Here is a 57,671-nt window from a genome sequence, read left to right as displayed (position 1 = left end):
CGGAATCGACCGTCACACGTCCGTAAAGCGGGAACCGGAATTCGAAGAACGGATCGAACCAGGAAATATCGAAGTCATATCCGGCCGTTTTCAGGTCGTTCACGACATCGATCATGTCGAGATACGCATAATGCGGCAGCAGGAACCGGTCGTGCAGCTCGGTACCCCAGCGGATGAGCTTTTTCTTGTAAGGCTGTTTCCAGAACATCGACACCAGCGCCCGGATCAGCAGGGTCTGCACCAGGTTCATGTGCTTGTGCGGCGGCATATCAAACGCCCGGAATTCAAGAATACCGAGGCGGCCGGTCGACGAATCCGGCGAATACAGTTTATCGATGCAAAACTCCGTCCGGTGGGTATTGCCGGTAATGTCGACCAGCAGGTTCCGGAAAATCCGGTCTACCAGCCAGAAGGGTATCTCGCCCTCTTCCGGAATCTGATCGAAGGCGATTTCCATTTCGTAGAGACGTTCGTCCCGGCCTTCGTCTGCGCGCGGCGCCTGGCTCGTCGGGCCGATAAACGCCCCCGAAAAGAGGTAACTCAGCGCCGGGTGATGCTGCCAGTACGTAATCAGGCTTCGGAGCAGGTCAGGACGTCGCAGTACGGGGCTGTCGGCCGGGCGACTGCCCCCTATCGTTACGTGGTTACCGCCTCCGGTGCCGGTATGACGGCCGTCAACCATAAACTTCTCCGTCCCCAGACGCGACAGAAACGCTTCTTCGTAAAGAGCCGTGGTATTGTCGACCAGCTCCTGCCAGTTGGCAGAAGGGTGAATATTGACTTCGATGACGCCGGGGTCGGGAGATACCACCAGCTTCTGCACCCGGTAGTCTGACGGAGGCGTATATCCTTCGATCCGGACCGGCATACGCAACCGGGCCGCAGTAGCTTCGATAGCAGCAACCAGGTCGAGGTAATGTTCGAAATAATCAACCGGAGGCAGAAAAAGGTAGATAATACCGTCCCGGGCTTCCACGGCCAGGGCCGTTTTGATCGTATCGATGTGGAAAAGCGGCTTTCGCTCTTTTTCTGCCTCGTCTTCTTCCAGCACCGGTGCTACCGGCGCTTCGTAGGTAGCCGTCACGGCTCCGTAGCGCTGCTCGACAATAGGAGCAAATGCGCCGAGCGGCGGTAACTCCTCAAACGGGCTCCGCTCGACCGGTTTCTCTCGGCGGTTGGTTGTCACATACGGAAGGGAGTTCAGCGGCAGGCGAAGACCTACCGGCGAATTGCCGGGTATGAGGAAGCAGTGCTTCCGCCGGAACTGCCATATACAGCTGTTCCAGGCCTGTGGGCCGTAGTTCCAGGCGAGCGGCAATGCAAATCCGGCCGGATTATTCATCCCGCGTTCGAGGATACTTGCGAGGGTACGCCGTTCGACGGAATCTTTCAGGTCTACTTCCAGCGGGTCGACGTTGACCGGCAGCCGGTCTTCCTCCAGCGCCCAATACACCGGGTCTTCATAGGCCGGTTGAATATTGGCAACATCAACGCCGAGGTATCGGGCGAGTTCCGTCAGAAAACGTTCGGCGTCAGCGAAGGTGTAGCTGGTTTCCCCCTCCCGGGCGATCAGGTCGTCGTTTTGCCAGATGGGAAATCCGTCCTTCCGCCAGTATAATCCATATTGCCATCGTGGAAATAATTCCCCGGGATACCACTTGCCCTGGCCAAAATGCAACAGGCCGCCATGTGCGAAACGCTTTTTGAGGCGAAGGGCCAGGTCATAGGACAATTTTCGTTTCAGGGGACCGTCGGCGGTCGAGTTCCATTCCGGCGATTCCCGGTCGTCAATCGAAACGAAGGTCGGTTCTCCGCCCATCGTCATCCGGACGTCACCCGCCTGCAAATCTGCCTCTACCGTGTTGCCGACTTCCATGATTTGCGCCCACTGCTCGTCGGAGTAGGGTTTCGTCACCCGGGGATCTTCGTGGATGCGATAGACTTTATTTTCGTAATCGAACGTCACTTCGCAGGCATCCGTCGCCCCGGTCACCGGCGCGGCGCTTTTGTAATGCGGCGTGCAGCAAAGGGGGATATGCCCTTCCCCTGCAAACAGCCCGGAAGTAGGATCCAGACCGATCCAGCCCGCGCCCGGCACGTAGGCTTCCGCCCAGGCGTGGAGGTCGGTAAAATCGGCTTCAGGGCCGGAGGGGCCGTCGAGCGATTTGACATCCGGGGTTAGTTGAACGAGGTATCCCGAAACAAACCGGGACGCAATTCCGAGGTGCCGGAGTACCTGTACCAGCAGCCAGGCCGAATCGCGGCAGGAGCCACTGCGGATCGTCAGGCTGTCTTCGCAGGTCTGCACGCCGGGCTCCATCCGGATATTATACCCGATTGTGGCGTTGATGCGCTGGTTCAGGTGAACGAGGTAGTCTACCGTCCGGATTTTTTCGTCTATGCGGTTTTCGGCAATCCATTGTTTCAGCAGCGGACCGTCTTCCCGGATTTCGAGGTAGGGAATCAGTTCTTTTTCCAGTTGTTCGTCGTATGAAAACGGGACATTCTCCGCATAGTCTTCGACGAAAAAATCGAAAGGATTGATGACCTCCATCCGGGCGATCACCTCCACTTCGATGCGGAGTTCCTTTGTTTTATCCGGAAAAACAACCCGCGCCTGGTAGTTGCCGAACGGGTCCTGCTGCCAGTTGATAAAGTGATTTTCCGGAAATACCTTGAACGAGTATCCTTCGATCGGCGTCCGGGAATGCGGCGCAGGACGCAGACGGAAAACATGTGGGGAAAGGCCTACCAGCCGGTCGAAGTGGTAGCTTGTTTTATGGGATATCGCAACTTTAATAGCCATAGAAAAGGAAGACGCACGTGTTTTCAGAAATGGGAACAGCAGATTTCGCTAAAATGATGCGACAACTACATTTTACCAACTATTTTAATGCAAATATCGGGAATAGTAAAAGATTATTCCGAAATAATCCTTCGATCCAAGACTACCAACTCCATCTACGGGGTTACAATCCCCGGTTCGCGGCATGCTTTTTGTCTAACGTGAACCGGTCAGCAAACCCAACCGGCCAGACACATGAAAACCTTCGCCTGCCAATGCGGCAATACCCTTCATTTTGAGAATTCCCGCTGCGTTTCCTGTGGCCGCGACGTCGGCTGGTGCCCGTCGTGCAAAGGGATGCGCTCCTTCACGTCAACCGGGACGCCCGCTTATACCTGCGATCACTGCCAGGCATCTACGGTGCAATGTACCAATTACCGGGATTTCCAGGTATGTAATCAGATGGTAGCTGTCACCACCACCTGGGAAGAAGCGCCTGCCTACTGTTCCTGCTGCGCGCTCAACCGGACGATCCCCGATCTCAGCATACCGGGTAACCAGGAAAAATGGTACCAGCTCGAAACCGCCAAACGGCGGCTTTTGTACAACCTGGACCTTCTCGACCTGCCCTATGCGTCGGTATTTGACGGTTTTGAGCTGCCGCTGACGTTTGAGTTCAAAGACGATGTTGTGGAAGAAGACGGGCAGGTCGAAAAGACCTTTACCGGCCATGCCGACGGCGTCATTACCATTCATATCCGCGAAGCCGACCCGGTGGAGCGGGAGAAAAACCGCGTCGCGTTCGGCGAAGCGCACCGCACCCTGATCGGGCACTTCCGGCATGAAATCGGCCACTATTACTGGCAATTGCTGGTTCAAAACCGCCGGGAAGAAGCATTTAAAGTCGTTTTCGGAGACCACGACAATCCTTCGTATTCCGAAGCGCTGGATACGTACTACCGCAATGGCCCCGCACCCGACTGGCCGCAGCGCTGCGTCAGTGCCTACGCCAGCATGCACCCCTGGGAGGATTTCGCCGAAACCTTCCGGGCTTATCTCGAAATGATTTCCGTATTGGATACCGCCGAAAACGTCAGCCTGCTTCTCGACGAAGAAGAAAAGGAGAGCTTTGCCGGCATAGAACTCGACACGCTGCTGCGCCATTACGAGCAACTGGGCATCAAAGCCAATGAGCTAAACCGGGCGATGGGCCTGCCCGACCTCGTTCCCGAAGTATTCACACCTGCCGTAGCGGACAAAATGCGCTTCATTCACCGGCTGGTCAAAACCGGCCGCCGGATGAAGAGAGCATGGGGCATGGGGCAAGGGGCAGCGGGCATGGGGTAACAGACCCGCCACCCCATGCCCGCTGCCCCTTGCAAAAAAAAGAGGCCTCTCAGCCTCTTTTTTTCACGAAAGGTAACTTCCGATGGATACGATATCTGCGAAGACGCCCGACGCGGTTACTTCTGCGCCTGCGCCCGGCCCTTTGATGACCAGCGGCCGGTCGTGGTAGCGTTTCGTGGTGAAAGAAATGATGTTATCTGCGCCTTCCAGCGGGTAGAGCGGATGGTCGGCGCCGACGGATTTGAGCCCGATCTGGATCTTTCCGTTTTCCAGCGTGGCGACGTAGCGGAGCTTTTCGCCCTTGGCGTCGGCATCGTTGACCCACTTTTCGAAGACAGCGTTGCTTTTTTCCAGCTCTCCGAAAAAGGCATCGACGGTCGGCGCCTGCTGGCAGTTTTCCGGCAGCAGGGGCGTGATTTCAACATCCTCAAAATCCAGTTCCAGGCCTATTTCCCGGGCCAGAATAAGGATTTTGCGGGCTACGTCCTGACCGCTGAGGTCGTCGCGCGGGTCCGGCTCAGTATATCCTTTGGCTTTGGCTTCCCGAACGACCTCCGCAAAGCGCAGGCCCGGCCGGAAGGTATTGAAAATGAAACTGAGCGTGCCGGAGAATACCCCTTCGATCTTCTGAAAACGATCTCCCGAAGCAATCAACCCCTGAATGGTATTGATGACCGGCAAACCCGCGCCGACATTCGTTTCGTAGAGAAACTTCACCCCTTTTTTCAGGGCCATGCGGTGGCGGCGGGCGTATTCGTCATAGGGCGCGGCATTGGCGGTTTTGTTCGGCGTCACGATAGAGACCGATGCTTCCAGTATGCCTTCATAATAGTCGACAATCGGCTTATTGGCCGTACAATCCACGAAAATGCTGTTCGGCAGGTTGAGGCTCTTCACTTTTTCAACGAAGTAGCCCAGGTCTGCCTGCTGCCCTTCCGTGTCGAGGCGTTCCTGCCAGTGTTCTTTGGAAATACCGCCTTCGTCGAAGAGCATCTTCCGGCTGTTGGTCACGCCGATGAACCGTACTTTCAGGTTTTTGTATTTCCGGAGATAATGCTCCTGCTGCTCCAGCTGGCGGATCAGGGCTTTGCCGATGAGGCCGCTGCCGACGAGAAACAGGTTGAGCGTCTTCACCTGATCGGCAAAGAAGCTCTCGTGGATGACGTTGAGGGCTTTTGAAAGGTCTTTCCGCTCGATGACCACCGAGATATTCAGCTCCGAGCTGCCCTGGGCCGTGGCCACAATGTTGATACCGTTCTTTCCGAGGACGGAAAACAAACGCCCGGAAACGCCGGTATGGCGGCGCATACCTTCCCCGACAATCGCGATAACCGATAGTTCTTCCTGAATCTCAACGCCTTCCAGGTCTCCGGTACGGAGTTCGTTGCTGAATTCGGTTTCGATTACTTCCCGGACTTTTTCAGAATACTTCGGATCGATGGCGAAACAGATCGAGTGTTCCGACGACGCCTGGGAAATCAGGATCACCGAGATATCATAGCGTGCCAGTACGGTAAACAGCTTCGCCGACACCCCGGCCACGCCGATCATACCCGAACCCTGGAGATTCACCAGCGCCAGGTTATCGATCGAGCTGATACCCGTAATGATGTATTCGTGCCGCGGCGCCTGCCGGGTCACAATCGTACCCGGATGTGCGGGATCGAAGGTGTTGAGAACCTTGATGGGGATATTCGCCTTGAACGCCGGCGTCAGGCTCGGCGGGTAGATTACCTTCGCACCGAAATGCGTCAGCTCCATGGCCTCGGCATAGCTTACGACCGGAATCGTAAAGGCATTGCGTACCTTCCGGGGATCGGACGTCATCATACCCGGAACATCCGTCCAGATTTCGATGACAGAGGCGTTGAGTGCCGAGCCGAAGATACTGCCGGTATAGTCGGATCCCCCGCGGCCGAGGGTCGTCGTGATGCCGTCTTCCGTCGACCCGATAAACCCGGTAATCAGTTGCAGGGACTTCGTTTTGGCGAAATGATGCTGGATGAGGTGGTTCGTCAGTTCGAAATTGACTTCCGCCTGCTGAAAATGTGCATTGGTCTTGATGACTTTCCGGGCATCGAGAAAGGCGCAGTCTACGCCGCGGTCTTTCAGGATTTCGGTAACCAGAGTCGTGGAAAGGCGTTCGCCGAAGCTGACGAGGAGGTCCGATGTTCGCGGAGAAATCTCGCGGATCAGGGATACTCCGCGGAGGAGGTCTTCCAGTTCATTGAAAAGCGTCATCACGTCTGCGATAACCCGGCTGCGGAACCGCGGGCCGATGAAATGGTTAATCACTTCCAGGTGACGATCGGATGCTTTCTTCAAAACATCCCGGTAGTCTTCATTCCGAGCCGCCCGGTTGCCCATTTCGAGCAACTGGTTGGTAAACCCGCCCATTGCCGAAAACACAACCGCAATTTTCTCACCGCGCTGAAGATTATCCTGAACAATGCCCAAAACCGACTCGATGGCCTTGATGCTTCCTACGGAGGTACCTCCGAACTTTAGAACTTTCATACGCTGATTACCGGCCCTTCGGGCCATGCCTGATAAGTTGGTAAGACCTTGGGGAAAAGGCCTTATCGATTCTGACCGGCAAAGATACGGGAGTCGGGCGTTTCAGTCGTGTTGTTTTCGTAAATCCGCAGGATTTGCCGCTTCCTGGTGTTTCCAGAGTTCGGAGAAGCGCGGTCCGTTCCGGCGCAGCCAGTCAAACGGCCCTTCTTCCACAATACGGCCCGCTTCCATCACATAGACGTAGTCAAACTGCCGCAGCAGGTGCAGGCGGTGCAGGGAAGACACCACGGCCTTATCGGCAAAGGCCTGAAACAGACTTTCGTAAATCAGGGCTTCGGTTTTGGGGTCTACGGAAGAAGTAGGTTCATCCAGCAAAACCACCTGGCTTTCCTGCGCCGCCAGAATACCGCGGGCCAGGGCCAGACGCTGCTTCTGCCCGCCGGAGAGGTTCACACCCTTTTCCTGAATGGACGATTCCATTCCGTTTGGCAACTGGCGGACTACTTCCTGAAAATGAGCAATTTCACACACTTCCTTCAGCTTTTCGTCGTCAAACGGCAGGCCGAGCGTGATGTTATAGGCGATGGTATTTTCGAAGATTTCCGGCTCCTGCGGGAAGAGGGTGACGGTTTCGTACAGTGGCGTCAGGTCGTCATACCCCTTTCCGTCCACCTCAAACCGGTACCCGGCTTCGGGTTGATACAAGCCGCGCAGCAGCGCCAGCAAGGTACTCTTGCCGCTGCCGCTTTCGCCTACCAGGGCAATCCGCTGCCCCCGCCGGATACGCAGTTGCAGGCCATGCAGGCCGGAAATACGCTTGTCTTCGTGGTGCGAAAAGTTCAGCCCGGATAGTTCCAGGGTATGCCAGTTGGCCGGCAACTCTTCCGTCCCTTCCGGGAGGTGCTCCTGCGCATAGGCATCGGCAATATCCCGGGCAGTCTGCAAGTCAGTGTTGTAGCGGACGATTTCGGTGTATTGCCAGGCGACGTCATGAAACACACTCGTAAACTGATTGACATACCCGAGCAGCGTCACGAGCGTGCCGACGTAGAATACCTTATCCGGTTCCCAGTTCTGAAAAATAAAACCTACTGCGACAGTCGCATAGATCAGCCCGACAAGCATATCCGCCACAAACCACTTCCATTCGTTAATAACAACGTTTTTCCGGAACGGAGGGAAAATAGCCGCTACCTTCTCCAGCAGCCCCGACTCCATGCTCTTTTCGAGCCGGAGGGTAATGACGGTGATGATGTTGGAAAGGCTGTCGAACAACGTCGCCGAAACAACGTGCTCCTTTTCGTTTACCTCGTCGAGCGTCCGGACAAAGGGTTTGTCAAACTGGAAAATAATCCAGATCGCCAGCAGGCCGATCAGCATCCCGATCAGGCCATACAGCGGTGAGAAGTACAGCATCGCTCCCAGCGAAAAGAGAAACTTCGCAAAGGCATGGAGGTACATAAATCCATTCTGAAAAAACTCCTTCAGGGCCTCATAAGCCTTCCGGATACGGTTGATCGTCGCGCCTGAATGGTGATCCTGGTGCCATTTTACGGGTAAATGAAGCGCCTGGTGATACCGCTCCTGCAGGAAATTCCGGCTCAGGTTAAAAGCCAGCTCGCGCTCCATGACGCGCGCCGGTCCGTGAAATACCCAGAATACCCCGCGCAGCACCAGGTAGCCGCCCGCGTACCACCCGGCATACCGGAGGGCATTGAGGCCGTCGTGCTGCAGTTTGTCGACCAGCCAGCCAAGAAACAACGGCAATACCGCATCCACGACGTTGGAAAGAATAAAAAGGGTATAGACCAGCACATACCGGCCGCGTTCTTTCCGGGCATAGTGCCAGGCCGTCGCCAGCAGGGATAAGTACGGATTTTTCATGGGATTACCGCCGCGTCAGTTGAAAGAGCCGGGTACCGTCCGGGCGTTCGCTGATGTGAACGTCCAGGCGTTCCTCCGGCCAGAGACCGGAAATTTGGGAGGGCCATTCGACAAAACAATAGTCTCCCGAATAAAAATACTCTTCTACCCCCATGTCCAGCGCCTCTTCTTCTTTCTTAATCCGGTAGAAATCGAAGTGATATACCACGTCTCCGGTAGTCGTCGCATACTCGTTCACCAGCGCGAAAGTCGGGCTCTGGACCGTCTGCGCAACACCCAGTACGCTGCATACCGCCTTGATGAAAGTCGTTTTGCCGGCGCCCATTTCGCCTTCCAGCAGCCAGACTTTCCGGTCGGCGGCAAAGGCGAGTACTTGGCGTGCAATTTCGGGAAGATCGGCTGTCGACGAGCTGATGAGTTCGGTAGTCATGGGTAGTCAGGTAAATAGCTTACGCCGGAATAACTTTCTGGAGACGTTCCACCACCTCGGCAACTGCCGGGCATATCTGCGTATTGGCCAGCGTCAGGTCCAGAATCTGGTGCATGCGTCTCCGGTTGGTATGCGGGTATTCCCGGCAGGCTTTCGGGCGGACGTCGTAAATGGCGCAGTAGTTTTCGGCGTCCAGGAAAAAACAGGGAGAACTGTTGAGTACGTAATGCCGGTCTTCGTCGAGATGCAGGTACTTTCCGATGAAGTCCGCCGGCCTCATTTTCAGGTGTTTCGCAATCCGTTCGATATCGGCATCGGTAAAAATCGGGCTGGTAGTCTTGCAGCAGTTGGCACAGGCGAGGCAGTCGGTTTCCTCAAAAACTTCCTCGTGTAACGCTTCGAAAGCTTCGTCCAATTTTTTAGGTTTACGGGCCTTCAGTCGATTCAGGTACCGCTTGTGCTCCGCGTAACGCTCGTTCATGGCGCAAAGGTACGACGACTTGGCCGGAGTTCGGCACGATCGGCTTTCCGGTCCCGGCATCCGAAGCGTATCACCCGGCTGACAGACAGCCTACTACCTGTTTCCCATATGATCCGTACCGCTCTTGTCGGTTTTGGCGACTCTGCTCATTACCTGCATGCTCCGTTCATTCTCGCCAATCCGGCTTTCCGCCTGACGCACGCCTACGAACGTTCGAAAAACCGCGCCAAAGAAGCCTACCCGTTTCTGACGGTGGTGCGTTCGTTTGAAGAACTGCTGACCAATCCGGAAATCGACCTGGTCGTCATCAATACACCCAACGATACCCACTACGCCTATACCCGCCAGGCCCTCGAAGCCGGAAAACATGTACTGGTGGAAAAGCCCTTTACCCCTACTTCACCCGAAGCCGAAGAGCTCATCGCCCTCGCCGAAGCGAAGAAGCGGGTACTGACGGTGTACCAGAACCGGCGGTGGGACAGCGATTTCCGGACCGTACGTGAGATCCTCGACAGCGGGCAGCTCGGCGAACTGATTTCGTATGAAGCCCATTTCGACCGGTACAAGCCCGTTCTCAACCCCAAAGCCTGGAAAGAAACACCCTCGCCGGCGGCAGGTACCCTGTATGACCTCGGTTCACATATCCTCGACCAGGCACTGGACCTGTTCGGGTTGCCCAAAACGGTTGCGGCAGAAGTCTGGACCCAGCGGGAAGGTACCGGCGTAGACGACGCATTTGACCTGCGCCTCGATTACGGGCGGCTCAAGGTACGGCTGCGTTCCAGCCTGCTCGTGAAAGAACCCGCCCCCCGCTATACCCTGCATGGTACTACCGGTAGTTTCCTCAAGCCTGGTATTGATATTCAGGAAGATCAGCTGAAGGCGGGGCAGATTATGCCGGGTCATCCCAACTTCGGGGTTGAGCCGGAAGAACTTTGGGGCCTCCTTCATACCGAACTCACCGGCGTGGAAGTCCGCCGGAAAGTGGAAAGCCTCGCGGGCAACTGGGGTATCTTCTACCAGAACGTCGCCGATGCGATTCTGGAAGGCAAAGAACTCTTCGTGAAACCCACGCAGGTACTCGATCAGATCCGCATCATCGAAGCCGCTTACCAAAGCTCCCAAACCGGCCGGATTATCACGCTATAGCCGGATAGTCGCCGGAAACGCTCGGCGACTATCCCTTTTTACCAGCTTTTTCGGCCGGCAGCGCACCTTTTCTCCCTGAGAATAGTTATAGTTGCATTGCGAATTGGAAGCTATGGAAACAGCTTATTCCCAGAATAGTTCAATTAAAACCCACTCCCTGTCCAATCTTTGGCGGACGGCTGAGCGGGGCGGCTATCCGGCTGCACTCTGGCGTTTGCCGAAAAGCAGCGAGAAACAATTGATTATCGACCTGTCGGGGGAAGACCGGCGGCTGCGCATTGATCTCGAAGAACTGCCGGCCGGTTTTGCCATCAGTCCGTTTCTGAACCCGGAAAGCGATCAGACGCGGTTTCTGCGGGCGGATCTGTACTTTTCTTTCAACGCGGAAGAGCAGTTGATCTCAGAAGAGACGGCCTCTCACGCGGATTTCTGGCGTATTCAGGCGTTTGAAGACGACGCCGAGGAAGACGCCGAAGATGCTGTTCCCTACTCTCCTTCTGCGCCGCATCATGGCCCTGCTACGGCCGATGAGCGCGAAAAATTCGAAGAGGCCGTTCGCCACGCCGTTGCGGAAATGAAAATGGGCGCATTCCAGAAAGTAGTGCTCTCCCGCCGGAAATGGGTCGAACTTCCCAAACGATTTGACCATGTGGCGGCCTTCAACCGCCTTTGTGACGCGTATCCCCACGCATTTGTTTCGCTCGTATCGCTGCCGGAATCCGGCTCGGTCTGGCTGGGCGCCACACCCGAACTCCTCGTCAGCCAGGATTTGCAGGGTACCTTCCGCACCATGTCGCTCGCGGCTACGCAATCCGCGACAGGTACCGATGGCCACGCCATTCCGCTGGAAGAGGCCCGCTGGTCGCACAAGGAAATCGAAGAGCAGGCCCTCGTCAGCCGGTATGTCATTGAGTGTTTCAAGAAAATCCGCCTGCGGGAATACCTCGAAAGCGGCCCCCGTACGGTGCGGGCCGGAAATCTTCTCCACCTCCGGACGGATTTCAAAGTAGATACCCAGGCAGTGGGATTTCCGCAACTGGCGACGGTCATGCTGGATCTCCTCCACCCGACGTCTGCCGTTTGCGGTACGCCCAAAAGCTCGGCGCTCCGCTTCCTGGAACATTACGAAGCGTATGACCGCAGCTACTACAGCGGCTACCTCGGTCCGGTGAATATTAACCAGGAAACACATCTCTTCGTGAATCTCCGGACCATGCAGATCGAGGACGACGAAGCGACGCTCTTTGCCGGCGCGGGTATTACGGAAGATTCTGTCGCCGAAAACGAGTGGATGGAAACGGAAATGAAGTGCCAGACGCTCCTGTCGGCGCTTTCCCTCTCCTGACTATTTTTTGGGTAAGATGATTTCGGTCGTATTCAGCCACGACCGGTTGTTGGTTGTGCCCGACGCGCTGCCCGAAACCGGTTTCTTTCTCGGGAAAATATAATTGAAGCTCTTGGTATAGAGGACACTACCGCCGACGGTCGGGGTATTCTGGTTGAACGTCGATTGCAGCAGGGTATTCTGCGGAAACCGGCTGAATGCCTTCAGGCGCCAGCGCGCATCGGGTGTCACCTGCCATTCGGCAGCCCAATCGCCGATGAGGTTGGCGTTGGCGGTACTATAAACAGACGAAAACCCGCCATCCCGGCTGATTGTCAACCCATTCCCGAAATTATAGGATACTTTGGCGCGAAGCTGGTCGGCCAGCGTCGTCTGTGTTGTACCCGTCACATTGACGGTATTGATATCTACTTCTACTCCGTTTGCCACTTTCGACAGAATATCGCTCAGCACGCTGGTACCCGTCTCCGCCAGCAAGTTCAATACGTTGATCTGGCTGAAAGCTGCCGAGTTCTGGGGAATCAGCCGTCCCGAAAAAAGAATACTGCTGACCTGATTGTTGAGCTCCTGTTCGTCGTTGGCGAGGCGGGCTTCAAACGCCTGCACCGGTCCGGAATACGTCGGATCGAGGGGGTATTCCTTCACTTTGAGACCGAACGTCACGTTGGGCTTCATGAGTCTGTCTTTCAGGTTGATAGCGACTTCCACCGGATATGCCCGGCGGGCGTCGGTAGCCTGCTGCTGGTCGCTGGTGAGAATAGGCGACAGGGAGGTGAGCTTGGTATATGTCGCTTTGACGTCCACAATCGCTTCATACGGATCGCCGAACCAGCTGATGCGGCTGTTTGGCTGAATGGAAAACTCCTTGGAAACGAGGGCTTCGTACTTATAGAAGTACTTTCCGCGGTCCAGTTCATACGTCCCTCGCATGGCAAATTCACCCTTGGTGTCCACTTCGAGGTTCAGGTTACTATGACCGAAAGCTTCGAACCGGTCACCGGTGCGGCGGTCGAGAACCAGCACGCATTTTGCATCGGGTGTGATGTCAAAATTGAAATCCATCCGGATACCGGACCTGACCCGGCGGCGGGCTTTGGCTTCGTCTGCGTTCTTTTTCCGGGGAATGGCCAGGTTCACAAACTGGATATAGTCGGTATTGCTAACCTCGGTCGCGTTATCGATCGGAATAGTGATTTCAGTTCCCGGACGACTTCTTGCATTGGAGCGGACGACCAGGTTATCAAGCGATCCGGCGCTTTCCACGCTCACGTCTCCCGTGACATATGCTTTTCCGAAAAACAGTTTATTATCCTTCAGCGTCGTATTCAGTACTTTGAAATTCCGTAATCCCGCCTTGAGATCCATCGCATAGGAGCCGTCCCCGCCGGAGTAGATACCCATGCGGAGGTTTCCGGCATTGCCCTCCTCATCGGTCAGCAATAGTTTGGCCTGGATATCACTGCCTCTGAACCGGATGGTATCTGAAAAATTCAGGCGTACGCCGAGGTAGTCGAATTTAAGCTGGCCCTTCCGGATATCGGCGATACCGCGCAGCTGGGGAGCTACCGGTGTTCCCCGGATAACAAGCCTGCCGCTCGCCTGGCCTTTGATGTCTGAAAACAGGCCTTCAACAAACGGTTCAAAAATCTGCAGGTCCGTCCGGTTGAGGGTGGCCGTCAGGTCAAGCGGGTTATCGTCCAGGTCGGGCGTGTAAGTACCCTTCACGTTCAGAATCGGGTTATTCATCCGGTCCACACCGAGGTTGACGTTGACCCGGCGGTTGGTCCGGTCCCACTGCGATGCCCCGTTCACATTTCCGATCAGAAATCCTTTATATACCAGCTCATCGACGATTACTTTCCCGTCGAGGCTGGTGCTTTCGTAGGCGTCGCGCAGGGTAACATCGGCGTTGAGTGTCCCGGCGATATTCACCTGCAAAATCGGCTGTAACGTCTTGAGATTAAAGTCCTTCGCTGTCAGCAAAAGCGTCTGCTGCGGATCTTCGGCGACTACCCCGTTGAGCGAAATTGCCTGCTCGATGTTCTGGAAATTCAGGTCTTTGACATCGATACGACTGCCCCGCAGGCGGACCAGGTTGCCGGGGTTGATATTCCAGTCCTGATCCAGAATCCGGATTCGGGACCGGCGGAAGTGCAGGTCTGTTCCTTCCGGCCGGAAAAAAATATCTCCGTTGAGGTTCAGCCGGTTGGTACTCTCACGCTGCCGCAGGCGACTGGTAAAGGCAATGTGATCTTTCTCCCAGGAAGCTTCGACCAACAGCTTTTCAGTAGGTGCTGCCGAGTGGATCTGCTGGGCGTCAGAGGTAATGACAGCAGAAGCCAGCACATCGTTTCCGGCGGAAAACTTGGAGGTATTGAGATCCACTTCCGACCGGAAAAACCGGTACTTCCCGAGCAGCAGGGTATCCGATTTGGCGTTCAGGGTAAAGACGGAAGTATTACCCATCGCAACCGTTCCTTCAACCAGACTATTGGGCGAAACATATCCCTCGGGGTACAGGAAGGCCATCAGCGGGCGCGCATCCCGGAACAGGACGGAGTACTTCAGGTTATATCGCTCCGGTACCGGTCGGAGCGACTTCTTGAAATAGTAATCCTGCCGGGAGGAATCCAGGCCGGTAAAATACAGCATATACTCTTCCGCCAGCGCCGGAACATCTTCCAGCGCACGGGAAAGCTGAAAGGGCCCCTCCACCGTTGCATTGAGGATATCCGACTGCACAGACAGGTAGCGGTTTCCGATCGGTTTCGGCGCGAACAGATACAGGGTATCGATCAGGAGGTTGCGGTCCCCGTCTTCCAGGAAACGTGTCAGGTAGGCATTTTTCAATCGGGCAGCACCGAACAATTCGTCGATATCCAGCCCGGTCCAAACCACGTGGAGTTCGGATTGGAGGCGGATATTCTCCCGCGCAATACCCAGCGGCTTGAGCATCATGCGGTTGAGCTTTCCGTCGATGTCGAAGTAATTCCGGTTTTGCCGGATATCGGCTTTTCCTGCGAGGTCAAAGGCCAGGTTGGTATCGTTGAGTGCGATACGGCCTTCGAAGAGGCCGAGCTGCAACTCGCCGTCTACCCGTGCATTCCGGTAGTTATATCCCCGGAAGCCGAACTTTCCGACATCGGTATGCAGCTTCACCACCGCGGTTTCCTTCTCAAATCCGCGTCCTTCGATACGGCCTTTCAGGTCCAGGTTCTGAAGCAGTTTTGTGTCGTCAATGATTTTGCCCAACGCCAGATCAATGATCTCGATGTTACCCTCGTAGGTTGAATTCTCGATACGGGGGCTGATTTTCATCGCGAGATCAGGAATGACGGTTCCCAGGTCTGTTTTGAGAATGCCTTTCGCTGTGAAGTCGTTGTATCGTCCGGCGAAGGTACCGGCGTAGTTCAGCGTCCCGAACCGGGTAAGGGTTTTCACGGTCTTTTCGCCGGTATACTGCGCCAGGTCTTTGGCGTTGGTTACGTACCGGGTCAGGGAAAAATCCATGTCAGACTGCTCGAATTCCGGAAGTCCCTTAAACGCAAAAAGCCCTGAAGCATAGCTCTGGGCGCCGTAGTGCAACTGATCTGCCTGAAACCGGAAGTCGATCACCTTGCCGTCAAAATGGCCGGAGGCGACCCATCTGTCTTTGTACTGGTAAAGAGGATGTGCGAACCGGGCCAGGTCTTCGGGGTATACAACCGCCGAATCAAGATCCGCGATGATGCGGATTTTCTCATTGAAATCGCCGAGATCCCGGCTGTGCCCATACCTGAACTCGGCGAATTTCCGGATAACCGAGCGGTTGACGCGGACGAAGAGATCATTGAACCGCATGCGTTCGTTCGAAAACAAAAACCGCGTATCGAACTCATGCACCTTCATATCTGCCACCCGGTCGATCCCTTTCAGGTTATCAATATCAGCGGCGATGGTATCGGCAAAAACGAGGAAATTCCGGACGTCTCCGCTGAGGTCATTCAGGACGAAATGGTTGTAGTCGAACGTACCCTGCCGCCGGAACGGCTTTTTCCTGGGATCGTCGTAATGAAACTCGCCCTGCTCCACCCGCGCATAACCGATGGTAAAGGGAACGATTTTCGGCGGCCCTTTCCGCGGTGTTTTGGGGGCTGTCAGCCGGTCTATCGCTGCAATAAAATGGTCGATGTTGAGGTCGCCGTTTTTCTGGACAACGAGCCGGACATCGGGATGAACGAGCCGTACCTTATCAAGGTGAATATGGGTATTGGCCGAATCAATCAGCTGAAACAGCGGGAAGTTGATCTCCAGCCGGCCGATGTCAATCATCGGCTTTTTCAGGGTATCCGGCACGGATACCTTCTCCAGAATCAGGTTATCGGGGAAACGGTAATCGACCCGACCTACCCGGACCGGATAGTGCGTTTGTTCGAAAAACCAGTCGGTGACATACCGCGTAAGCCGCGTCTGTACCGCCGGAATCCGGAGTACGGCCATGCAACTCACACTCAAACCGACGAGTACGATCCAGATCAGCGTGGCGTTTTTGACAATGCGGGGTGTTTCTTCCAGCAGCCAGGATTTAACGGCTTCCTTCGCGACCGGAAAAAAGGAAAGCACACCGATCAAGACCGCCCCTGCCGGCAATAACCCGAACAGAAAGCCCTGGCGAAGTAATTCCGCCTGGTCCGGCGTGATGTCAATCAGTGAAAAGTGCCACGCCAGTGCGACTCCAAGAACTCCGGCCAACGCGAGCGTCAGGACGGTTCTCAGGAGAATGCGCAGCACCTTATTCATTGTGGAACGAGAAAGTTCAGACCTGTTTCCGGACAAAAAACTAAATTCCAGAACGTTTCAGCCGTACTTTTGTTGACTTATCGGTAGTTAAAAATACAAAAAAGCAGGCCGGTTCAGGGAATCGGCTGCCTGAATTCCATATGGTATTACTTGCGATCGAATCGTCTTGTGACGAAAGTTCCGCGGCGGTACTTATCGACGGAAAACTTCGATCCAACGTCGTCGCGACCCAGCTCGTTCACCAGCAATACGGCGGTGTCGTACCCGAGCTGGCCTCCCGTGCACACCAGCAACACATCGTCCCGGTGGTCGAAGAGGCCCTGAATCGGGCGAAAGTTACGAAAAAGGACCTGAACGTCGTCGCTTTTACGCGCGGACCAGGCCTCCTGGGTTCGCTATTGGTAGGTACATCGTTTGCGAAATCGCTGGCGCTGGGGCTGGATATTCCCCTGGTGGATGTCCACCACATGCAGGCGCACGTGCTCGCTCACTTCCTCGAAGATCCCCATCCTTCATTTCCGTTTCTCTGCCTGACGGTATCGGGCGGTCATACCCAGATCGTTCTCGTCCGGGACTACCTCGACATGGAGGTGATCGGGGAAACGCAGGACGACGCCGTTGGCGAAGCCTTTGATAAAACGGCCAAACTCCTTCAATTGCCCTATCCCGGCGGGCCTCTGATCGACAAATACGCACAGGAAGGCAATCCGGATCGGTTTCCGCTGCCGGCGGTGGATACCCCCGGCCTGACCTATTCCTTTTCGGGAATCAAAACGGCTATCCTGTATTTCCTGCGGGACCAGACGGCGAAGGACCCCGATTTTATTCAAAAAAACCTGGCCGACATCTGTGCCTCCGTACAGGGAACGCTTGTCAAAATCCTGCTGACGAAGCTCAAGCGCGCCGCGCGGGAAACCGGCATCCGGGACATTGCCATTGCCGGAGGCGTTTCGGCCAACTCGGGCCTGCGTGCCGAACTGCTTCGCACCGGCGAAAAACTCGGCTGGAATGTTTTCATTCCCAAATTCGAATACTGCACCGACAATGCGGCGATGATCGCCGCAGCAGGCTACTATAAGGCGTTGAAAGGTGATTTCTGCCCTCAGACAGTCTCCCCCCTTCCCCGCATGGAATGGTAGCCCTGCCCTCTGCCCTCTGCCCCATGCAAGTAAAAAAAGGCAGCTCGTGAGCTGCCTTTTTTTACTTAAAAATCTCTTCGTATTTATCCGCCTTAAACCCCTGCGCGATGATTTTGCCGTCGCTTTCGATCAGCGGGCGGCGGATCACCGAGGGGTTGTCGATCATGGCGGCGATGGCTTCCTCGGCATTTTCGGGTTTGACTTCGAGGGCTTTCCAGGTAGTGCTCGCCTTGTTGATGAGCTCGTCCCACGGCTTCTGTTTGAGCCAGTTTTCGATTGTTTTCCGGTCTATTCCCTCTTTTTTATAGTCGTGGAACTGGTAGGAAATTCCTTTGCCGTCGAGCCAGACCCTGGCTTTCTTGACGGTATCGCAATTCGGAATAGCAAATAAGGTAAGCATAGGCAGTGGAAGCAAAAAGAGCGACCGTGCGGCCGCTCTTTCGTGCTTGGGTAAAGACGTTTATTTTCTCGGCTCCCGTTTTTCCAGATATGCTCCTACGTAGAAGGAAGCAGCCATCAGCACTACAAAAAAGGCGATGGGGATAATGGTGGGCATCGGAATATTCAGCAGCATATGTGACAAAACAGTTAGCAGTGTTCAGATTCGATGGGCGCAAAGGTAAGCCACAATCGCGAAAGTCTAAAGGAAACTTTTCACAAAACCCCTTTGGTACTCGGGAGGTTGTTGAGCTCCCGGATTTCCCGCCGTACGGCCATCTTGATCGCTTTGGCCCAGGCTTTGAAGATGGATTCGATCTTGTGGTGCTCGTTGGAACCTTCGACCTTGATATTCAGGTTGGTCAGGGAGGTATCGGTAAATGATTTGAAGAAGTGGTGGAACATCTCCGTCGGCATATCTCCGATTTTTTCCCGTTTGAAGTCGGCTTCCCAGACCAGCCAGGGCCGGCCTGAAAAATCGATTCCTACCTGCGCCAGGGCTTCGTCCATCGGCAGAAGGAAGCCGTACCGGGCAATTCCGCGCTTGTCGCCAAGCGCTTTCCGGAAGGCCTCTCCCAGCGCCAGGGCCGTATCTTCGATGGTATGGTGCTCGTCGATGTGCAGATCTCCGTTAACATGGATGGACAGATCGAGCCCGCCGTGTTTGGCCAGCTGATCGAGCATATGGTCAAAAAAGCCGAGGCCGGTATGGATGTCGGCTTTTCCGGTTCCGTCGAGGTTGAGCGTAACGGCGATCTGCGTCTCCTTCGTATCCCGCTGGACGGTGGCTATGCGGTCGGGCAGACGCAGTTTCCGGTAGATTTCGTGCCAGTCGGGCGTAGCCAGCGCCAGGTACGGTTCCAGTTCGGGCGTTACGAGCGGGCGTTCGGAGGCTTTGTTTCCGGGTTCGATGAGCAGGGCTTTGGCGCCGAGGTTTTGCGCCAGGAGAACGTCGGTCAGGCGGTCGCCGATGACGTAACTGCCGGCGAGATCATAACTGCCGTCGAAATACTGCGTGAGCATACCGATGCCGGGCTTCCGGGTCGGGAGCTTGTCCTCCGGGAACGACCGGTCGATGTGGACAGCAGCAAAGCGGATACCTTCTCCTTCGAGGATGGCGAGCATCTTGTTATGAGCGGGCCAGAAGGTATCTTCCGGGAAAGCGGGGGTTCCGAGACCGTCCTGGTTGGTCACCATGACGAGTTCGTAATCCGTTTCTTCGGCGATCTTCCGCAGGGCGGAGATAACGCCGGGGAGGAATTCCAGCTTTTCGTAGGAATCTATCTGAAAATCTGTTTGCGGCTCGAGGATAAGGGTGCCGTCCCGATCGATAAATAGTGCTTTTTTCATGCCATCCAATTTGAGCGCAAAAATGCCGCGGAAAACGACATTTCAGAATTCCGCCGGGTATTTAATCCGTCAAATCCCGGAAAAAGCCAACGGAACAGCATATTTCTCTGATGATATAGTACTATTCCCCTATATAATACAATTTAGTTGCACGGTTGAACTCTTTGTACCAATTTTGCATTAGAAAATCAGTCGGCAGTCCGTGCCGAACAACTGAAAAGGCCTCCCGTCTGCCTTGCTCTGATTGGTCCGCTAGCCGGACCCTCCTCTGTCTCTCACACTTTGGTCATCAGACGCCCGACGGATGTGTTGGCATCGTTGTGGTTTAGTTTACATCATTTATCAAAAACCGATTGTACCGCAAACTTCTGTTTGTGTCGTCTTCGGAGCAGGGTATTGTCCTGCAGGTGGCCGGAGCACAAGGGAATCTTGTGGTATCACTAATTCATGGAGAATCAAATTCTTTTTGCTGACCTGGGTCTTTCAGACGAGGTTATGCAAGCCGTCACGGAAATGGGTTTCGTGGCACCCTCGCCTATCCAGGCAGAATCTATCCCTTTTCTTCTCGATGGCCGTGACGTGATTGGCCAGGCGCAAACCGGAACCGGTAAAACCGCTGCCTTCGGGATTCCTCTGATCGACAAGATCGATCCTAACGACAAATATGTTCAGTCGCTGATCCTTTGCCCCACCCGCGAACTCGCGGTACAGGTATCCGAAGAATTGCGTCGCCTTGCCAAGTTCAAGCGCGGCGTATGGATCACGGCTATTTACGGTGGTGACAGCTACGAGCGTCAGAACCGCGACCTCCGCAAAGGCTGCCAGATTGTAGTCGGCACGCCGGGCCGGGTTATGGACCACATCGAGCGCGGTACTCTCCGTCTCGACCAGCTGAAATACATCGTGCTCGACGAAGCCGATGAAATGCTGGACATGGGCTTCCGGGAAGACATTGAAAGCGTCCTCGCCGATTGCCCGGAAGATCGCCAGACGGTCTTCTTCTCGGCTACCATGCCGAAGCCCATCCTGGATCTGACGAAGCGTTACCAGCGCAATCCGCAACTGGTAAAAGTGACGAAAAACGAAGTCACCAACGCCAACATCGAGCAGAGCTGGTATGCCGTCCGTCCGGATGCGAAATTCGAAGCGATGTGCCGCCTGATCGATTTCCATCAGATCAAGCTGATGCTCGTCTTCAGCAACCAGAAAGCACGTGTGGATGAAATCGTGGAACAATTCCAGATGCGGGGTTATGCCGCTGAAGGCCTCCACGGCGACATGCGCCAGGCTGCCCGGAACCAGGTCATGAGCAAGTTCCGCGGCGGTACCACCCAAATCCTCGTAGCAACCGACGTTGCTGCCCGCGGAATTGACGTGGACGACGTAGAAGCTGTCTTCAACTACGACGTTCCGATGGATTCGGAATACTACGTACACCGGATCGGCCGTACGGGCCGTGCCGGCAAGTCCGGAAAAGCCTTTACCCTGGCTTCCGGCTCGGAAAAATACCGCATCCGCGACATCCAGAACTACACGAAGGTGGAAATCCCCCGTGGAAAACTGCCGACGTTCGCCGATGTCTTCGCGATCAAGAAAACCCGCTTCGTCGAACGCGTTCAGCAAACGATTGAAGAAGGTACGTCCGAGTTCTACTCTGATATCTTCGATACCCTCCAGGAAGCCGGTTACGAAGCCAGTGCCATTGTTTCTGCGCTGGCTCAACTGAACCTCGGCGGCGTGAAGATGACGGAAGACAACCTGGAAGAAGAAGCCCGCAAGAAGTTCGACCGGGCGCCGGGCGACCGCAACGGCAACAGCCGCTTCGGAGATCGTCGTGGCAACGACCGCTTCGGCGACCGCCGGAACAACTACAACGACGGCCGCGGTGGCAACTCCACCCGCGAACGCGTTGATCGCGATGGAAAGCCCTTCCGCCGCGGTACCGATGCCGGTATGGTTCGTCTCTTTATCAACATCGGGAAGAATTTCAAGATCACTCCGAGCCACATCGTGGGCGCAATCACGGGTGAAACCGGCCTTCCCGGCAAGGTAATTGGTCAGATCGACCTCTTCGACAGCTACTCGTTTGTCGACGTACCGAAAGAGCACCAGCAAACGATCCTCAATGCCCTCGACGGAAACACCATCAAAGGCAAGCGGGTAAACGTAGAAGTAGCACGGGTATAATCCTGTTACGGATAGATAAGTGAAAGGGGTTGGTTCAGAAGAACCAACCCCTTTTTTCTGTGTATTCTGTGTTTTCTGTGAGAAAAATTAAGTTTCTCACAGAAAACACAGAAAAGGCTTTAAAGACTGGCTGAATAAGCCTTCGGAGCCCGTCCGAAGCCAACCCCGGCCGTAATCTGCCAGAGCGATACCTTCCGGCTCAGGGCTTCGTTGACGGAAGAAGACCAGTCGGCATTTCCCAGGTCCACCTTCGTCTTCATCACATCCGTAATCCCCCCTTCATACCGCAGGTCAAACGTAAACCGCCCGCCGTCCACGCCGATACCTGCCTGGTAGTTGACGGATATTCCCTTAAAGGCATTCGAAAACTGATCCTGCTGGCCTGCTACCTGCGCCTGCATAGCTTGCAGCAACTGGCCCTGGAGGCTGTATTTCCGTTCGAGGAAATCAGAGGCGATGCTGCCGAGGTCTCCGTTGTTGCCGGTATTGTAGGATAAAACGATTCCGCCGTTTACCCGAAACAACCGGAAAAACCGCACGCCGACAAGATTGGTAAAGTCAATATTCGAAAAACGTACATCCACATTCTTCAGATTGACCTGTCCGCCGGTTCCGCCGATGGTAAAGGCACCGCCTTTTTGCGACAGGCCCAGTTCGTGCTGGGTAAAAAATGTACCTCCTCCTCTCCGGAAAAACAGCGCCGCGGTGTAACCCCAGGTATGTGCTGTCTTTCCGTCAAAATAGAAGGCGCCGGGAGATCCCACCGACTCGCCGGTGAGCTGATTGTAATTTGCCCCGAGGCGCAGGCCCATCGAAAAACGACGGTCGGGCATTTGCTGGGCAACAGAAGAAAAACTCAGGAGCAGTAAACTCCAGAAGGCGACTTTTTTCATGGCGTGGTAAACAATGGTTGTTGGTTGAAAATGAGGCACTAAGCTACGTCACAAAAGAGGTACGGAACTGGAAGACTTCGTAAACGGCGGGCGGTATTTATCCCCCGGTACAGCGGGCTTTCTGTTAAAGAGTGTTAAGGCTTTAAACGGGACAAACTAAGACGATTCCAAGAGTCGTATTTGGATAAAAAACAACCAATAGCCATGAAAACCTCATTCGTTCAAAAGTCGCTCTTCTTCTCTCTCCTTCTTTTGGTGACCGCTTCCGCCTGCACCCGTGCCCAGCAACCGTATGGTCGTTACGACGACCGCTACGGCCAGTCAGACCGCTACGACCGCGGCGGATACGGAGGCGGATATGGTGGTGGCTACGGCCGCTTCAACCCGGAGATGCGCCAGCGCGAACAAAACATGCGGATCGAACAGGGTATCCGTTCGGGCCTTCTGACGCGGCGTGAAGTACGTCACCTGCGTTCGCTGCAGGCCGATACCGACCGCGCCATTTACGCAGCCCGCGCCAATGGCTATACCTCGCCCCGCGAACGGGCGATCATTTCTGACCTACAGGATCGGATTGACCGCGCCATTACCTGGGAAAAACGCGATTACGACCGCAACGGCCGTCGCTGGTAGTCAATTGGCCGACGGATCAGCACCGCGTGAAAGGTGACCGGAAACCGGGAGGCTGACGATGCGATATACGTCCCTTTCCCGCGAGTACTGATCCGCCGGCCCGTTTCCTGCCTTAATAGATAGATCTTGGTTTCCTTCCCCCGTTTTTTACCGTGATTGAGTTGGTTTGACAGGTGGCCGGAGTGGTCGGTGAGCTTTCGCCGGCCACTTTTTTTGTTTACATTTTGCCACTTCATCACGCCTCACTATGAAAATACCTCGCCTGCTGTGGACGCCCGCTCATCCGGAATCGTCCCGGCTTTCGCACTATGTATCCTGGCTGGCTGAGACCTCGGGCCTGCATTTTACGGACTATGCGGATTTATGGAGATGGTCGACCGACGAAACCGAAGCCTTCTGGGAATCCCTCGTCCGGTACTTTGACATCCGGTTTCACAGCCCATACACTTCCGTGCTTACGGGAGTTATGCCCCGCGCCCACTGGTTTTCAGGCGGTACGCTCAATTATGCGGAGCAGGTCTTCCGGAATGAAACAGACGCCTGGCCCGCACTTCTCTTCTGCTCTGAAAATCAGCCCCTCACCGAAATTTCCTGGAGCGAACTACGCGCACAAACGGCACGGTTTGCAGCCTGGCTGAAAGAACAGGGAGTAGGTCCGGGCGACCGCGTCGCGGCTTACCTGCCAACCGTACCCGAGGCAACCGCGGCACTTCTGGCGACGCTCAGCGTGGGGGCAATTTGGTCTTCTACTTCTCCCGATTTCGGGGTAGGCGCCGCCGCGGACCGCTTTGCCCAAATCGAACCAAAAGTATTGCTGGGTATCGGCACGTATCGGTACGGCGGCAAGCTCTTCGATAAAACAGAAGCCGTACTCGCCCTGGCAGAAGCCCTGCCCGGTTTACCGGCGGTCGTTTGGGTACAACAACCGGGAAAAGCCCCTGGCGTCTACTGGGAGTCTATCCAGCAAAGCCCGGAGCCTGAACTAGCCTTTACTCCGGTGGAATTCAACCATCCCATCTGGATTTTATACTCTTCCGGAACAACGGGGCTTCCGAAACCCATCGTTCACTCACATGGCGGCGTGCTGCTGGAACACCTGAAGTATCTGGTTCTTCATAACGATGTCCGGCCGGGAGAGCGCTTCTTCTGGTATACCACCACCGGCTGGATGATGTGGAATTTCCTGAATGCCAGTTTATTGGCAGGAGCAACGGCGGTATTGTATGACGGCAGTCCGGGGTATCCCGGCCTCGACTTTCTCTGGCAACTTGCGCAGGACGCCCGCATTGCTCACTTTGGAACATCGGCGCCGTTTATCGGGTCGTGCCTGAAGGCGGGACTGACACTACCGTTTGATCTGCCGCATCTGCGCACGATCGGATCTACCGGTTCTCCCCTGTCTGCCGAAGGATTTGACTGGGTGTATGCGCATGTAAAGCCGGACGTCTGGCTGAGTTCCATGTCGGGCGGGACCGATATTTGCACCGCCTGGGTGGGGGCTAATCCCTGGAGGCCGGTTTACGAAGGAGAAATTCAGTGTCGCTGCCTCGGTTGCGCGATGGATAGCTTCGATGAAGACGGGCATCCGCTCGTGGACGAAGTCGGCGAGATGGTTGTCACGCAACCGATGCCCTCCATGCCCGTATTCTTCTGGAATGATCCTGATTTTCAACGCTATACAGAAAGCTATTTCGAAACCTACCCGGGAGTCTGGCGGCATGGCGACTGGCTGAAAATAACAAAAAGGGATACCCTGGTGATCCTTGGCCGTTCGGACGCTACCCTCAACCGGCAGGGTGTACGAATCGGCACGGCAGAGATTTACCGGGCGACCGATACCTTTCCCGAAATTCGGGACAGCCTCATCGTCCACCTGGAAGAAACCGACTACATGCCGCTTTTTGTGGTATTACAGGAAGGTATTGAACTAAGCCCGGCACTCGATCAGCGTATCCGGCAGGCTATCCGGCAGGCCTGCTCGCCCCGGCACGTACCCGACCGGATACTGGCCGTACCCGATATTCCCTATACGTTGTCCGGCAAAAAACTGGAGAAACCGGTCAAGCAATTGCTGCAGGGTAAGCCGCTCGAAAAGGTTATGAACCCCGGCTCGGTCCGGAATCCGGGAGCGATGGAGTGGTTTAATCATCATAAAAACCGACTATCAGACCATGGCTCCGATTCGTAGTTTACGGGTCAAAAAAGGGCATAAAACCCCTCTTTTTCCCCCTATCCCCCATTCTGTAGAAAATTATTTACGTACCTTGGCAGCGTTCAACTCAGTCTAACCCCAACTAGTTATGTCTACTTTAGCCCGCCGCCTTGCCGGCATCCTTCTCCTTTCTGTCGCCGTTGTGTCCGGCGCTTCGGCCCAGGTTGCCTTCAGTCTTCACGGAACGGTTGCCTCCACCACCCTGGATGATTCCAAAGTAAAAGGAGGCCTCGGCGCCAATGTGAAATTCTTCCTCGGAGATAACCTCGCCGTCGGTGCCGCTGTCAAGTACATCAGCCTGTCATACGAAGCGACGGAACTCCCCGGCGGATCGGTTCGCTCTGTCGGATCGCTGATCCCCATCACCGGGACGGTCGATTACTATTTCACGAAAGGCTTCGTCCGGCCGTATATCGGCGGGGAAGTCGGCGCCTACATTCACCGCTATGACCTGGAGCTCAACGGTAACAACGTGTATAACAGCACCAATACCCGTCTCGGCGCCACGCCGAAGCTGGGTTTGACCTTCGCGCTCGGCAACTTCGGTATCTTCGCAGAAGGCAACTACCACTTTATTTTCTCGAACAAGGATGGTAGTGCCAATATCGGCTCCGCCAACAACGTAAGCTTCAAAAACCCGGATAAACTCTGGGGACTGAACGTGGGGATTACCTTTGGTCTTCCCAAATAAAGTTGTAGAAAATTTACCACACAATTCTACCGATGCCAGACCGGATTCCCGGTTTGGCATTGTTTTTGTGCCCTTACAGGACAACCAATTTTTTCCTTCTATCCATGAAAACGATGCGTTTCTATTCCAGCCTGGCACTTTTGGCGCTGCTCGTATCCTTTGCCTCCACTTCCTTTGCTCAGGTCGGTTTCACCCTGCACGGTACGCTGGCGTCCCCGACGCTGGACGACGTCAACAACAAAGTCCGGCCGGGCGTCGGAGCGGGATTGAAAGTCTTTCTCGGCCCGCAGGTGGCAGTAGGTGCGGCAGTCAAGTACATCAGCCTGAAGTATGACAAAACGGAGGCCGTCGGACAGGAGCTGACCAACACCACCTCTCTCGTACCCATCACGGGAACGCTCGACCTTTATCTGACGAAAGGGGCTGTCCGCCCGTATATCGGCGGTGAAGCGGGCGCGTACATCCGAAGTACCAAAGTACGATTCAACGGAAACGAAATCTCCAGTTCAAGCGCCACCAAATTCGGCGCGGCGCCGAAGGCCGGTGTCATGTTTGCCCTCGGCAACGTGGGTGTGTTTGCAGAAGGAACCTACCACTTTATCTTCGGCAGCAAAGACGGCAGCGCGAATACCGGCACGCCGAACAACATTGAATGGAAGAACCCGGACAAGCTCTGGGGCCTGAACGTCGGGGTGACATTCGGCATTCCGAACTAAAACCGAAGCACAAAATGCTGACGCGGCTGTTTCTGCCGGAAGAACACCAGTCCAACAAAAAACAGATCGATCGTAACCGCTACGCGGGGATGAGCCTGGATATCTGTCCAGGCTTTTTCCATTTCTTCAGACCAGTGAATGTCGTCGAAAACAAAGACACTTTCGTCATGCGCCCGGGTCAGGCAGGCTTCGAAATACCGGAGCGTCGGCTCATACCGGTGGTTGGCATCGAAAAAGGCGAAATCCAGGCGCTCGGTACGTGCAAGCGCTGCAGTCAGGGTTTCATCGAGGTTTCCGACGACGATTTGTACATTATTCCGGCCCGACAGGTTTTCCTGCGCGACGCGGGCTGTTTCCGGGCAGCCTTCAAAGCTGGTAATCTGCGCATGCGGAGCCGCATGCGATTCGTAGAGCGTCGTCAGACCCAGCGAAGTACCGAGATCGAAAAGGGTTTTCGGTTCAAACCGGCGAATCAGCCGGTAGAGCAGCCGGGCGAATTTGGAAGGCTTTTGTGCGTTTTTGGCAATCGTTGAGATCTTTTTCCGGGGAGTATTGCCTTTCCGGGAACCCGCGCCGAAATCAAGTACCTCGATCTCTTCGCTGCTGTTTTTCATTTTGGTCCGGATCGCTTCGATGCCGGCAAAAGCGGGATCGGGCGTAGTCGACCGGGGACGAATCGTCCGGGTATACAACTCAAAAACAAAAGGAGAATGGAGGGAATGTTCGTTTCCAGCCGAAAACAGGTACCGAAAATAGGATCGAATCAAAACAGCGACGAATCAAGTTGGAAAGACGGCTAGTTGAGCCGGTAAGGGACGATGAGCATGAACTCCGGAATCTCTACAAAAAACTGATATCCGTCGTACTGGCGCTCCATGAGGTAATGGCCGGCCATTTTGCCCATGGTCGACTGCAGGTTGCTGCCCGAAACATATTCATGGGATTCGCCCGGCTCGAGTACAGGCTGCTGCCCGATGACGCCCTCGCCTTCGACTTCCCGCGTGATACCGTTGGAATCGTAGATAAACCAATGCCGGCGCAGCAGCCGGATCGTAAACTCTGATTGATTTTCGATCCGGACGCGGTAGGTAAACACAAAATGTTGCAGCGAGGCGTTCGAGTGATTGGAGATGAACTCCGTAATCACACTAACTTTGATCCCTTCCGTGATGGCCGTTACCATAAGCATTCCAGTTTAGGCAGATGATGTGCTGCCGCATAACTGACCGAAATTAATCGCCAGAACGCGAAAGGACAAATCCCTGATTTGATTTTTCCATTTTCTAAACGCCTGATTTCTTCCGGAATTTCATCTCCGGAAAAGAATTCTGCCAACCGAAATATCCTATCCCTCCTATGAATGTTCAGATCGCCGAGTCCTGGAAACCCTTCCTGCAGCCCGAGTTTGAAAAGCCGTATTTTCTGGATCTGGTCGATTTCGTGAAAACCGAATACGCGACTCACCGCATCTATCCGCCGGGAAAAAAGATTTTCAACGCCTTCAACCACTGCTCCTTTGATAATACCCGTGTCGTAATTCTCGGGCAGGATCCGTATCACGGTGAAGGACAGGCGAATGGCTTGTGTTTTTCGGTAAACGACGGCGTCCGGATGCCGCCTTCGCTGATCAATATCTTCAAGGAAATTCAGGATGATCTCGGCAAACCCATGCCTCCTACCGGCAACCTGGAGCGCTGGGCGGATCAGGGGGTACTGCTGCTCAACGCTACGCTGACCGTCCGTGCCGGGCAGGCCGGCTCACACCAGGGACGCGGCTGGGAAGTGTTTACCGACGCCGTGATCCGGATACTTTCCGAAGAAAAAGAAGACCTCGTGTTCCTCCTGTGGGGATCCTATGCCCAGAAGAAAGGACAGGTTATTGATACCAACAAACACCTAGTACTGAAAGCCCGCCACCCCTCGCCCATGTCGGCCAATAACGGCGGTTGGTTCGGCTGTAAACACTTCAGCCAAACCAACCATTTCTTAAATGCGAAAGGGAAACCGGAGATACATTGGTAGGTGGAGGAAAAGATTTTTTGGGGCTATAAGCTGTGGGCAGTAAGCTTTAGGCGGGCTGTATACCGGGCATTGTCGCAAGCCTACAGCTGATAGCCCAAAGCAATACGCGGATACGACGCCAGGTACTTTCCAGCTCGCGGCCTACAGCTTATAGCCTGCAGCTTAAAGCTTCCCCATCACTCAAAATCCCGCTTCATCAACGCCAGCTGGTCGCATATCTGCAACATCAGGTAGCGGCGGGCCTGGGGGCTTTCGTCCAGAAACGTCTCAATCTGCTGCTTTTCGAAAACGAGCAGAATGGACTCGTCGTTGACCTTGACCGACGCCCGGTGGTAGTCGTTGAGCAGTGCCTCGTGCAGTCCGAGGAAACACCGGCAGCCCTGCACGCGTACTTTGGCGCTGTCGCTGACAATCTCAACCGAACCGTCTTTCAGGTAGAATACATATTCCGCGGGTTGCTCCCGTCGATAGAGGAACTCACCCTTGTGCGCATACAACTCCGTCCCTCGGGCGAGTAGTTTTTTCTCCGTGTCTAATAGCATGGCTCTTCTCTCATGTACCCGTCAAACAGCACGGGAACGAATTATAAGTGATGAGGCGAAGTTGTTGAGAATCAGACGACGGTGAAATGATATATGTCACTGCGGGCACTGAATAAACAACCGGCATATTCCTTTCAGGCAGGTTTTCCGGCGAAACAGGGTTTGAATTAATCGTACAACTGGCTGATTTTAAGCAAACGCTCCGGTTTGAGGAGTGTAATCGTACTGCCGTGAGCAGAAACGATACCGTCTTCCTTGAACTCCGAGAGGAACCGGATGACGGTTTCCTTGGCCGTTCCGACGATTGCCGCCAGATCATCCCGGGAAATCGCGATGCTGAACGGCTCGGCGCTTTCCGCTTTCTGGTAAGTCGATCGGAGCAATAGCAAGGCTTCAGCGAGGCGCTCCCGCACGGGCTTCATCGCCATGTGGATCATGCGTTCCTGGGATTCTCCAAGGGCCTTGGCCAGCATTTTCATCAGGTCATTGGCAACCTTGACATTTGAATCCACGAGCTTGTTGAAGTCGGACGCCGGCACGAAACAGGCCTGGGTGTCGTCAAGGGCGACAGCCGAAGCCGAGTACTTGGCGTTTTCAATCAGCGAACGGTACCCGAGCGTATCTCCGGGCTTGGCCAGGCGGATGATCTGCTCTTTGCCTTCCGCGTTGAGACGGCTGATTTTCACCTTTCCATCGAAGACGCAAAACAACCCGAACGGACGGTTTCCTTCGTGGAAGATCACCTGTCCCTTCTTGTACGTGTGAAAACATTTGTTCTCGTTAATGTCTTCCAGTTCACCTTGCTGGCAGTTCTTGAAGAGTGAAAACTCCCGGAACGTGCAGCGCTGGCATTCGGGGGCTGCTTGCGATTTCATGGGATAGTGCGTTTAAATGGCTGTACCATTCGTTGTCGAATGACAAGGGCAAAATTGGCCCATGAAGTCAACCGGAAAAATGATAAAAATCAGTCGGGAGTGTTATTTCCTGTCATAGGGATCGCCCGGCAGTCACCGGAGTTTTGGGGCATCATTTCCGGGGCGCTGCGCCCCCTGAAGCCATGAGTGCTACCCGTCTTTTCACACCCGTTCATACTGTTTGTTATCACTGCGGCAACGATTGCCCCGACGAGGCTCTTTCGTACGACAACAAGCCGTTCTGTTGCGAAGGGTGCCGGACGGTATACCAGCTTTTGTCGGAACACCAGCTCTGCCAATACTATACGCTCGACGGAAAAGGCATTTCCCCGACGTCGACCCGCTTCGAGTTTCTCGATAATCCGGAAATCGCGGAGTCGCTGCTCGATTTTCAGAACGAGCAAACGGCGCGGGTTACCTTCTTTCTTCCGGCGATTCACTGCTCTTCCTGCCTGTACCTGCTCGAACACCTGCCCCGGCTCAACGGCGCGGTGGCTTCCGCCCGGGTGGATTTCCTGAAAAAGCAGGTAGTTGTTCAGTTCCGGAAAGATCAGCTGACGCTCCGCCAGCTCGCCGAGTTGCTGACGTCGATTGGCTATGAACCGCTGATCAGCCTCCAGGACGTCGTCCGGGAGCAGCAGCAACCTTCCTACCGGAGCTTGCTGACGCGCATCGGCGTAGCCGGCTTCTGCGCCGGCAATATCATGCTGTTCAGTTTTCCGGAGTACCTGGGCCTTGACGACCCGACCTATAAGGTACTTTTTGGCTGGCTGAGTCTGATTTTGTCGCTGCCTGTCGTCTTCTATTCGGCACAGGGGTACTTTGTCTCGGTATATAAAAGCCTCCGCGCCGGACGGCTCAACCTCGATTTCCCGATTCTCCTGGGTATTATGGTGGCCTGGACGCGCAGTGTGTACGAGGTCGTTTTCCTGCATCAGAACGGGTATTTTGATTCCCTTACCGGGCTGACGTTCTTCCTCCTTGCCGGGCGCTGGTTTCAGGAAAAGACCTATTCGTTTCTGTCGTTTGAACGGGACTATCAATCCTATTTTCCGCTTTCGGCCCAACTGGTCGGCAATGCGGGTGCTACCACCCCGGTACCTGTCCGCCAGCTCCGGAAAGGCAACCGGATACGTATCCGGCATGGGGAGCTGATTCCGGCCGACGGCCTGCTGTACCGGGGTACCGGCCGGATCGACTATAGTTTTGTAACCGGAGAAGCGGCGCCCGAAACCCATACCGTGGGTGATCTGCTCTATGCAGGCGGGCGGCAAACCGGCGATTCCATCGAACTGGAAGTACTCAAGGAAGTCTCCCAAAGCTACCTGACCCAGCTCTGGAACGACGCGGCTTTCACCCGAAAAGAGAATAGCCGGCTGCGGACCTTTGCCGACGCTGTCGGAAATTATTTCACAATCAGTGTGCTGATACTGGCGGCATTAGCAGCCGCCTGGTGGTATTTTCATGATCCGTCGAAGGCCCTGAATGCCTTTACAGCCGTATTAATCATAGCCTGCCCCTGTGCGCTGGCGCTGTCGTACCCGTTTGCGCTCGGGCATGGCCTCCGGATTCTGGGACGGCAGAAGTTTTACCTGAAAAACGGAGAAGTACTCGAGAAACTCGCCCAGTGCGATACCATCGTCTTTGACAAAACAGGTACCCTGACGACGACCTCCGGCCAGGAGCTGTCGTTCACCGGTACCGAATTGACCGGCGAAGAACGGCTGCTTGTCGCCTCGCTCGTCAGTCACTCTACTCACCCGCTGAGCGTGCAGGTATACCGGCACCTGCAGGAACCGGTACCGGCAGCGGTAGCCGATTTCACGGAAGTCAGCGGAAAAGGTCTTTCCGGAACGGTTTTGGGACACTCCGTTCAGGTCGGTTCAGCCGGATGGGTCGATGCCCAACCGGCCCTTCCCGGTGGTACGCGCCTCTTCATCCGTATCGATGGCACGCTGAAGGGGCACTACGCCGTCGGCAATACCTACCGGGAAGGACTCGAACCGATGCTCAGCCAGCTGGGCCAGCAGTATACCCTCTGCCTGCTTTCGGGAGACGGCGACGCCGAGCGCCCCTACCTCAGCCGCTGGTTTCCGGAAATGCACTTCCGGATGAAGCCGGAAGACAAACTACAGGTAGTCCGCCGCCTGCAGGAAGAAGGGCGGAAGGTACTCATGCTCGGCGACGGTCTCAACGACGCCGGCGCGATCCGGCAGGCCGACGCCGGTATTGCCCTGACAGAGAATACGTTACAGTTCAGCCCGGCGAGCGATGGCATCCTCGAGGCCGGCGAACTCCGGCTGCTGCCCCGGTTCCTGCAATTCAGCAAACGGGGATTGACGGTCATCCGCTTCAGTTTTATCATTTCGCTTATCTACAACCTGATCGGGCTGAGCTATGGCCTGACGGGCAATCTCTCTCCCGTCGTTGCCGCTATCCTGATGCCGCTGAGCTCTGCGACCATGGTCTTCATCGCTACCCTGGGCATGAAGCAGGCCCGCCGCCGGTACTTTCCTTCGTAACAAAACCGGGCTTTGCCCACCTTGCATGTATATTTTACTCTTTTTCGTTGCTCACTGGTACCTTTCCCTTTTTTCCCAGACGTTCTTTCTCCACCGGTATGCGGCCCACCAGATGTTTACGATGTCGAAAGGCTGGGAGCGGTTTTTCTACGTTTTCACCTGGATTACGCAGGGCTCAAGTTTTCTCAGCCCCTATGCGTATGGCGTGATGCACCGCCTCCACCATGCCTATGCCGATACCGAAAACGATCCGCACTCGCCGAGCTTTTCCGAGAACCTGTTCGACATGATGTGGAAAACCAAGAACCGGTACAATGCCATTCTGCACCATCCGGATATTGTAGAGCCTAAATTCCGGAAGAACGTACCGAACTGGCCGCTAATGGAGCGTATCGGCGACAACTGGCTCTCACGCGTGGGGTGGGGTACGCTGTATACGCTTTACTACATCCATTTTGCCACCAGCGGCTGGGAGTACCTGTTGCTTCCTGTCCATTACCTGATGGGACCCGTTCACGGCGTCGTCATCAACTGGTTTGCGCACAAGTATGGCTATACCAATTTCAAGGTCAACGATACGGCCAAGAACCTGCTGCCGTTTGACTTTCTGATGATGGGTGAATCCTATCACAACAACCATCATAAGTTGGGCGGACGGGCCAATTTCGGGGTAAAATGGTGGGAATTTGACCCTACTTATCCGGTTATCCTCGTGCTCAATGCCGTTGGGGTAGTGAAACTGAAAAAGAACAACGACCTCAATTACATGTAACGGATTTACGGCGGAAGGCGAAACCTTTCCGCCGGATTTTTACTTTTGCCGGTATGGAGACAACGAAACGGACATTGGAGACACCGGAGGATATTCGCCTGCTTGTCGATCGTTTTTACGAAAAAGTACAACAGGACGACCTGATCGGGCCTATTTTCACGAATGTAGCGCATGTTGACTGGTCCCATCACCTGCCGAAAATGTACGCCTTCTGGGAGAATCTGCTCCTGGGAAACGATGTCTACCATGGGCACCCTTTCCGCCCGCACCTGATTATCAATCAAAAGCATACGCTTACGCTCGATCATTTCGAGCGGTGGTTGCAGTTATTTACACAGACGTTGTCGGAAAACTTTGAAGGAACCGGCGCCGAAAACGCCCGGCAAAGAGCTACACAGATCGCGCTGGTGTGGAATACGAAGCTGGAATACCTGAATAATGACGCGTATATGGAACGTTGAGCGTTCTTTCTGATACTGAAAAAGACCGGCCTCGTCCGGTCTTCTTGCTTTTGCTAAGTCTGTGAAGTCTGTGTAGTCTGTGAGAAAAATGATACTCTCACAGACTACACAGACTTCACAGAAATTATTTACCCTCCTTCAGTACCATATCAATCGTAATGGCAGCCGAAACGATTGCCATTTTCGTCCGGTCTTCGGCTACGCGCTCCTCGATGTTGACAACGTACTTATCGGCCGTCGTAAACGCCTCCCGGGCGAAGCCGTTCCATTTTTTCGAAATCGTACCAATTACTTCGCCGGAGGGATTGGTGATGGAAAAATCCCACGCTTTCCAATCGCCTTGTATTTCAGCGACCTGCACCTGCTGATGATCGTATACCAGAAACCGGGGCTTGAGGAAACGGAATTTCTGTTCGATGAATCCGATGGGACTATCATAGGCGTCGGTAATGGCAATTTTCGACATGAAAAGCGTCCAGCCGCGGTGGATTGTCGCCAGTACCTGCCCGTTCGCATCCTGGATTTCGAGCGTAAACGGCATCATTTTCTTGATATCGCCGATGATCCGCAGGAACTTGTGAAACCCGGATACCCGCTGCTGTACGAGACCGATTTGCTCACCGGTGTTGTCAAACACTTTGTAGGCATTGGAGAACTTGAAAAGGCCGACTTTCTCGTCGATCAAAAAGGTATTCTGAAGAAAAAACTGGGGAAATACCGGTTGACTCATTGGGTATGGAAATTGGCTAAACGCCGCAATATGCCCTCTTTTCAGTAGAAACTACTCAGATTTCCGTTCAGAATTGAGCAAACGGCAGCTTTTTGCCATCAGCGGCTTCCCCGTTTATACCCCGATACGTACCCGGGCATAGCTGTTCCTTCGGCCAGTTGCGGGTCGGGTTGCGGCTCGCCGGGCATAAGCCGCAACGGCAGGATACCGGCCCAGGCGGGGAGGTTCAGGTCTTCCTCGTCGTCGAGTACGCCGACGGTCCGGAGCTTCGCCGAGGCTTCGTCAAGGGGAAACGAGATCACCATCGTTTTCTTCATTTCGCTGGCGGAAGGCCACCGGACATCGTCCCAACGACCCGGTACGACGTGCTCGGTGATGATCCGGAGTGCTTCCCAGCGTTCGTCGTCATCGGTTACGACCGTTCCGGAAGCGAAGGCGACTACGGAGCGGTAGTTAACCGAATGATGAAAGGCCGACCGCGCCAGTACCAGTCCGTCGATCAGCGATACCGTCAGTACTACCGGACGACCGTCGGCAATCGCCCGCATAAAATGGCTGCCCATTGATCCGTGGATATACAATTTGTCTCCGACCCGGCCATATCCGGTCGGAATCATCATCGGTTGCCCGTTTTCCACATAGGCTACGTGGCAGAACAACCCTTCATCGAGGATACTGTAAATCATCTCCTCGGAATAATCACCCCTTTTCGGCGAACGGCTGATCCGGGTTTTCTCGGTAATTGCTTTCATGGTTTTTGTCGGGAAAGAATGGCTCGTATTCCCTGGCTTCCCGGCAAATATCTACCTTTACTGGATGCCTCAAGTGGTCCACTTTTATACTTTGAAGTAGTCCAGATGATTGTACCTTCCCTGATCCGGCTGAGTCCGTCTTCTGCGGTGCCGATGTACCTGCAGATTGCCAATAGTCTGATTGCCCATATCCAGTCGGGCGTACTCAAAAAAGGCATACGCCTGCCCGGTACGCGGCAGCTCGCCGACGCCCTGCACGTACATCGGAAGACGGTGCAATCCGCCTACGACGAATTGCAGGCCCAGGGCTGGATCGATGTTCTCCCGCAGCGCGGTAGTTTTATAGCGGAGGTGCTGCCGGAGGTAGTGCCGGCGCCTTTCGGTCAGAATGAACCCGGCAGCGTCGCACCGGTGGTACCGGATCTTCCCTTCAACAGTACGATAGTTATCCCGCAAACTATCCGGGAGCGGATAGCCTTTAACGACGGCCTGCCGGATGTACGCCTGGCTCCCCGGGAAGAGCTTGCACGGCTGTATTCCACCTATATCCGTTTCGGCGAGCCGGCCGTCCTGCAATATGGAAGCGTATTCGGGCAGGCGCGTTTCCGGGAAGTATTCTCCCGGTACCTGAACGAAACCCGCGGGCTTAAAACCGGTCCCGAAAACCTACTAACAACACGGGGAAGCCAAATGGGGCTGTACCTCGCCGGTCTCGCTCTGCTTCATCCCGGAGATTGTGTGATCGTGGGGGAACTGAACTACCGCGCCGCTAATATGACGCTCGAAACCCTCGGCGCACGGTTGCAGACCGTACCGGTCGACGACGACGGACTCGACATCGACGCCGTCGAAGCACTCTGCCGGCAGATGCCCGTGAAAGCCCTGTACGTCACGTCTCATCACTATCATCCCACTACCGTTACGCTCAAACCCGAGCGGCGGGTACGACTCATTGCGCTGGCCAACCGCTACCGGTTTTTCATTATTGAGGATGATTACGACTACGATTTCCACTATGCCAACCGCCCGGTACTGCCGCTCGCAAGTGCTGACCGCAATGTTATTTACCTCGGGTCTTTCACGAAGCGGCTGGCACCTGCCTTCCGGGTCGGGTATGTAGCCGGACCGGAAGAGTTGATTGCGGAAATGGCGAAGCACCGGCGGATTATCGACCGGCAGGGAGATTCCATCCTGGAGCTTTGCCTGGCTGACATGCTGGAAAACGGCGCCCTGAAACGACATGCCTCAAAAGCGTTGAAAATCTATCGGCAGCGCCGCGATCTGGCCTGCGAGCTGCTGACCCACTACCTCGGAGACGCCATCCGGTTTCAGGTACCGGAAGGGGGGCTGGCAATCTGGGCGCGGTTCGACCCGTCCGTTGACCTTCCGCTTCTCTCACAAAAAGCGGCCGCGAAAGGCGTTTACCTATCCAATGGCGCGGCGTATCCCGGGCTGAATGCCTGCCGGATGGGCTTCGCCGCGCTCAACGAAAAAGAACTGACGGAAGGCGTGCAGCTCCTCGCCCGGTGCCTGGCATAAAAAAAACCTACCCGGTTCCCCAGGCAGGTTTTGAACACTTGGCAATAGAATCCAGTAAATCTTAGTGGAGTTTCGCCACAGCTGTTTTGATCCGGTCTACTGCTTCGGCGAGTTGCTCGTCGGCCGCGGCAGTGGAAATCCGGATGCAGTTCGGAGCGCCGAAGCCGGAACCGGCAACGGTAGCCACGTATACTTCGCTCAGCAACCAGTTACAGAAGTCGTCCGAATCCTTGATGGTCGTCGTACCGTCTGACTTGCCGAAATAGTAGCTTACGTCGGGGAATGCGTAGAATGCTCCGTCGGGAACATTCACCTTGAAACCCGGGATTTCCTTCAGCTTGCCGACAACGAGGTCACGGCGGCGCTGATAGGCTTCTTTCATTTTATAGGCTTCGTCGAGCGGGCCGTTGAAAGCAGCGACGGCAGCTTTCTGGGCAATTGAGCAGGTACCGGAAGTTACCTGGCCCTGTAGCTTCTCAACGCCGTCAGCGATCCACTTGGCTGCGGCGATGAAACCGATCCGCCAGCCGGTCATGGCATGGCCCTTGGCTACCCCGTTGACCGTTATGACGCGGTCTTTGATTTCCGGAATAGAACCGATGCTGAAGTGACCTTCCGGCGTGAAGTTGATGTATTCGTAGATTTCGTCCGCCAATACAAAAATGTTATCGTGACGGGCGAGCACCGCACCGATGGCGCGGAGTTCTGCTTCGGAATAGACGGAGCCGGTCGGGTTGTTCGGAGAGGCAAACATCACCACTTTCGTTTTCGGAGTGATGGCTGCTTCGAACTGTTCCGGGGTTACCTTGAAGTTGTTTTCAAAGGCGCCGTCGATGACGACCGACTTGCCTTCCGCCAGCTTCACCATTTCGGAGTAGCTTACCCAGTACGGCGCGAAGATGATGACTTCGTCGCCCGGGTTCACCAGTACCTGAATGACATTGGCGAGGGAATGCTTTGCACCGGTGGAGACCACGATGTTCTCGGGTTTCCAGTCCAGGTTATTATCGCGTTTCAACTTATCGGCAATGGCTTTCCGGAGATCGGGATAGCCGGCAACGGGCGAATAGCCATGGAAGCCATCATCAATAGCTTTCTTGGCGGCTTCGCAGATGTGTTGCGGGGTTTTGAAATCGGGCTCACCTACTGAAAGGCTGATCACCTTCAGTCCCTGAGCGGCCAGTTCGCGGGCTTTCTTCGTCATGCCCAGCGTCGATGACTCCTCCAGCGCATTGATGCGGTCGGCCAGGAGGGGTTTCACTGCCAGTTCTGCCACTGCCATTTTGAGTAATGTATAAGAGTTGTTGAAAACGCGAGGCACGCAGGCGCACGCTTTGCAAAGCTACGTGTTTTCGGAGGAAGAATCGGGCAAGGATCGTCTGATTTTTAAGGAGTAAGGGAGTTTTTTACAAAATTATCAACCAACTCCTCTATTTATTGCCTGATTTCAAACGAACGCCTGCTATCTACCCTATGCCCCCTGCTCCATGCCCACTGCCTCACAACAGCTCTCCCACCGCCGTCCGGATGCCCGCAGCGATCGTGTCGGTCGGCAGGTCATTGGCATCCGCGCCGAAGGGGTCTTCGATTTCCTCGGCGATTTCTTCCAGACTGGCCAGTACATAAAAGATAAACAGGGATACCGGTACGACGGAGTAATGCAGCGTCAGCACATATCCCAGCGGCAGGGTGAGGCAATAGATACTGATGAATTTCTTCAGAAAAGAACTGTAAGAATATGGAATCGGCGTTTTCCGGATACGCTCGCAGGCGCCGCATACGTCGGTAAACGACTGGAATTCAGCATTAATAACCAGCAGATGCTCCGGCCGGATGATACCCCGCTGGTATAGTTCATCGAGTTTGCTGAAAATCCGCATGGCCATCTGGTTGGGAACGTGCTGCGATGGCTTGAGCATCGTTTCGTCAAATCCCGGCGCGGGAAGTATTTCGCGTGGCTGGTAGATACCACGCAGGTGGTTTTTGAGCGCAAACGCGTAGTTGGGTATCATTTCCCGGAAAAAAGCCCGGTCTTCCGTATCTGCCGCCGGAATGATATGCGCCAGCTTGATGGCCAGGTTCCGGGAATTATTGACCAGCGAGCCCCAGAGCTTGCGACCTTCCCACCAGCGGTCGTACGCCGAATTGGTCCGGAAAACCAGTAGCATCGACATCACGAAACCCAGGAGGGAATGGACCGTAGAAATGCTTTTGAGGTCGGAATCAGGACCAGGGTGCCAGAATTCGATGACGACATAGGCGACGATGGAAGAGTAAACCGTCATGGCGACCAGCAGCGGGGCCAGTTTCGAAATCGTGTCGGCCTTGTGCAGGGAAAAGACCGCTTTGAACCAGTCTTTTGAGTTGTACTCGATCATGGAGAAATGCGTGGAGATAGCGCGAATCGGGTCAAAAATAGAAGAAAACACTCCATGTTCTCCGCGCTTTTCGAAAAAAGACTACGTCAATTCAACCCGAAAACAGGCCTTTGATCCGATTTCCGTTTTCAGGAATGTCAGATGCCTGTTACCTTGCTTTTCTTGTACGACATCAACAACCACGCTATGCGTCACCTTTTGTTAACGGCTCTGGGTGCCAGTCTGCTGCTCCGGAGTGTCGGCCTGATGGCCCAATCCCCCTCGGAAACACTGCTGCTGCGTCAACCCAGCCTTTCGTCCACACACATTGCCTTCAGTTACGGCGGCGACCTGTGGGTCGCCAACCGGGACGGCTCCAATCCCCGCCGGCTCACCGTCGCCCCCGGTACCGAGAGCGGCCCCCTGTTTTCACCGGACGGCCAGACCATTGCCTTCACCGGCACGTACGACGGCAACGCCGATGTGTACACGATCTCCATCCAGGGCGGCACGCCGAAGCGCCTGACCTGGCACCCGGCGGCTGAAATCGTCAAAGGCTGGTCGCCCGACGGCAAGAAAATCCTCTTCGCCTCCAACTCCGCTTCGTCCAGCCAACGCTACCCGAAACTCTTTGCGGTTTCGCTCAACGGCGAGCTGCCGGAAGAACTACCCGTGCTCATGGCAGGCTCCTGGGCCAGCTACTCGCCGGATGGACAAACGCTGGCGTATACGACGATCGGCGACGCGTTCAACACCTGGAAGCGGTACCGCGGCGGGATGACGACGCCGATCCGGCTGCTCAACCTGAAGACGCTGGATTCTGACGTTCTTCCGCATGTAAACGCATCGGATGTACAGCCTGCCTGGATCGGCGACAAGGTGTATTTCCTGTCGGATCGTGACCGGATCATGAATGTCTATGAGTACGATCGTCCGACGAAAAAACTCCGGCAGGTGACCAAATTCACGGACTATGACGTGAAATCCCTGAGCGGAAACGGAAAAGAACTCGTATACGAATACGCCGGCCGGCTCCATATCCTGGAACCGGGCTCCGGCAAGACGACGCCCGTGCCGGTCTCCATTTCCCCCGAAATCCTGGCACTCCGCCCTACCTGGAAAAATGTATCCGGTTCGATCCGCCGCATCGGCCTGTCTCCGACCGGTATCCGGATGGTGGTAGAAGCCCGCGGGGATATCTACACCGTCCCGGCCAAGAAGGGCGACTGGCGTAACCTGACCCAGACCGACGGCGTACACGACCGCAACCCGATCTGGTCACCGAAGGGCGACAAAATCGCTTATGTATCGGATGCAGGTGGGGAATACCAGCTCATCATCGCCGATCAGAAGGGCGAAAAACCGGCAGAGACCATTTCATTGGGCGACCCGACGTTCTATACCCTTTCGGAGTGGTCGGCCGACGGCAAGAAAATCCTTTACCAGGACAAAAAACTGAACCTCTGGTACATGGATCTGGCGACGAAGAAGCCGGTGAAGGTTGCCATGGATACGTATGGCCCGAACTCGTCGATCGACGCGCATTTCTCGCCGGACAGCAAGTGGATTACCTATTCCAAAAAAGAAGACAACTACCTGAGTACCATTTACCTGTATGAACTGGCGACGGCAAAATCGACCCCGGTTTCCGACGGAAAAAGCGACGCCAACAACCCGGTATTCAGCCGCGACGGCAAGTACCTCTTCTTCACGGCCAGTACCAACACCGGTCTCGCTTCGGGTTGGCTGGATATGACGGCGTACGACCGCCGGGTGACGAGCAGTCTCTACCTCGCCGTCCTCAACGCCAAGGATTCGTCTCCGTTTGCTCCGGAATCGGATGAGGAAAAATCGACCGACGAACCGAAGAAAGACGACGCCAAGAAAGAAGAGCCGAAGAAGGATGACACGAAAAAAGGCGAGAAGAAAGACGAGAAAAAGGACGAAAAGAAAGAAGACAAGAAGGACGAAAAACCCGCAGATACGGCGCCTAAAGTGGTCATCGACCTCGACGGTATCACCCAGCGTATCCTGGCGCTGCCGGTGCCGGCAGCCAATATCGGCAATATGGAATCGGCCGATGGCGGTAAGCTCTTCTATGTCAACTACGGAGGCCCGGATGCCCGTCCGTCCCTCAACCGTTTCGACCTGAAAGAGCGTAAATCGGAGCCGTTCCTGCCGGGAGTAGCTGTCTATACCATCAGCGCTGACGGCAAGAAACTGCTTTACTATGCCGGCAGCGACAACATGGGCATCGTGGATGTAGGCGGAAAAGTGAATATGGGCGACGGCAAAATCAACGCGAGCGGTCTCCAGGCACTGATCGATCCCCGTGCTGAATGGAAGCAGATGATGGATGAATTCTGGCGCATCGAGCGGGACTACTTCTACGTTCCCAACCTCCACGGCGTAGACTGGGCAGCGGTGAAGCAGAAATATGCCCGTTTCCTTCCACACGTATCCCACCGTTCGGATCTCAACTACCTCATCGGTGAAATGATGGGTGAAATGGTAATCGGCCACAACTATGTATCCGGTGGCGATTTCCCCGAAGTAAAACCGATCCAGGTTGGGCTGCTGGGTGCAGACTATGAAATCGCGAATGGCTTTTACCGCTTCAAAAAGGTCTTCAACGGTGAAAACTGGAACCCGAACCTGCGCGCGCCGCTGACGGAGCCGGGTGTCAACGTCAAAGCCGGCGAGTACCTCATTGCGGTCAATGGCAAGCCCATCCGTTCTACAGATAATATCTATCGCTTCTTCGAAAACCAGGTGGGCAAGCAGATTGTCCTGACGGTGAATGGCCAGCCTTCGGAAACCGGCGCGCGGAAAGTAACCGTTGTGCCCGTCGCCAACGAAGCCGGCCTCCGGCAAATGGATTGGGTGGAAAGCAACCGCCGCAAGGTAGACGCCGCCACCAACGGGAAAGTAGCCTATGTGTACCTGCCAAATACCGGCGCAGACGGTTATGAGTTCTTCAACCGGTACTATTACAGCCAGCTGGACAAGGAAGCGGTCATCATCGACGAGCGTTTCAACGGCGGCGGAATGGTTGCCGATTACATCATCGATATGCTCAACCGGCCGTTGCTGAGCTACTGGGCTCCGCGCGAGGGCAAGCCGTTTACTTCTCCTTCTGCTTCTATCTACGGACCGAAAGTGATGATTGTGAATGAATATGCAGGTTCCGGTGGAGACGCCCTGCCGCATTTCTTCCGTCGCCGGAACCTCGGTACCATCATCGGCAAGCGCACCTGGGGCGGCCTGGTGGGTATCTCCGGCTATCCTCCGCTGATTGACGGCGGCAGCGTTACTTCTCCGAGCTTCGGTATCTATAGTCCTGACGGTAAGTGGGAAGTAGAGAACGTCGGCGTTTCTCCCGACATCGAAGTAGAAATGGAGCCCAAAGCCACGCAAAACGGCAATGACCCACAGCTGAATAAAGCCATCGAGACCGTCCTCGAGCAGCTCAAACAGCACCCGGTCAAGCACCAGCCGATTCCGAAGCCGGATAACCGGGCGAGGGATTAGGATGGAGTTCTGTTTAGAGTTTAGAGTTTGGGGTTGATACCGGAAGCGGCAACCCCAAACTCTAAACCCTAAACTCTAAACATCAAACCCTCTCACGCCCGCTTCATCGCCACTGACCTCCAATTCATCACCACAATCGCACTCAGGATAACGACGATGCCCAGCCACTGGGTACCGACGACGGTCTCGTCGAGGATGAAGTAGGCCATGGAAACTGAAACGGGGATCTCGAGGGCGGTGATGATGGTACCGAGTCCCAGCCCGGTAAGCGGCATACCGGCCGTGAACAACAGCGGCGGCAGGATCGTCCCGAAAAGAGAAAGCACCAGGCCGTATTTCCAGATTACCCGGACATCGAATTTCTCCAGCAGGTCCGGCAACGCCACACCGGCAACCAGCAGTAACGCTCCCGTCATCAGCCAGAAGCTTCGCTGCAACGACGGGAGATCCGGCGCAATCCGGTTTGACGCGACCACGAATACGGTATAAGACAGCGCCGCCAGCAATCCCCAGCCTATTCCCCGCCAGTCGAGCGTTTGCAGGTTATGTACCGCGTCTGTCGCCAGTATTGACCCGACGCATACCAGGAGTGCACCGCCCGTTTTCAGCCAGGAAGGAGCGCGTTTTTCGAGTATCATTTCTGCCACAACACCCATCCAGACCGTCTGCATCAGCAGGACAATCGCCAGCGACACCGGTACATACTGCACCGAGTAGTAATAGAAAGTACCGGTAAAGCCCATCGACGTACCGGCGAGCATGAGCTTACCGGCCTGCGCCGGTCGCACAGGCGTACGCGTCGTTTTTCGGGCGAAGAGATTCAGCAGGCCGATTCCCGCAAAACCGAGGAAATACTGGGAAAATGTTACTTCGGAAGTAGTAAAATGTTCGTCATAGGCCAGTTTCACGAAGGTAGCGAGGATGCCGTAACTGGCGGCGCCAAGCGCCACCCATACGATCCCTTTGATCTGGTCTCGATTCATGCAACGAATTGGTTGGTTCCGGGAGAATAAACCCGAAAACCCTATTTTGATTCCCGTCCGGAGCGGAAAAGCGGCTTCCCATCCAGAAAGGAGCGACAACTACTTTCCCTGAAATTCACCCGGTGACGTAGTTTTCTGCCGGAAGGAATAGTCCCCGATGCCCGAAATCCCGTAGTAGAGGCTACGGGATTTTTTGTTTCTTGCACATTCACTGAACCTCTTTACCGTTTTGGCTTCCGTATCTACTGAGTTCCGGGCGGGTCGACTGATGTCGATGGATGCCTACCGTGGCTTTGTCATGCTCCTCATGATGGCCGAAGTACTGCAGTTCGGGAAGGTTTCCGAGGCGCTGCCTGATAGTTCGTTCTGGCGTTTTCTGGCGCATCACCAGGACCACGTCGAATGGCTGGGATGCTCCCTCCATGACCTGATTCAGCCGTCTTTCAGCTTCCTGGTAGGGGTTGCGCTGCCTTTTTCCATCGCCTCCCGGATCAGCAAAGGCGAGTCGTTCGGGACGCAGCTCGGCCATACCATGCGCCGGTCGCTGATCCTGATTCTGCTGGGAATTGCGCTGCGCTCCGTCGGACGCGTTCAGACCAATTTTACCTTTGAAGATACGCTTACACAGATCGGGCTGGGCTATACGTTTTTGTTTCTGATCGGCTATCAGTCGGTGCGGACGGGTTGGATCGCCCTGGGCCTGATTCTCGCCGGCTACTGGCTGGCCTTTGTGCTGTACCCCGTTGCGGGGCCTGACTTTTCGTATGAAGCGGTAAAAGTACCGGCCGACTGGCCCCATCACTTCACCGGTATCGCCGCCCATTTCAACAAAAACAGCAACCTCGCCTGGGCGTTCGACACCTGGTTTCTGAACCTGTTTCCCCGGGAAAAAGCATTCATCGCCAACGGAGGCGGCTATGCCACCCTCAGCTTCATTCCGACGCTGGGAACGATGATCCTGGGTCTTCAGGCCGGTCGCTGGGTACGGGCCAATATGGGTGAAAAGGCCTTGCTAAAACGACTGGTGATTGCGGGTATTGCAGGCCTGGCAACGGGTTGGTTGCTGAGCGTTACCGGCATCTGCCCGTCCGTGAAACGTATCTGGACACCGTCATGGGTACTCTTCAGCGGGGGCTGGTGTTTTCTGCTCCTCGCTCTTTTTTACTACCTGATCGACGTGCGCCAATGGCAGCGCTGGGCGTTCCCGCTGGTGGTCATCGGCATGAACTCCATCGCTGCCTATGTCCTGGCGCACCTCGTGGATCATTTCATCGCCGATACCGTTCAGACCCACCTCGGCGCAGGTTTCTACGATCTCGCCGGTCCGGCCTACCACAGCCTGCTGCGGGGAGCGGTGATCCTGACCGGATTATGGCTTATCCTCCGGTGGATGTACCGGAAAAAGCTCTTCATCCGGATTTAGGCTTCGATCAGCAGCAGGATGGCGTTGTCCGACAGGGCCTCCCATCCGATGGTCTCTGCGCCTGTCAGCGCGAGGCCGTCACGCGGGTGCAGCAGCCGGTTTTGTACTTCAAAAGCACCTTCGAGCACATACACAAACACCCGTGAACTACCCGGCCGGCAGGTACCTTCCTGCCGGCCTTCGTATTGCCCGATACCCCAGAAACGGCCAATGGAGAGATCGTGCAGGGTATTTTTCTTCGATAAATCAAAGACTATCGTTTTTGAAGCGGGCGGCGCGGCGCTCCGCCAGATCTGCAGAAAATTGATCAGCTCGGTATCATACGGATTCCGGACGGTATAGCTGCCCGGCGATACCCGCGCTGCGTCTCCGGGTTCCAGCAGGTATTCCCGACCGGAGGCATCGGTATACGCCAGACTACCTGCCACCGGCAGGAGCAGTACTTCCATTCCGGCGGCAGGTTCCATTTTCCGGGAAATACCCGGCGCAAGCGTATCGTCGTTCAGGACCTGCAATACCCCGAACGGTTCCCGGCCTTCTTCCCGGTAGTCCCCGAAAGCCAGCAGGTGATAGCTGCGAAAAGCCTCCGACTGGCTGACGCCACGCCGGTCGGCCAGAAAAATCCGTGCTTCTTCTACTGTTGTCATATGCGGAGGGAATGAATGGAAAGAAACGGTTGCTGCGGAATCAGATCGGTTTCGACTTCCCGGCCGGCTTCCAGGTCGTCACGGCGGTCGCCATAAGCCACCAGCCAGTACGCACCGGGTGTATCGATCCACGTAAGCGGGTCGCTGTAAAAGGTCACCGCGACGGTATGTTCTTCTTTTTTCCGGAAATCAGATTGGATCACCTCAAACCGGAAATCCGAAAAGGGCAGGCAGCGCCTGCCGTATGCGTTGAGGATGTCCGGGATTTTTCCGTCCAGCTGGCGCAGGTACCCGACGGCCGCCGTACTCGTCAGGGCATGCAGTTTTTCTGCTGCCGTTACCTGCGCAATCAATTCGGAAAACGTAGCATACTGCCCGTCCGGATTGAAGTACTGTGCCTGCATGAACAGTTCCCGCCGGGTATCTTCGTATACAAATTGCTCCCAGGGCTTGTCGGAAGCCCGGCTGATGAGTTTCCGGAAACCGAGCCGGATGATTCGGTGGCTCATACGGGTTGAGAATCAGGACCGCGAGCCGCCTTCCGGCCAGCCCGCGGTCAGGTGTAGTATCTTATCCGTTGGCGACGATCGTGTGCGTCAGCACATACCCGGCTGATATACTGCCCGTTACACTCGCCAGTTCGAGGGTAAACCCATCACTGAATACGTTGTCATTTTCGTTCTTCGTATCCTGGGTTCCTTTTGTATAGCCGTAGGATTGAGCGGTTGTGTAGACAGTATTACAGACATCGTAGGGAAAAGCTATCTGCGTAACCAGCAGGGATTTTCCCGACGAATCGTAGATATGCACGTGGATATGGGGCGCCCGGCCCGAGTACCAGCCGGGAAAAATGGACGTGAACGTCACCAGTCCGTTGCTGTCTGTCGTCTGCCGGCCGCGCAGAAAGTGGACAGAGGTATAGTTGGTCGATTGCATCTGCGTTCCGCCATATTCGGAGTAGTTTCCGGCCGCATCGCAATGCCAGATATCCACCAGTGCCCCGGAAAGGGCCGCGCAACTGTTATTCTTATTCTGAATGGTGATTTTGACGGTCAACAGTACACCTGTCCGGTCGGAACGGATGTCGTTGGTCACCAGGGAACCGGGAGTTTTTGTGGGAAAGGGGCCTTCGGTTTCCGTCGGCGTCGTGGTGCAGGAGCCGGTGGTCGTTCCGGTACCCGTGCCTGTTCCGGTGCCCGTACTTGTGGACGTAACGTCGTCGTCTTTTTTACAGGCGCTGACCAGCGGTGCAACCGTCATCATCCCCAGAGCGGAAAAGCTTCTTTTCAAAAAATCCTTACGTTCCATGTTCTTGCTTGTTTCAGTGGTCGTTTCAGTTCAGAATACGTCTGAAACAGCAGGAACGTTGTAGAAGGAAGCCGCTTTGAGGTAAACGCGCCGATTCCTGCGGTAAACCTTACCCCGGAAACCGCCGGAAGAACTCCTGCTCATAGCTGGCTCCTACCGGAATCTCCTTCCCCGCGCACGTAATCACTTTATTCCGCACCGAACCGATACGCGCCAGCGGAACGATAAACGAGCGATGCACGCGGAGGAAATCCGCTTGGGGTAGTTTTTGCATCAGCCCTTTCATGGTCATCCGGGCGACGACCGGCCTGGCGCCGTCCAGATGTATCCGTAGGTAGTCGTCCAGCCCTTCGATATACAAAATATCCGACAACAGAATTTTGTGCAGGCTGTAATCCGCCCGGACATACAGGTGCAGGGGACGTGCCGCTTCTTCCTGCCGCAGAAAACGCAGGTACTCGTCGGCTCGGGTCACCGCCTGCATAAACCGGTCGTAGGTAAACGGTTTCAGCAGGTAATCCACGGCGCTGAGGTTGAATCCTTCGACCGCATATTCGGCATAGGCTGTGGTGAAGATGACCGGGCAGGATTGCGGAATATTCTTGTAAAATTCAATACCCGACAACGCCGGCATGTTGATATCCAGAAACAGCAGGTCAACGGGCTCTTCCTCCAGAAAACGATATGCTTCGGTCGTACTGGTGAAGGTCCGGAGGAGGTCCACCAGCCCGGTACGCGCACTGAAATGGGTAATGACGCGCAGGGCAGGCGGCTCGTCGTCGATGGCGATGGCGCGGATCATGACAATCGGAGAGTCAGGTTGACGGTAAAGGTAGTGCCTTCGTCCCGGATGGTGAGCTCATGCCGCCGGGGGTACAGCAAGCGAAGGCGGGCGCGGGTGTTTTCAAGGCCGATACCGGTTTGTTCGTCCTGAAAAACGCGCACTTTGCTGTTTTCCACCAATAAATGAAGAGTATCGCCAAGGATGTCTACGCGGATACGGATACCGGATTTTCCGTCGGGATTGACGCCGTATTTAAAGGCATTTTCGATGAAGGATATCAGCAGCAGCGGGGCGATTTCCAGTCCGGCAGGATCTCCGCTGACCTGAAAGTCTACCGTAGCCGTATCGTCCAGGCGGAGTTGTTGCAGCGCGACATAATGGCTGATATAGTCCAGCTCTTTGGAAAGCGCCACGCGGTCGTCGTGCGCCTCCCGGATTACATACCGCATGAAGGACGACAGACGGACGATGGCGTCGGCGGTGGCATCTGACTTTTCCAGCGCCAGCGAATAAATACTATTGAGCGTATTGAACAGGAAATGTGGGTTGATCTGCGCCTTCAGATACGATAGCTCGGTACTCAGGCGGGCCTTCTCTGCTGCGCGCCAGCGATCGGCAATACGCAGGGAAAGCGACAGAAACAACGCCAGCAGAAAGAGAAAAAACTTCTGGCTCAGGTCGATATCCATTGGTGGATGCGGCATCGGATGCGGCCCCGGGTCGCCGTGCATGCCCGGTGGCGGCGGTCCCTGTCCACCAATCACAAAGGCAATCACCCAAAAACAAACCAGCGAGCAGACGCCAAACCAGACATACTGCCGGGTAAAAAACAGGCGGGGAATCAGCAGCAGGTAGTTCAGGTAAAAGTAGGCCAGTATGAGCAGGTACGACGACAGTTTGGTGCGCTCATGGGGATTGTTAAACGGCGAAAATCCTTCCGGAGCGAAGATATACGGCAGTGCCAGGAAGGCGAGTCCTCCCAGTACGTGCGCCGCAATCGTCAGCAACCTGTTTTTCATACCCGATCGTTTGGCGTGAAGCTACGCAGGGTCGCCGGGTTTCGGAAGTATCGTCGGTGAATAGCCCGATTGTGTCGGATTTCCGGACGGAACAGGCGAGCGGTCCGGTTTTCATGTGTTATTTAGCCACCACGATGAACCTCGATCCTACCCCCGTCACCCGCCACCTCCGCGCCATGTACGGCTCCCGCGTGCTGATAGCCGCGGTGTGCCACCTGCGTGTTTTTGATCTTCTGGCTGAGCAGCCGCTGTCACTCGCCGAATGCGGCAGGCAACTAGGCCTGGCTCCGCGCCCGGCGATGGTCCTTTTCCCTACCCTGCTCGGCATGGGATTACTTGAATGGCAGCCCGACGGACGGCTCGGCGTCTCCGATACCGGCCGGTACCTGACCTCTGGCGCGGTACCGAGTCTGATTGGGTATGTGGGTCTGGAACAGGAGGATGCGGGCGTGCTGGAGATGGTCGCCCGCCTGAAAAACGACGGCCCCGCCGATACTTCCGACGGACTTTCCTATGTCAAGGAAGGAGACGATCCTTCTCCGATGGATGATCCGGAAGAGTCCCGGCGGTTTACCCTGGCGCTCGCCGGACGGGCCCGCCTGCTGGCGCCTCTCGTCGCGAAACACCTGCCGACCGGCCCGAAACACCTGCTGGACGTGGCCGGTGGTACCGGCTACTATACCTTCGAATGGCTGCTCCGTAATCCGGAGGGTACTGCTACGCTGTTCGACCGCCCGCAGGTACTCGAAGTAGCAAAGGAGCTGATGGAAGATTTTTGCCGGGGAAAACAGGTACAGTCTTTCGGCGACCGCATTACCTTTTGCCCCGGAGATATGCTGGAAGATGCGCTGCCACAGGCGGATTTGCTACTCGCCGGAAGCCTCTTTCACGACTGGCCGGACGATACCTGCGCCTACCTCATGGACCGCTTTGCCGGCGCCCTTCGTACCGGCGGTGAGCTATGGATACACGATACCTTCCTCAACGATGACTTTGTCGGTCCGGTACCGGCCACAGACTACTCAGCCGCCCTGTTCTGGGCCACGAAAGGCCGGATATACAGCCGCGCCGAGCATGAAGCCTGGATGCGCGCGTCCGACCTGACCCCCTCTGCCAACCGACCGGCGACGGGGTTGGAATACGGGCTTGTGAGTGGGAGAAAGCAGTTTTGAGTTTAGGGTTTAGAGTTTGGGGTTCTGGGTTGCCTGTACTCTCACTAAGTCCCTGAAATATTCCGACTGAGGCGCTCCCGGTTGCCCGCAGCAACTCCAAACCCTAAACTCTAAACCCTAAACTATTTCAACTCAAAACCGTCCGCCAGCAACTCAAACGACCGGATTCTGTCCTCAAAATGATAGGCCATCATGGATGCCATGATTTCGTCGACGCCGTATTCGTCGGCGAGTGCGGTCAGTTGTTCTTTGACGAAGTCGGGGGTACCGGAAACCACGCGGTCGGCATGAAACCGGAGGCGCTCTTCCTCCGCCATCGTAAACTCGTAGTCTTTGATGGATTCGTAGTCGTCGATGCCGTCAAACTTGCCTTTGTCCATCTGGACGAGCCGGTAGTCGAGTACCTTCCGTAGCTGCCGCGCTTTTTCCTCCGTATCAGCGCAAATCACAAACAGGGCCAGTAAGGCTTCCGGTTTTTCGAGGGATTCCGACGGCTCAAACGCCCGGCGGTAATCCTCCACAATCCGCGGAGATACCTGCCCGTTGATAAATTTGGCAACGGCCAGCCCCATCCCGTACTCCGCCGCCAGCTGGCTGCTGCCTCCGCTGGAGCTTAATATCCATTGAAGGGGGATGGTATCGGCCTGAGGGACAGCCAGTATCGGGCCGTACTGCGTTCCGGCTGTATCTGTAAAAAAGGTCTGGAGGTAATCGAGCTGGTGCCGATAGCTCTGCTCACTGAAATCGTTGGACGGATTCAGCAGGGCGGATGAAATGCGGTCGCCACCCGGCGCACGCCCCATCCCGAGATCAATACGTCCCGGAAAGAGCGCTTCCAGCAAACGGAAATTCTCTGCCACCTTGAGGGCACTGTGGTTGGGCAGCATGACGCCGCCTGAGCCGACGCGGATGCGCTGCGTTTCGTCAGCCAGTTTGACCATCAGCACTTCCGGCGCAGAGCCGGCGATGGCAGTGGAATTGTGGTGTTCGGATACCCAAAAGCGTGTAAATCCCCTCCGGTCAGCCAGTTGGGCGACAGCGATTGTCTGCCGCAGCGCCTCGGAAGCCGAGCCGCCCTTCCGGACCGGGGATTGGTCCAATATGCTTAGTTTCATGACCTGTCGGGAAGATGTTATTCCGACGGGGATAATCATTTTCCGGGGGCAATCGTTCCGCCGGCGCCGTCGAAATCACGTCGGTGGTACCAGGCAGTATGCGCGCTTCTTCCGAAACGGATGTAAGCGGCTCCGTGGCAGGACAGTGCCGCGGTTGTATCCCGTTCCGACAGTATCACATCGGGCCGGAAATTGCGGTCTTCCAGGGCGGCAGAGGCATTCTGCACATGAACATGGCGGAGGGTACCGGCTCCGAAGTCCTGCTGATACGCATAATCCCATCCTCCTTCATCAAAAATAAGGCCGATACTGGAAGGATGCAGCGCCAGTACCTGCGTCCGGACGGAATCCATCTCTGCAAACCGGTCCCGCCAGATCATTTCCTGCCGGGATTGCTGGAGAATACTCTTTTTCTTCACGCCCGTCATACCCTCCACCTGAACGCCAAGGTTCAACTGCCGGTTGACCGCCGGGAAAAGGTGATCGAAAAACCATTGCGTCGACACCAGCGGGCGGCTGTTGCTCAGCAACACAAACGGCAGCGCGTATACCCATAGCACCGCCCCCACCCAATACAGTAACCCACGGCCTGCCTGCTGCCAGATGGCGCCGATAGCCGGCGCAACCAGCAGAAAGAACGTGGTATGCAGCCGGGTGGCGTACCACTGGTAGGCGATCAGCGTACAGAAAAGCACGAAGCCCGCCCAGCAGCAGGCCCAGTACAACCGTACCCTGAGCGGAAATTTCGTCAGAAAGAATGGCAGGAAGCTGAACAGTATCAGCCACATATGCACAAAATTGGCGGAAAAATCTTCGTGCGGATTCGTGCGGAAGAGCTTGTACGTCATCGGATTACCGGGCTCGTCCAGCGGCACGCCTATCCATTCATGGAAACGGGCCACGCCGGCTACCAGTGCCTTGTTGTACCGGTCACCCGGCGAAACGCACGCCAGGTGTAGTACAGTTTGTTTGACGACTGACGAAACGGTCCGCACCGGGCTCAACACCTGATTCTGTGTTCCATTGCCCATCGTTCCCATCGGTGCGTGGTGCAACGTCAGGTTGCGGATCAGGAATGGAGCGGCCGTCAGCGCCATGACTACTCCCACCCAAAGCCCCAACCTGAGGGCCTCCTGCCAGCGCGTGCGCAGGAGATCAATACCGCGCCAGATGACAAACGGCGCGACAAAAAAGAGAAACGTTGGCTTGGTCAGAAAGCCGGTCGCCATCACGGCGGCAATCATACCAAAAGAGCGCGTGGTCGTCCCGCCATCCAGCAGCAGCAATACCGCAATCAGTGCCCAGCAGGCGGCCAGCAGATCGTTTTGCGTAGTCATCGACTGCAACAAAACCATCGGGATGGTAGCCGCGAACAGTAACGAAAAGCGGAAAGCGCGGGGCGAGGGGTTCAGCCATTCGGTCAGCAGGGATACCGCCGCCAGCGATCCCGCGAAGGCGGTCCATTGAATCAGCTGATACCACCAATCATGTCCGGAAAGCAGGTACAGGTGCAGTATCAGGTATTCGGCGAGCGGTGGAAAGGTAACTGACCGCTCCACATGCGATGCATAGTGGGCGACGCTGCCCTGTTGCACCCAATGATAGATCCGGCTGGCGTGATAGCAGAGCGAGTCCGGGTTATTCGGCGCCGACGCTATCGCCACCCAGGCCGTCAGACCCAGCAGCAGCCCTATTCCCGCTGATCCAGGCGGGCCGAGTTTGCCGGCAAATGCCCGGGCATGCCCGCCGATAACAGGCAGCAGGTGCCGCTGTTTCCAGGAAAAAAACGACAGTACAAGCCCCACAATACACCAGAAACCCTGGATTGCGACGGCATTGATCTGCCCGAAAGCACTGAATACCTCTGTACTAACCAGCGTGAGAAAGCCGATGGCTGCAAGTCCCGACAAAAGCGAAGCCCGGACGCGCCGGCGGGTAAACGACCAGCTGCTTCCGAAGAAGCAAAGCGTGCCTGCCGCAAGGGCAAGAAGAAAAAATAATGTCATGGGGGTTAACGTGGAAATTCCCGTCGGCAAAAATACGTCTTTCCGCAGTACCTCATACGGAAACAAAAAAGCGGGGAAGGCAGGTGCCTTCCCCGCCTCCGGAGGTTTTTTCTTACAGGGAGCCTTTGGTGTAGATCGTCCGGAAGTTTTTGACGCTTTCCAGGATCTCAGGTCCGTTGTTTTCCCAGTGGTACTCATATTCGGCAGAGATGGGGCCCTTGAACTTCTGGCGCTTCATTTCTGCCTGAACAGCCGGAATATCGCAGACGCCGGTACCCCAGACGACGTCGTGGGTTTTCGGGGATTTTTCGGCGAGATCCTTGAAGTGCATGCCAATGACGTGGCCTTCGAGTTTTTTGAGGCATTCCACCGGGTTGAGGCCCGAGCGTACCCAGTGCCCGATGTCGGCACAGGAGCCGAGGTACGGATTATCGCCGATCACAGCCAATACCGAATCCGGGTGCCAGTAGTGCGACGGCTTCGGGTGATTGTGAATGGCCACGTGGATTTTGTACTCTTTTGCCAGCTTGCCTACGGTCGGCATCAGAGCGACAGGCGGCTCAGCGTTGATGTTGCGGACACCCATTTCCTTTGCAAACTCGAAGAGCGCTTTCCAGTCGGCTTCGTCTTTCGGAGAAACAACGCCATAGGCTGTCAGCGTGATGCCGCGCTCCTTGAGCAATTTTTTCACGCTTTCCCGCGTGGCGGCATTCATTTTGAAATCCATTTTCCCTTCGATGCCTCCGCCGATGTTCTGGCCGGGAAAAGCCTCGACGTTTTTCAGTCCGCAGCTATCGATTTTACGAAGGGCTTCCGCGAAGGGATACAGGCGGAAGGAATACGACTGTGCGCCGAGCAGCCAGCCCGCTTTGGCTTCCGGGGCTTTCTGGGCGAAAACAGGCGACGCCAGCAAACCCAGCAGGAGCAGCGTAAGTGTTTTTTTCATTCGGGTAAAGAGGTTTGTTTCCGGGCAAATATTCAACAAATTCTCTGGATCTCAGCTATGCTTTCCGGTGTTTTCCATCGGTCCGGACGCCCCTTCCGTTTCGTAGATATTCCTGTTAAAAAGGGTTAAACAGCTGCCCGCCGCTAAACTCCGGGAATACCTCTTTATCCAAGAACCAACAAGGAAACAACCTGAAACCCTGTTCAGACTTTAACATTTTTTAGGTAGCGCTTTCCCTGTAATATCGTCAACTTTAGTCCGTTATAGAGAATCAACTGATTCGCAGCAACCATGAAAACCGGCAAATACATACAGACTCTCGTCATCGCGGCTTTTCTGCTGGTAGCAGGAAGAAGCGCCTCTGCTCAGGTGAATGTTAACTTTCAGACGTTCTATGACGAGCTTTCTCCCTACGGGCAGTGGATGCAGAATCCGGAATACGGTCAGGTGTGGATACCCAACGCCGGCCAGGATTTTCAACCTTACGGCACTGCCGGACACTGGGACATGACCGACTACGGCAATACCTGGGTATCGGATTATCCCTGGGGCTGGGCGCCGTTTCACTATGGCCGCTGGACGATGGACCCGCGCTGGGGCTGGTGCTGGATTCCGGGATATGAATGGGGACCGGCCTGGGTAGGCTGGCGTACCGGCGGCGGATATTATGGATGGGCGCCCCTCGGACCGGGCATGAACATCAACATCAATATCAACCTGCCCTGGAATTACTGGGTGTTTGTGCCCCAGAGCTACATCTACCGGCCTCGGATTTACAGCTTCTGCGTGCCGAGAACGCGGGTGGTGAATGTCTATCATACGACGACCATCATCAACAACGTCTACCGGTACAACAACCGCTCTTTCTTCTCGGGCCCCTCCCGCTATGATATTCAGCGGGCTACCGGACGCACTGTTTCCGTCCGCCGGGCAGAAGACTACGGCCGCCGCGCCGGTTTCTACAACGGTGGAAACAACGGCTACCGCGGAGATAACAACCGCGGCGCCTGGGCCGATAACCGGGGCAATCGCGACAACCGCGACTACCAGGGTAACCGGCAGAACGACCGTAACTGGGACCGTTCAGGCAACAATACCCCTGACTATCGTTCCAACCGGCAAAACGGCCCTGACTTCCAGGGTAACCGCCAGGGTGGCTTCGACAGCAATCGCGACAATACACCGGGTAACCGGCAGGGAAATACCGACTTCCCCGGTAACCGTGACAATACGCCGGACTACCGGTCCAACCGCCAGGCAAACCCGGATTTCCAGGGCAACCGGCAGCAGGGCCAACAGTCGTCCCCGGATTTCCGCGGCAACCGCCAGGGAGACTTCCCGCGGCAGCAGCAAAGTATCCCGGATGCCCCCCGTTCACAGGGTACACCTGACTTCGGCGGCAACCGCCAGGGGGACTTCCCCCGGGAACAACAACGTATCCCGGATGCTCCCCGCTCTCAGGGCACGCCGGACTTCGGCGGTAACCGTCAGGCCAGCCCGGATTTTGGCGGTCGCCAGCAACGAAGCTTCGGCGGCGGGAATGCTGATCGTGGTTTCGGCGGAGGCAGCCGTCCTGAAATGGGCCGCGGCAACGGCGGAGGAAACGGGGGCTTTTCTCAACCGCGTGGCGGTGGTGAGAGTCACGGCGGCGGCGGTCCCCGTGGCCGGGGCGGCAGAAATTAGCGTATAAAAAAAAAGCTGCTTCACGGTGGACTAGCCCCCAAAAGTTGGACAGGTAAAAGTTACGATTCGATTCGAAGAGCTCGGTACTGAACCGGGCTCTTGCCGTTTAAATTGAGTTTGATTCTGTCGTGGTTGTAATAATGGATATAGTCGATAATATCCTTTTTGAGTTGGTCGATGGAAAGGTATTTGTTAAGGTAAAACAACTCAGCTTTAATAGTGCCAAAGAAGTTCTCGATAATGGCATTGTCAAGACAGTTGCCTTTTCGGGACATACTTTGGATGATACCTCTGGCTTGCAAAAGCTTCTGATACCGCTTCATTTGATACTGCCATCCCTGATCCGAATGAAGGATAAGACCCTTGGTTTGAGCCCGTTTTACTTTCCTGAATGCCTTTTTGAGCATGTCCGTCACCTGAGCAAAGTTGGGTGATTCCGACAGGCTGTAGCTGATAATCTCTCCGTTGAAAAGGTCCAGGATCGGCGACAGATACAACTTCCTGTCTCGAACTCTGAACTCAGTCACATCGGTTGCCCATTTTTGATTAGGCTTCTCAGAGAGAAAGTTCCGGCCCAGGACATTGTCTGCAGCCTGGCCTGTTTCCCCCTTTGTAGGAGCGATACTTCCTCACGCGGATCAGTGAGCGCAGCCCCAGGCTTTTCAGAAGCCTGAAGACGGTCTTGTGGTTGATGATGGTTCCGGTTTTCCGGAGTGCAAGTGTCAGCCGCCGATAGCCCAAACGACCCTTATGCCGGTGATAGAGCTGTTTTAGCTCTTTTTTCACCAAGGCGTACTTGTCTGATGCCGAGGCGGCTTTGAGGTGATAGTAGAAGTTGCTACGGGGAAGCTTAACCAGCTTTAACAACACCTCCAACGGGTATTTCTGCCTTAATCCCTGGATGGCCTGCGCTTTTTCTGAGGCGCTGCTTCCCGTTCCCGGATTAAGGCATCCAGCTTTTTTAGCAACTCGTTCTCCGCCCGCAGATACAGGTTTTCCTTTTCGAGTTCTTCCAGACGCGTCAGAGGTCTGGATTCCTTTTTAGGCTGCTTCATGGATCGGGGCCGGCCCCGGCCCTGTTTTAGACTTTCCACTCCGGATTGCTCGTATCGTCGTAACCAACCCAATAAAGTACTTTCACTACGGATGGCATACTTCAGGCAACATCCTCTCAAAGATAGATCTCCCTTTATATACGCCTGAATTATCTCCTGTTTAATTTCCACCGCATAATCCCTTCCGTACTGCTCCAACAGGCCCTCAGCGCCCAAACATTCATACTGCTTTACCCATTTTTCCAGCAGAGAATGAGCAATACCATGTTCCCGCGCCAACCGTTTCAATGAACCCTCCGAATGATACTTCTTTACAAGCCTTGTCTTGAAGGCTACACTGTGTTTGCGGTTCCTTCTCTTTTCATTCATAAAAAAGCCCCCAAAAAGTGTCTAACTTTTTGGGGGCACTCCA

General features: G+C 55.3%; 47 protein-coding genes (1 of these 47 running past the window's edge). 18 read left to right on the top strand and 29 right to left on the bottom strand.

What is annotated here, in order from left to right; all coding sequences use genetic code 11:
- Window positions 1–2,806: the 5' portion of a transglutaminase family protein gene (locus BLR09_RS18140; RefSeq protein WP_093205529.1), read on the bottom strand. 596 nt of this gene lie to the left of the window's left edge; the window shows 2,806 of its 3,402 coding nt (coding positions 1–2,806); its start codon is at window positions 2,804–2,806; its stop codon lies off the left edge, out of view.
- Window positions 2,807–3,040: 234 nt separating this feature from the next.
- Here BLR09_RS18140 and BLR09_RS18135 point away from each other — a divergent pair, with 234 nt between their 5' ends.
- Window positions 3,041–4,132 (top strand): zinc-binding metallopeptidase family protein, encoded by a 1,092-nt coding sequence (locus tag BLR09_RS18135; RefSeq protein WP_093205526.1) that lies wholly within the window; start codon window positions 3,041–3,043, stop codon window positions 4,130–4,132.
- A 63-nt stretch (window positions 4,133–4,195) separates the two neighbouring features.
- On the opposite strand, the gene thrA is transcribed toward BLR09_RS18135, so the two are convergent.
- From thrA to BLR09_RS18115, 4 genes are all read right to left on the bottom strand, one after another.
- On the bottom strand, window positions 4,196–6,649 hold the full coding sequence (thrA, locus tag BLR09_RS18130) for a bifunctional aspartate kinase/homoserine dehydrogenase I (protein WP_093206059.1): 2,454 nt from the start codon (window positions 6,647–6,649) through the stop codon (window positions 4,196–4,198).
- Between the two features lie 102 nt (window positions 6,650–6,751).
- Window positions 6,752–8,533 carry an ABC transporter ATP-binding protein gene (locus BLR09_RS18125; protein ID WP_093205523.1) on the bottom strand — a complete coding sequence of 594 codons (1,782 nt, stop codon included), beginning with the start codon at window positions 8,531–8,533 and terminating at the stop codon, window positions 6,752–6,754.
- A gap of 4 nt (window positions 8,534–8,537) precedes the next feature.
- Complete coding sequence (gene tsaE, locus BLR09_RS18120) at window positions 8,538–8,963, bottom strand: tRNA (adenosine(37)-N6)-threonylcarbamoyltransferase complex ATPase subunit type 1 TsaE (RefSeq protein WP_093205520.1); 426 nt, start codon at window positions 8,961–8,963, stop codon at window positions 8,538–8,540.
- Between the two features lie 19 nt (window positions 8,964–8,982).
- Complete coding sequence (locus tag BLR09_RS18115; RefSeq protein WP_093205517.1) at window positions 8,983–9,444, bottom strand: YkgJ family cysteine cluster protein; 462 nt, start codon at window positions 9,442–9,444, stop codon at window positions 8,983–8,985.
- A 108-nt stretch (window positions 9,445–9,552) separates the two neighbouring features.
- On the opposite strand from BLR09_RS18115, the gene BLR09_RS18110 reads away from it, so the two are divergent.
- Both BLR09_RS18110 and BLR09_RS18105 read left to right on the top strand, forming a co-directional pair.
- On the top strand, window positions 9,553–10,593 hold the full coding sequence (locus BLR09_RS18110) for a Gfo/Idh/MocA family oxidoreductase (RefSeq protein ID WP_093205514.1): 1,041 nt from the start codon (window positions 9,553–9,555) through the stop codon (window positions 10,591–10,593).
- A 112-nt stretch (window positions 10,594–10,705) separates the two neighbouring features.
- Window positions 10,706–11,938: a chorismate-binding protein gene (locus tag BLR09_RS18105; protein WP_093206058.1), complete on the top strand. Its 1,233-nt coding sequence runs from the start codon at window positions 10,706–10,708 to the stop codon at window positions 11,936–11,938.
- Here the strand turns inward: BLR09_RS18105 and BLR09_RS18100 are convergent, their stop codons facing one another.
- Window positions 11,939–16,717, bottom strand: a complete 4,779-nt coding sequence (locus BLR09_RS18100) for a translocation/assembly module TamB domain-containing protein (RefSeq protein ID WP_093205511.1) — start codon at window positions 16,715–16,717, stop codon at window positions 11,939–11,941.
- Window positions 16,718–16,857: 140 nt separating this feature from the next.
- On the opposite strand from BLR09_RS18100, the gene tsaD reads away from it, so the two are divergent.
- The gene (gene tsaD / locus BLR09_RS18095; protein ID WP_093205508.1) at window positions 16,858–17,856 is read left to right on the top strand and encodes a tRNA (adenosine(37)-N6)-threonylcarbamoyltransferase complex transferase subunit TsaD; all 999 of its coding nucleotides are present in this window, start codon (window positions 16,858–16,860) and stop codon (window positions 17,854–17,856) included.
- Between the two features lie 61 nt (window positions 17,857–17,917).
- On the opposite strand, the gene BLR09_RS18090 is transcribed toward tsaD, so the two are convergent.
- Window positions 17,918–18,256 carry a Spx/MgsR family RNA polymerase-binding regulatory protein gene (locus BLR09_RS18090; RefSeq protein WP_093205505.1) on the bottom strand — a complete coding sequence of 113 codons (339 nt, stop codon included), beginning with the start codon at window positions 18,254–18,256 and terminating at the stop codon, window positions 17,918–17,920.
- Window positions 18,257–18,510: 254 nt separating this feature from the next.
- On the bottom strand, window positions 18,511–19,644 hold the full coding sequence (gene hisB / locus BLR09_RS18085) for a bifunctional histidinol-phosphatase/imidazoleglycerol-phosphate dehydratase HisB (protein ID WP_093205503.1): 1,134 nt from the start codon (window positions 19,642–19,644) through the stop codon (window positions 18,511–18,513).
- Window positions 19,645–20,091: 447 nt separating this feature from the next.
- On the opposite strand from hisB, the gene BLR09_RS18080 reads away from it, so the two are divergent.
- A complete protein-coding gene (locus BLR09_RS18080; RefSeq protein ID WP_093205500.1) occupies window positions 20,092–21,831 on the top strand; it encodes a DEAD/DEAH box helicase in 1,740 nt (579 codons plus the stop codon).
- A gap of 119 nt (window positions 21,832–21,950) precedes the next feature.
- On the opposite strand, the gene BLR09_RS18075 is transcribed toward BLR09_RS18080, so the two are convergent.
- A complete protein-coding gene (locus BLR09_RS18075; RefSeq protein WP_093205497.1) occupies window positions 21,951–22,724 on the bottom strand; it encodes a porin family protein in 774 nt (257 codons plus the stop codon).
- A gap of 204 nt (window positions 22,725–22,928) precedes the next feature.
- Between BLR09_RS18075 and BLR09_RS18070 the strand changes: the two genes are divergently transcribed.
- The 4 genes from BLR09_RS18070 (at window position 22,929) to BLR09_RS18050 (ending at window position 26,976) form a co-directional block, all read left to right on the top strand.
- Window positions 22,929–23,357 carry a hypothetical protein gene (locus BLR09_RS18070; RefSeq protein WP_093205494.1) on the top strand — a complete coding sequence of 143 codons (429 nt, stop codon included), beginning with the start codon at window positions 22,929–22,931 and terminating at the stop codon, window positions 23,355–23,357.
- Window positions 23,358–23,604: 247 nt separating this feature from the next.
- On the top strand, window positions 23,605–25,545 hold the full coding sequence (locus tag BLR09_RS18060) for an acetoacetate--CoA ligase (RefSeq protein ID WP_093205488.1): 1,941 nt from the start codon (window positions 23,605–23,607) through the stop codon (window positions 25,543–25,545).
- 112 nt (window positions 25,546–25,657) lie between these two features.
- Window positions 25,658–26,260: an outer membrane beta-barrel protein gene (locus BLR09_RS18055; RefSeq protein ID WP_093205485.1), complete on the top strand. Its 603-nt coding sequence runs from the start codon at window positions 25,658–25,660 to the stop codon at window positions 26,258–26,260.
- A gap of 104 nt (window positions 26,261–26,364) precedes the next feature.
- Entirely contained in the window at window positions 26,365–26,976 is a 612-nt protein-coding gene (locus BLR09_RS18050; protein ID WP_176785602.1) for an outer membrane beta-barrel protein, read from the top strand.
- Here the strand turns inward: BLR09_RS18050 and BLR09_RS18045 are convergent.
- Together BLR09_RS18045 and apaG are read right to left on the bottom strand one after the other, a co-directional pair.
- On the bottom strand, window positions 26,973–27,743 hold the full coding sequence (locus tag BLR09_RS18045; RefSeq protein WP_093205479.1) for an O-methyltransferase: 771 nt from the start codon (window positions 27,741–27,743) through the stop codon (window positions 26,973–26,975). The genes BLR09_RS18050 and BLR09_RS18045 overlap by 4 nt on opposite strands.
- A 29-nt stretch (window positions 27,744–27,772) precedes the next feature.
- Window positions 27,773–28,159: a Co2+/Mg2+ efflux protein ApaG gene (apaG, locus tag BLR09_RS18040; protein WP_093205476.1), complete on the bottom strand. Its 387-nt coding sequence runs from the start codon at window positions 28,157–28,159 to the stop codon at window positions 27,773–27,775.
- A 173-nt stretch (window positions 28,160–28,332) separates the two neighbouring features.
- Between apaG and ung the strand changes: the two genes are divergently transcribed.
- Window positions 28,333–28,998 carry a uracil-DNA glycosylase gene (gene ung, locus BLR09_RS18035; protein ID WP_093205473.1) on the top strand — a complete coding sequence of 222 codons (666 nt, stop codon included), beginning with the start codon at window positions 28,333–28,335 and terminating at the stop codon, window positions 28,996–28,998.
- A gap of 176 nt (window positions 28,999–29,174) precedes the next feature.
- Here ung and BLR09_RS18030 read toward each other — a convergent pair whose 3' ends face one another.
- Together BLR09_RS18030 and BLR09_RS18025 are read right to left on the bottom strand one after the other, a co-directional pair.
- Entirely contained in the window at window positions 29,175–29,540 is a 366-nt protein-coding gene (locus BLR09_RS18030) for a cyclic nucleotide-binding domain-containing protein (protein WP_093205437.1), read from the bottom strand.
- A gap of 167 nt (window positions 29,541–29,707) precedes the next feature.
- Entirely contained in the window at window positions 29,708–30,415 is a 708-nt protein-coding gene (locus BLR09_RS18025; protein ID WP_093205435.1) for a Crp/Fnr family transcriptional regulator, read from the bottom strand.
- Between the two features lie 182 nt (window positions 30,416–30,597).
- On the opposite strand from BLR09_RS18025, the gene BLR09_RS18020 reads away from it, so the two are divergent.
- From BLR09_RS18020 to BLR09_RS18010, 3 genes are read left to right on the top strand one after another with little or no spacing between them, the layout of a single operon-like run.
- The gene (locus BLR09_RS18020) at window positions 30,598–32,976 is read left to right on the top strand and encodes a heavy metal translocating P-type ATPase (protein WP_093205433.1); all 2,379 of its coding nucleotides are present in this window, start codon (window positions 30,598–30,600) and stop codon (window positions 32,974–32,976) included.
- A 25-nt stretch (window positions 32,977–33,001) separates the two neighbouring features.
- Window positions 33,002–33,748 carry an acyl-CoA desaturase gene (locus BLR09_RS18015; protein WP_093205431.1) on the top strand — a complete coding sequence of 249 codons (747 nt, stop codon included), beginning with the start codon at window positions 33,002–33,004 and terminating at the stop codon, window positions 33,746–33,748.
- 53 nt (window positions 33,749–33,801) lie between these two features.
- Window positions 33,802–34,209, top strand: a complete 408-nt coding sequence (locus BLR09_RS18010) for a group III truncated hemoglobin (protein ID WP_093205429.1) — start codon at window positions 33,802–33,804, stop codon at window positions 34,207–34,209.
- 124 nt (window positions 34,210–34,333) lie between these two features.
- On the opposite strand, the gene BLR09_RS18005 is transcribed toward BLR09_RS18010, so the two are convergent.
- The gene (locus BLR09_RS18005) at window positions 34,334–34,939 is read right to left on the bottom strand and encodes an LURP-one-related/scramblase family protein (RefSeq protein ID WP_093205425.1); all 606 of its coding nucleotides are present in this window, start codon (window positions 34,937–34,939) and stop codon (window positions 34,334–34,336) included.
- 98 nt (window positions 34,940–35,037) lie between these two features.
- A complete protein-coding gene (locus BLR09_RS18000; protein ID WP_093205422.1) occupies window positions 35,038–35,691 on the bottom strand; it encodes a pyridoxamine 5'-phosphate oxidase family protein in 654 nt (217 codons plus the stop codon).
- 105 nt (window positions 35,692–35,796) lie between these two features.
- Between BLR09_RS18000 and BLR09_RS17995 the strand changes: the two genes are divergently transcribed.
- A complete protein-coding gene (locus BLR09_RS17995; RefSeq protein ID WP_176785601.1) occupies window positions 35,797–37,230 on the top strand; it encodes an aminotransferase-like domain-containing protein in 1,434 nt (477 codons plus the stop codon).
- A 61-nt stretch (window positions 37,231–37,291) separates the two neighbouring features.
- Here BLR09_RS17995 and BLR09_RS17990 read toward each other — a convergent pair whose 3' ends face one another.
- Both BLR09_RS17990 and BLR09_RS17985 read right to left on the bottom strand, forming a co-directional pair.
- The gene (locus BLR09_RS17990; RefSeq protein WP_093205416.1) at window positions 37,292–38,512 is read right to left on the bottom strand and encodes a pyridoxal phosphate-dependent aminotransferase; all 1,221 of its coding nucleotides are present in this window, start codon (window positions 38,510–38,512) and stop codon (window positions 37,292–37,294) included.
- A gap of 217 nt (window positions 38,513–38,729) precedes the next feature.
- Entirely contained in the window at window positions 38,730–39,608 is an 879-nt protein-coding gene (locus BLR09_RS17985; RefSeq protein ID WP_093205413.1) for a bestrophin family protein, read from the bottom strand.
- Between the two features lie 186 nt (window positions 39,609–39,794).
- Between BLR09_RS17985 and BLR09_RS17980 the strand changes: the two genes are divergently transcribed.
- Complete coding sequence (locus BLR09_RS17980) at window positions 39,795–43,118, top strand: S41 family peptidase (protein ID WP_218126687.1); 3,324 nt, start codon at window positions 39,795–39,797, stop codon at window positions 43,116–43,118.
- 92 nt (window positions 43,119–43,210) lie between these two features.
- Here BLR09_RS17980 and BLR09_RS17975 read toward each other — a convergent pair whose 3' ends face one another.
- Window positions 43,211–44,101 (bottom strand): EamA family transporter, encoded by an 891-nt coding sequence (locus BLR09_RS17975; protein ID WP_093205411.1) that lies wholly within the window; start codon window positions 44,099–44,101, stop codon window positions 43,211–43,213.
- Between the two features lie 229 nt (window positions 44,102–44,330).
- Between BLR09_RS17975 and BLR09_RS17970 the strand changes: the two genes are divergently transcribed.
- Entirely contained in the window at window positions 44,331–45,524 is a 1,194-nt protein-coding gene (locus tag BLR09_RS17970; protein ID WP_394331412.1) for an acyltransferase family protein, read from the top strand.
- Here BLR09_RS17970 and BLR09_RS17965 read toward each other — a convergent pair.
- From BLR09_RS17965 to BLR09_RS17945, 5 genes are all read right to left on the bottom strand, one after another.
- Window positions 45,521–46,171, bottom strand: a complete 651-nt coding sequence (locus BLR09_RS17965; protein WP_093205408.1) for a pirin family protein — start codon at window positions 46,169–46,171, stop codon at window positions 45,521–45,523. The two genes, BLR09_RS17970 and BLR09_RS17965, sit on opposite strands and share 4 nt — an antisense overlap.
- Window positions 46,168–46,680, bottom strand: a complete 513-nt coding sequence (locus tag BLR09_RS17960) for a hypothetical protein (RefSeq protein ID WP_093205406.1) — start codon at window positions 46,678–46,680, stop codon at window positions 46,168–46,170. Before BLR09_RS17960 ends, BLR09_RS17965 begins: the two co-directional genes overlap by 4 nt.
- A 61-nt stretch (window positions 46,681–46,741) precedes the next feature.
- Window positions 46,742–47,479, bottom strand: a complete 738-nt coding sequence (locus BLR09_RS17955) for a dioxygenase family protein (protein WP_093205403.1) — start codon at window positions 47,477–47,479, stop codon at window positions 46,742–46,744.
- A gap of 109 nt (window positions 47,480–47,588) precedes the next feature.
- The gene (locus BLR09_RS17950) at window positions 47,589–48,281 is read right to left on the bottom strand and encodes a LytR/AlgR family response regulator transcription factor (RefSeq protein WP_093205401.1); all 693 of its coding nucleotides are present in this window, start codon (window positions 48,279–48,281) and stop codon (window positions 47,589–47,591) included.
- Window positions 48,278–49,282 (bottom strand): sensor histidine kinase, encoded by a 1,005-nt coding sequence (locus BLR09_RS17945; protein ID WP_093205398.1) that lies wholly within the window; start codon window positions 49,280–49,282, stop codon window positions 48,278–48,280. Before BLR09_RS17945 ends, BLR09_RS17950 begins: the two co-directional genes overlap by 4 nt.
- Before the next feature lie 134 nt (window positions 49,283–49,416).
- Between BLR09_RS17945 and BLR09_RS17940 the strand changes: the two genes are divergently transcribed.
- A complete protein-coding gene (locus BLR09_RS17940; protein ID WP_093205396.1) occupies window positions 49,417–50,454 on the top strand; it encodes a methyltransferase in 1,038 nt (345 codons plus the stop codon).
- A gap of 122 nt (window positions 50,455–50,576) precedes the next feature.
- Here the strand turns inward: BLR09_RS17940 and BLR09_RS17935 are convergent, their stop codons facing one another.
- From BLR09_RS17935 to BLR09_RS17925, 3 genes are all read right to left on the bottom strand, one after another.
- Entirely contained in the window at window positions 50,577–51,569 is a 993-nt protein-coding gene (locus BLR09_RS17935; protein ID WP_093206053.1) for an LLM class flavin-dependent oxidoreductase, read from the bottom strand.
- Between the two features lie 35 nt (window positions 51,570–51,604).
- Entirely contained in the window at window positions 51,605–53,575 is a 1,971-nt protein-coding gene (locus BLR09_RS17930) for a hypothetical protein (RefSeq protein WP_143011150.1), read from the bottom strand.
- A gap of 112 nt (window positions 53,576–53,687) precedes the next feature.
- Entirely contained in the window at window positions 53,688–54,521 is an 834-nt protein-coding gene (locus BLR09_RS17925) for a sugar phosphate isomerase/epimerase family protein (RefSeq protein WP_093205392.1), read from the bottom strand.
- 291 nt (window positions 54,522–54,812) lie between these two features.
- Between BLR09_RS17925 and BLR09_RS17920 the strand changes: the two genes are divergently transcribed.
- Entirely contained in the window at window positions 54,813–56,204 is a 1,392-nt protein-coding gene (locus BLR09_RS17920) for a DUF6600 domain-containing protein (RefSeq protein ID WP_093205390.1), read from the top strand.
- Between the two features lie 59 nt (window positions 56,205–56,263).
- Here BLR09_RS17920 and BLR09_RS17915 read toward each other — a convergent pair whose 3' ends face one another.
- The 3 genes from BLR09_RS17915 to BLR09_RS17905 form a co-directional block, all read right to left on the bottom strand.
- A complete protein-coding gene (locus BLR09_RS17915) occupies window positions 56,264–56,827 on the bottom strand; it encodes an IS3 family transposase (protein ID WP_093205388.1) in 564 nt (187 codons plus the stop codon).
- The gene (locus tag BLR09_RS25950; protein WP_394331413.1) at window positions 56,760–56,990 is read right to left on the bottom strand and encodes an IS3 family transposase; all 231 of its coding nucleotides are present in this window, start codon (window positions 56,988–56,990) and stop codon (window positions 56,760–56,762) included. The genes BLR09_RS17915 and BLR09_RS25950 overlap by 68 nt, the downstream gene beginning before the upstream one ends.
- Before the next feature lie 104 nt (window positions 56,991–57,094).
- Window positions 57,095–57,628: a helix-turn-helix domain-containing protein gene (locus BLR09_RS17905; protein ID WP_093205382.1), complete on the bottom strand. Its 534-nt coding sequence runs from the start codon at window positions 57,626–57,628 to the stop codon at window positions 57,095–57,097.
- Window positions 57,629–57,671 lie beyond the last annotated feature (43 nt).

This window comes from Siphonobacter aquaeclarae (assembly GCF_900103285.1).
Lineage (GTDB): Bacteria > Bacteroidota > Bacteroidia > Cytophagales > Spirosomataceae > Siphonobacter > Siphonobacter aquaeclarae.
The sequence above is the reverse complement of the archived record's forward strand: the minus strand, read 5'-3'. Positions and strand labels throughout refer to the sequence as shown.

Bases quoted from the DNA above. Each gene is read 5' to 3' on its own strand.
- BLR09_RS18135 (WP_093205526.1), top strand. From the start codon at position 3,041: ATGAAAACCTTCGCCTGCCAATGCGGCAATACCCTTCATTTTGAGAAT.
- thrA (WP_093206059.1), bottom strand. From the start codon at position 6,649: ATGAAAGTTCTAAAGTTCGGAGGTACCTCCGTAGGAAGCATCAAGGCC.
- BLR09_RS18125 (WP_093205523.1), bottom strand. From the start codon at position 8,533: ATGAAAAATCCGTACTTATCCCTGCTGGCGACGGCCTGGCACTATGCC.
- tsaE (WP_093205520.1), bottom strand. From the start codon at position 8,963: ATGACTACCGAACTCATCAGCTCGTCGACAGCCGATCTTCCCGAAATT.
- BLR09_RS18115 (WP_093205517.1), bottom strand. From the start codon at position 9,444: ATGAACGAGCGTTACGCGGAGCACAAGCGGTACCTGAATCGACTGAAG.
- BLR09_RS18110 (WP_093205514.1), top strand. From the start codon at position 9,553: ATGATCCGTACCGCTCTTGTCGGTTTTGGCGACTCTGCTCATTACCTG.
- BLR09_RS18105 (WP_093206058.1), top strand. From the start codon at position 10,706: ATGGAAACAGCTTATTCCCAGAATAGTTCAATTAAAACCCACTCCCTG.
- BLR09_RS18100 (WP_093205511.1), bottom strand. From the start codon at position 16,717: ATGAATAAGGTGCTGCGCATTCTCCTGAGAACCGTCCTGACGCTCGCG.
- tsaD (WP_093205508.1), top strand. From the start codon at position 16,858: ATGGTATTACTTGCGATCGAATCGTCTTGTGACGAAAGTTCCGCGGCG.
- BLR09_RS18090 (WP_093205505.1), bottom strand. From the start codon at position 18,256: ATGCTTACCTTATTTGCTATTCCGAATTGCGATACCGTCAAGAAAGCC.
- hisB (WP_093205503.1), bottom strand. From the start codon at position 19,644: ATGAAAAAAGCACTATTTATCGATCGGGACGGCACCCTTATCCTCGAG.
- BLR09_RS18080 (WP_093205500.1), top strand. From the start codon at position 20,092: ATGGAGAATCAAATTCTTTTTGCTGACCTGGGTCTTTCAGACGAGGTT.
- BLR09_RS18075 (WP_093205497.1), bottom strand. From the start codon at position 22,724: ATGAAAAAAGTCGCCTTCTGGAGTTTACTGCTCCTGAGTTTTTCTTCT.
- BLR09_RS18070 (WP_093205494.1), top strand. From the start codon at position 22,929: ATGAAAACCTCATTCGTTCAAAAGTCGCTCTTCTTCTCTCTCCTTCTT.
- BLR09_RS18060 (WP_093205488.1), top strand. From the start codon at position 23,605: ATGAAAATACCTCGCCTGCTGTGGACGCCCGCTCATCCGGAATCGTCC.
- BLR09_RS18055 (WP_093205485.1), top strand. From the start codon at position 25,658: ATGTCTACTTTAGCCCGCCGCCTTGCCGGCATCCTTCTCCTTTCTGTC.
- BLR09_RS18050 (WP_176785602.1), top strand. From the start codon at position 26,365: ATGAAAACGATGCGTTTCTATTCCAGCCTGGCACTTTTGGCGCTGCTC.
- apaG (WP_093205476.1), bottom strand. From the start codon at position 28,159: ATGGTAACGGCCATCACGGAAGGGATCAAAGTTAGTGTGATTACGGAG.
- ung (WP_093205473.1), top strand. From the start codon at position 28,333: ATGAATGTTCAGATCGCCGAGTCCTGGAAACCCTTCCTGCAGCCCGAG.
- BLR09_RS18030 (WP_093205437.1), bottom strand. From the start codon at position 29,540: ATGCTATTAGACACGGAGAAAAAACTACTCGCCCGAGGGACGGAGTTG.
- BLR09_RS18025 (WP_093205435.1), bottom strand. From the start codon at position 30,415: ATGAAATCGCAAGCAGCCCCCGAATGCCAGCGCTGCACGTTCCGGGAG.
- BLR09_RS18020 (WP_093205433.1), top strand. From the start codon at position 30,598: ATGAGTGCTACCCGTCTTTTCACACCCGTTCATACTGTTTGTTATCAC.
- BLR09_RS18015 (WP_093205431.1), top strand. From the start codon at position 33,002: ATGTATATTTTACTCTTTTTCGTTGCTCACTGGTACCTTTCCCTTTTT.
- BLR09_RS18010 (WP_093205429.1), top strand. From the start codon at position 33,802: ATGGAGACAACGAAACGGACATTGGAGACACCGGAGGATATTCGCCTG.
- BLR09_RS18005 (WP_093205425.1), bottom strand. From the start codon at position 34,939: ATGAGTCAACCGGTATTTCCCCAGTTTTTTCTTCAGAATACCTTTTTG.
- BLR09_RS18000 (WP_093205422.1), bottom strand. From the start codon at position 35,691: ATGAAAGCAATTACCGAGAAAACCCGGATCAGCCGTTCGCCGAAAAGG.
- BLR09_RS17995 (WP_176785601.1), top strand. From the start codon at position 35,797: ATGATTGTACCTTCCCTGATCCGGCTGAGTCCGTCTTCTGCGGTGCCG.
- BLR09_RS17990 (WP_093205416.1), bottom strand. From the start codon at position 38,512: ATGGCAGTGGCAGAACTGGCAGTGAAACCCCTCCTGGCCGACCGCATC.
- BLR09_RS17985 (WP_093205413.1), bottom strand. From the start codon at position 39,608: ATGATCGAGTACAACTCAAAAGACTGGTTCAAAGCGGTCTTTTCCCTG.
- BLR09_RS17980 (WP_218126687.1), top strand. From the start codon at position 39,795: ATGCGTCACCTTTTGTTAACGGCTCTGGGTGCCAGTCTGCTGCTCCGG.
- BLR09_RS17975 (WP_093205411.1), bottom strand. From the start codon at position 44,101: ATGAATCGAGACCAGATCAAAGGGATCGTATGGGTGGCGCTTGGCGCC.
- BLR09_RS17965 (WP_093205408.1), bottom strand. From the start codon at position 46,171: ATGACAACAGTAGAAGAAGCACGGATTTTTCTGGCCGACCGGCGTGGC.
- BLR09_RS17960 (WP_093205406.1), bottom strand. From the start codon at position 46,680: ATGAGCCACCGAATCATCCGGCTCGGTTTCCGGAAACTCATCAGCCGG.
- BLR09_RS17955 (WP_093205403.1), bottom strand. From the start codon at position 47,479: ATGGAACGTAAGGATTTTTTGAAAAGAAGCTTTTCCGCTCTGGGGATG.
- BLR09_RS17950 (WP_093205401.1), bottom strand. From the start codon at position 48,281: ATGATCCGCGCCATCGCCATCGACGACGAGCCGCCTGCCCTGCGCGTC.
- BLR09_RS17945 (WP_093205398.1), bottom strand. From the start codon at position 49,282: ATGAAAAACAGGTTGCTGACGATTGCGGCGCACGTACTGGGAGGACTC.
- BLR09_RS17940 (WP_093205396.1), top strand. From the start codon at position 49,417: ATGAACCTCGATCCTACCCCCGTCACCCGCCACCTCCGCGCCATGTAC.
- BLR09_RS17935 (WP_093206053.1), bottom strand. From the start codon at position 51,569: ATGAAACTAAGCATATTGGACCAATCCCCGGTCCGGAAGGGCGGCTCG.
- BLR09_RS17930 (WP_143011150.1), bottom strand. From the start codon at position 53,575: ATGACATTATTTTTTCTTCTTGCCCTTGCGGCAGGCACGCTTTGCTTC.
- BLR09_RS17925 (WP_093205392.1), bottom strand. From the start codon at position 54,521: ATGAAAAAAACACTTACGCTGCTCCTGCTGGGTTTGCTGGCGTCGCCT.
- BLR09_RS17920 (WP_093205390.1), top strand. From the start codon at position 54,813: ATGAAAACCGGCAAATACATACAGACTCTCGTCATCGCGGCTTTTCTG.
- BLR09_RS17905 (WP_093205382.1), bottom strand. From the start codon at position 57,628: ATGAATGAAAAGAGAAGGAACCGCAAACACAGTGTAGCCTTCAAGACA.